The sequence below is a fragment of the Sphaerochaeta sp. PS genome (assembly GCF_032144095.1).
GTDB lineage: Bacteria > Spirochaetota > Spirochaetia > Sphaerochaetales > Sphaerochaetaceae > Sphaerochaeta.
Window position 1 is genome coordinate 1 of record NZ_JAVSNJ010000018.1, and the last position, 52,791, is coordinate 52,791.

Here is a 52,791-nt window from a genome sequence, read left to right on the forward strand (position 1 = left end):
GAAGTATTTAGAAAATGGTGAGGGTGTAAATATTGAATTTAAGGAATCCCACTCAGCTCTGAATCAATCAGTTTTTGACACTGTCTGTTCTTTTTCAAACCGCTTGGGAGGGTATATCTTTCTTGGCATCAAGGACACTGGAGAAGTAATGGGTGTTGCCATTGATAGTATCCAGAGGATAAAGAGAGAGTTTGCAAACCAATTGAACAATCCACAAAAAATCAATCCTCCTTTGTATATCCAGCTGAAAGAATTCACGTTTGAAGGAAAGGTAATCCTGTATGCCTATATTCCCGAAAGCAGCAGTATCCATAAACTGAACGGCTCCAAGATCTTTGATCGGAATGAAGATGGCGATTATGATATTTCAAGCAATCAGATTCTTATAGCCAAAATGTACGCTAGGAAATCGAACAGAAACTCAGAAGATCGAATTGTCGATCATGCAAAAGAGGATTGGTTTGATCTAGCGTCCATAAAGATGGCCAAGGAATTTGCCTATAATGTGGATGGCAAGAATCTATGGGCAATGAAGAATGAACTTGAGATACTCAAGTCTCCAATGTTTTACAAACGAGATCATGAAACAGGGGTTGAGGGGTTCACTCTAGCGGCTTTGTTGTTGTTTGGAAAAGAGGAGTATCTCGGTAGTGTCCTTCCTTACTACCATGTTGATTGCCTGGTACGAAGACAGAATCTGGATCGGTACGATGATCGCCTCATATTGGAGTGCAATCTTGTCAATGCATACAGGGTTATTATGGATTTTGTTGCCAAGCATTTGCCCAAGGGGTTTTTCATTGATGCAAATACCCAAACCGTTTCTCCCAGGGATATGTTGTTCAAAGAAGCCGTTGTGAACCTTCTGATTCATCGTGAGTATAGTGATGCCTTTATTTCAACCATGACAATTGGACCCGACAAGGTAGTTTTGAAGAATGCTGCCAATCCTTCGTTTATAGGCCGCATAAATATTGATGATTTCAACCCAGAGCCCAAGAACCCGACGATTGGAAAAGTTTTCCGGTTGATGGGTTTGGCTGATGAGCTTGGATCTGGATTCAGGAATATCAAGAAGTATTGCAAAATATACTCTGGGGGCTCTCCTGTGGTAATAGACGGAGATATTTTCACCCTTGAACTTCCCCTTATATCGGAAAAGGAAGTGATTGAACAGGCAACAACAATCAAAGAAAGGATTGTGGAATATGTAGCAGCCAATCAAAAAATAACCAACAAAGAAGTACGCGATAGTTTTGGAGTTGAGAAAACAAGGGCTGTTGAATTGCTGACGGAGCTTATGGACGAAGGCAAATTACGAAGAGAGGGTAGTGGAAGAAGCACCAAATATGTGCCTGATGAAGGCTAATCGACCGCTTTTGGGGTTAATCGACCGCTTTTGGGGTTAATCGACCGCTTTTAGGGTTAATCGACCGCTTTTAGGGTTAATCGACCGCTTTTAGGGCTAATCGACCGCTTTTGGGGCTAATCGACCGCTTTTGGGGTTAATCGACCGCTTTTAGGGCTAATCGACCGCTTTTGGGGCTAATCGACCGCTTTTAGGGTTTCCCTGCTTGTCTTTGTTGTCTCTTCTCATAGAGGTAGATACCGAATACCCCTAGGCTTCCAAGCAGGGCAGATACTCCTGTGCTGATCCAAAGCAGGTTCATGCTGTGGGATGCTATGATGGCACCCCCAATAAGAGGGGCTACTGCATGCCCTGTGCCCATGATGATGGGAAGGATTGCACTGAAACGTGCCCTGTGGCTGATGGGGGTATTGTTTGCGATATAGAAGTGTTCGTTGGTCGCTGAGATGATCTCCCCCATGGTAAAGACTGCGGTAAGCAGGAGAAAGCTCGCCGGCAGAGTGGCAAAGGCAAAGAGGGAGAAGGCAGTGGCATAGAGCAAGCCTGCCACTACGGTGTTTGCCAGAGGGTGGAACCTTCTGAGCTTGCTGACCAACAGTGGGGTAAAGAGCACCACCACCAAGCCATTGAGTGCCATCATCTTCCCATAGAGGGGAGCCCCTTTCATGCCAAAGAGGTCTGTGGTTAGCAGGGGTAGGGCGAAGAGGGTCTGGCTGTAGGCATAGCTGAAGAAGGTGAGGAAGAGTGCAAAGAGGAGAAGCTTTGGCCTGGTAAGCAGGGCCTTGAGAATTCCCCCCTGCTCGCCCTTCTCCGTAGTCTTCCACTCCAGGCTCTCTTTCAGTGTCTCCCTAGACGGCTTGGTCTCCTTGATCTTCCACATCACCAACAGGGTGGAAAGGATGCCTGCAAGGCCATTGCCCCAGAAAAGCCACCTTGGGTTTGCATAGAAGAGATAGCCTGCTATGACCGGCCCAAAGGCATATCCCAGGTTATGGCCCAGATAGAGCAGGGAAAAGGATACCTGTCGGTCCTCAATCGTGGTTACATCGATCTTCAGCGCTTCCCTGGCCGGGTCCACTGCACCATCGAAGAAGAGGGCAAGGAGGATCAGGAAGGGGACTATGGCGCTGCCTTCCCAAAATCCGCAAAGTATGAAGCAGCCGTCCATCAACAGCTGGGCAATGACCATGATAGGCTTCCTGCCAACGATGTCCGCAAGCTTGCTGCCGATGAACGAGCCTGGGACATAGAGGGTCGAGGCTATGGTCATGAAGGTCCCTGCCTCCAAGGCAGAGTAGCCGAGGCGCTTGGTCAGGTAGAGGGCCAGGAAGGGATAGACGAAAATGCCTATCCCGTTGATCATGGTTGCGACAAACAACACATAGATCGGCGGGTTGAGCTTCCTGTAGATGGCGAGAGGATTCTCCCACCGTACCGTCATAGGATCGCCTCAATTGCCTTTGCCAGCCCGTCCTCAAGATTCGATGCAGTTACCGTATGTGCATGGCGCTTGACCTCGTCAGGGGCATTGGCCATCGCTACCGAGTGGCCGGCCACCTTGAGCATCCCAAGGTCGTTGAAGTAGTCCCCAATGGCCATCGCCTGGCTTGTCTCATACCCATAGGCCCTGCAGATCTCCTCAAGGGCGTGGCCCTTGTCGACATCCTTTGCGGAAATCTCCAGGTATCTTGGGCCCGAGCGATAGATGTTGAGGGCCTGGGAGAACTTCCTGTGCAAGAGTTTTTCAGCTTCCAGCACCAGGGAGATATCCTCACTCATGCAGAGGATCTTATAGGGAATCTCATTGTTGTTTGTACAGTGTTCCGGCAGCTCGTCAAATGGCACGACCTTGCCCTCTGTGTGGGAGACCGAGGTCTCGAATGCCATCCAGGGGCTCTCCTTCTGGATATACCAACGCTTGTCGGTATAGATGAAGGATTCAAGGCCCATCCCTTCCACAAAGGAGAGCACCTCCTTGGTGTTTTTCCAGGTGATGGGGTGGGAGGCGAGGATTTTTCCCTCATCAACAACCAGGGCTCCGCTATAGCAGCCAAGGGGGCCGTGTATGCCCAACTCAGCTTGCAGCAGTTCCAGGCTGGAAGCTTTCCTGCCACTTATCAGGGCAATGGTAATGCCCTTCCGGTAGGCTTTTGCGATAACACGTCTGTTTTCCGGGGAAATCTTGTGGTTGCCATCAAGCAACGTACCATCTATATCGGTACAAATGAGTTTACAGTCAAACATGGGTCCATAGTAGTCTAAGAGTGTTTTCTTGTACAGGCGTCAAATTGACTGAACCCAAGGTTTTGGGAAGTGGTTCATGGCTGGGCTATCTCCTGTTTTCCGTACTCTTGTGGTAGGGCTTTACATAGCTGTCTAAAAAAGCAAGGCAGGCCCTATTGATCGTCATGAGGCAGGAAACACTACTGGTCGTCGATTTCCTCCCGTTGAGCATTCGGGTAAGAAGCGGGCTCTCCAGTGCCAGGTCTGTCAAACTCAGATGACCGACACCTGCTATGTGGACAGTGGAAACCGCTGGATTGGCAGAGACGAGCAGTTCCTGGTTTTCGGCATATTGGGGCGCGGTAGCCAGAATACCCCAGCCCTGGTCAGAGTAGACGCTAAGCAGTGGCACCGGATATGGGGCCTTGATGAACACAAATTCACCACCCTCAACACCGGTGATATCACACAGGAACGGGGCTTCCAGTGCGATGACTGCCCTGACATCTTCTCTCATCCTTCCGATGCCAAGAGCTGCAGAGCCTCCGAGGGAGTGCCCCATGACCCCTATCCTCTGTGTATCCACAAGCTTGTAGACACCGTCGGCTTGGTTGTCTTTCACCTCTGCAAGGATATGGTCCAGCACAAACGAAATGTCAGCGGTACGTATGTCCATCCACTCTTGGTAGAGCTTGTAGCTGTTCTCCCTGTCACCATAGGCATCCTCTAGCGAAACTTCCCTCATATACCCCATATCCATCAGGGTCGTATGTCCATCATCCGCCGTTGTGTAGAGACACTGGTAGGTATGGTCGATCGAACATACAACATAGCCATGGCTTGCAAGCTCCCTGAAAAGGGAGAGGTTGCTGGTCTTTACGCCAAACGCCCCATGGGAGAAGAGAATCAGCGGGAAGGGTCCTTCAGCATGTTGGGGAAACCACAGTTCGACGTTCAACTTCCTATATGCAGCCTTGTCACTATAGGTTTCAATACGGTTTGTATCGGTGTATGAGTAGCATGCTGAGGTTGTCTGGAACTCTCCTGTTGGCTCCAGAGCCCCATGCTGAGGAAACAGGATTGACGGAAGGCTGCAGATGAAGAACAGCACTATCATTCCTATGGCCCTGAGAACCATATACGTAGCCGTATAGGGCCTCTTGTGCACCTTTTTGCCTTTCAGGGTCGTTACACCCAATATCGCAAGTAGAAGAAGCAGGGCAGCTAGGGAATAGTACCGAAGAGTCCACTCGATGAGGGAGATGGTACAGAGCAACACAAAAAAAGCAAACCCTGCAAGCCTGAGGATGCTTCGTACCCTCTGTTGGTCAGATCTTGTGAGGATGCAGAAAGCGGTGAAAATAATCTCGGCAGCAACAAGCGTCAAAAAGATATATGTCCCCATTTTGCATGCACCCTCTTTGCTTTTGATATGGACCTGAATGAAGCCCATGGATGGAAAGGGGAGAGAGTGCATTTCTGGTATGCAGATCCGTTCTCCCTTGTATCAGTTTCTCTCAAAGAATTATCATAAATAATCGTATATGATGTATTAATGGTAAAATTCAGTATATATACTCATATGCGACTATTTAAAACAATCTGAACTGGGTGCCAATATAGGAAGCTAATGCCTCTTCAACCCCCACTTCAGTAGCGATCGCCTTCCATTTGCCCATAGTCTCGCATACCTCTTTTACGATCATTTCTGCACGGCCCCTCACCAGATGGACCTGCTTTCCACACTCCTTGAAGTCCTCAAGGGTAAACTGGTCCCTCTTTCCTTGCATGCTCATCTGGTGTCTGGAGACCCATTTGCTGTCCGGTCTGTAGCTGTAGGTAAGGTCGTATGCAGGGGCCAGGCTCCAGACTCCTTGCCGGTCCATGAGGAAGGATATGTTCTTCACATGGTCGTCCTGGTTCCTGGCGACGATGTTGAAGACCATCCTCCTGAAGAACTGCTCGGTACTCGCTTGGTCAAGGCCGAGGCGGGCCATTACCTGGAACGCCTGTTCGTAGCTGTAGGCATCAGGGAGGTTGTAGTCAAAATGGGCCATGGCGCCAAGGCTTTGCATGTGGATCTTCTGCCCATCATCCAGACGGTCGAACCGTTTCGTCATGAAGTGGTTCCGCCCATTCTCGGACAAAAGGCGGCAATCGGTCATGGTGATGTTGCACTCCTTGGCAAGGAGGGAGTAGGCGTATTCTATTGTCGTGAATCCCTTGGAGTCGGAAACGTCTCTGTCCCCATTTGCCGTGATGCCGTCAAACTTGAGGAGCCAATACTCAAACCCCTTTGGGGCGGGGACCTGGCCCGACCGGGTCTCCTGGGTCTTTGGGTTATAGGCGATGACAGCCTTGGCCCTGGCCCCTCCGGCGGAGGAGCCTACCTGCAGTATCTGTTTGAGCGCATGCTTGTCGAGGTCCAGGTCTTTTTGGTCCAGGAAGACGGAGAGGGAATTTCTCGCTTCCAGCACCTTTGAGGCAAGCTGGACCAGGTGGCTGACTTCCAACACCTGGGAAGGTTGGTTCGCCTCCATGAGCGGATAGTATTCCAGGGCACCCATCCCCCTGGTTCCTGTGTAGCAGAGCCTGTCAAGGGCATTGAACTCCGATTGGGCCTTGCCCTGCTGGGCCAGCCAGGCATGGATGACCGCATTGCCGAAGGCATCGGGCAGGCTGTCTGCCAACAGGCCGGGAAGCCCATGGAAGGTCTCCTTGCGCAGTTCCGGAAACGAGTAGGGGGTAGCGGTCAACGGCATCATGAGGGGGGCTAGCTCGATGTTGCTGGCAAGGAAATCCTTGTCATACTGGAATACCCCAAGGTCCCGTCCTGGGATCAGCTGGACAGCACCGATGCGGGTGCCCCAGAGCTTTACCTCTGCAATGGTATTCATCGTTCATCCCCCCATCTGAAGGGCTTGTTGGGCTTGGGTCCAGGGGCCTGCTTGGGTTTCCTGACCCGTTGCCTGGTCTTTCCTTGCAACAGGAGTGTCTCCATCGGGCGGATCGATTCTGCAATGATCACCCCATCGAGGGAGGAGAGGAGGTTGAGGGTCCTCAGGACCCGGATAAGTGTGGTTGTCTGGACGGGGATGCCTTTCTCCAGCCTAACTATCGTAGGTTTAGATACCCCACTCCTGGTTGCCAGCTCTTCCTGGGTGAGTTCACTCTCTATGCGTAGCCGTGCCAACCGGGATCCCAGTTCCTGGAGCACTGCTTCATCGGTGAGAAGTTCCTGAAGTTTCATCTGATCCTCCTTCCCTGTGAGGATAGTATAGTGTATGCGTAGTGAAAACACAATATAACATATCATATATGATTTTTTATACCATTAATCAAAGATAAAGTAATATATATGATATGTTATCGGTAAGAACAAGACGAGAGAAAAGATAGCATAAGCCGTAGCATACGATGAGGGATGCCCTTTTCAGGACATCCCTCTCGACATACCCGAGCTTAGTCAGGTGTTTGTCTCTAGTACTCAGTCTTCTTTCCAGGCCCTTCCATAGAAGCTATCCAGGTAGAGCTGCTTGATCTCGCTGATGAGCGGGTAACGGGGGTTGGTTCCGGTACACTGGTCATCGAAGGCCTTCACGGAGAGCTTGTCCACTGCATCGAGGAACTCGTTCTCGTCCACTCCCCACTCCTTGATGGAGGAGGGGATGTTCAGCTCGGCCTTCAGCTTCTCGATTCCGGAGAGCAGGGCCTCCACCTTCTCCATCTGCGTAGCGGAGGGGGAGATGGTGATGTACGGGGTGTTCTCCTGGTCGTTCAGGGCCATGGCGATGTAGTCGGCCGCCCTGGCGTACCTGCTGATGGCAGAGGGGTACTCATACTGGGGGAAGGCTGCCTGCTTGGTCGGGTTGTCCGTGGCGTTGTACCTGATGATGTTGCACAAGAGCAGGGCGTTGGCCATTCCATGGGGAACATGGAAGGCAGAGCCCAGCTTGTGGGCCATCGAGTGGCAGAGGCCAAGGAAGGCGTTGGAAAAGGCCATGCCGGCAATGGTCGAGGCATTGTGCACCTTTTCTCGGGCTTTCTTGTCGTTGCCATCCCTGTAGGCTACAGGAAGGTACTTGAAGATTACCCTGGCTGCCTCCAGGCTCAGGCCATTGGTGTAGTCGGTCGACATGCTGGAGGCCAGTGCTTCCAGGGCATGGGTCAACACGTCTATGCCACAGCTGGCGGTAAGGCCCTTGGGCTGTCCCATGGCAAGCTCGCTGTCGACGATTGCCATCGTCGGGGTCAGGGCATAGTCGGCAATTGCCCACTTCATGCCGGTCTTCTCGTCGGTGATGATGGCAAAGGGGGTAACTTCACTACCGGTACCGCTGGTGGTGGGAATGCAGACCAGGTCTGCCTTCTTGCCCATGTCGGGGAAAGAGTAGATGCGCTTCTGGATGTCCATGAAGCGAAGAGCGAGGCCCTCGAACTTCACCTCCGGATGCTCGTAGAGCAGCCACATGATCTTTGCCGCATCCATGGGAGAGCCTCCGCCCAGGCCGATGAGCACATCGGGCTTGAAGGCGTTGATGGCCTGCATCCCCTCGGTGATGGTCCCCAGGGTCGGGTCGGGCTTTACCTGGTGGAAACATTCGTTCTCGATGCCCAGGTCATCAAGGATGGAGGTAACCTTGTCGGCCATGCCACTGGTGAAGAGGTAGGAGTCGGTGACGATGAAGGCACGCTTCTTGCCCTTCAGCTCGCCAAGGGCGAGGGGGAGGCATCCGTATTTGAAATAGGTCTTTGGTGGCAGTTTGAACCAGAGCATGTTTTCCCTCCTGGCAGCTTCGGTCTTGATGTTGAGCAGGTGCTTGGGCCCTACGTTCTCGCTGATGGAATTGTTGCCCCACGAGCCGCAACCCAGGGTGAGGGAGGGCTCAAGGCGGAAGTTGTAGATGTCCCCGATGGCCCCCTGGCTGGCTGGCATGTTGATGAGCACGCGGCTTGTCTTCACTGTCCTGCTGAAGGCATTGGCCTTCTCCCTTTCCTCTTCATCGATGTAGAGGACGCTGGTATGTCCAAACCCCCCGAGGGCAACAAGCTTGGCAGCCATGTCGGTACCTTCACCGAAATTGTCACACCTGTACATGGCAAGGATGGGGCTGAGCTTCTCATGGGCAAAGGGCTCGGATGGGTCTACCGAAGTTACCTCTCCGATGAGGACCTTGGTGTGCTTGGGGACGGTGAAGCCCGCTATCTGGGCAACCTTCTCCGCACTCTGGCCGACGATGGCGGCATTTACGGTGTTCCTCTTGGGGTCGAGGATAACCTGGCGCAGCTTGTCCTCCTCCTCAGCGGTAAGGAAGTATGCACCGCGGGAGGCGAACTCCGCCTTGACCTGGTCGTAGATATCCTTGTGGCAGATGATCGACTGCTCGGAAGCACAGACGACGCCGTTGTCGAAGGTCTTGGACATCAGCACGGAGCTGACGGCCATCTTGATGTCTGCACTCTTGTCCAGGAGGGCAGGGGTGTTGCCAGGTCCTACCCCGATGGCCGGGATGCCTGAGGAGTATGCGCTCCTGACCATGGAGGGGCCGCCGGTGGCGAGGATGAGGTTTACCAGGGGGTTCTTCATGAGGTAGTCGGTCTTGGCAAGGGAAGGCTCAGCTATCCAGCCGATGATGTCCTCCGGGGCACCTGCCTTCACTGCTGCCTCAAGGATGATCCTGGCAGCTTCACAGGTACATTTCTTGGCCCTCGGGTGTGGGCTGAAGATGATGGCATTTCTTGTCTTGAGGCTGATGAGGCTCTTGAATATGGCTGTGCTGGTTGGGTTGGTGGTCGGGATGATGCCGCAGATGACACCCTTGGGCTCTGCAATCTTCTGGATGCCGAAGGCCTTGTCGCTCTCTATGATGCCGCAGGTCTTGTCGTCCTTGTACTTGTTGAAGATGTATTCGGCCGAGAAGTGGTTCTTGATGACCTTGTCCTCGACAATGCCCATGCCTGTCTCTTCCACCGCAGCCTGAGCCAAGGTGATTCGTTCGTCGTTGGCTGCGATCGCAGCTGCACGGAATATGGTGTCTACCTGCTCCTGGGAGTAGGTGGAGAATTTGACCTGGGCACGGCGGACCCGTTCGATGAGAGCCTGCAGTTCTTGTTGTCCTTCAAAGGGCTCTGTCATGATTTCTGTTTTAGCCATCTGGTTGCTCCTGACTGTTTGATGGCCTAAATGTATAAATAAATATCTATTAAGGTCAATAGGAATTAAAAAGAATGTGAAAATAAATAGGAATGCTTGTACTAATTAAAGAATTAGTACAAATTAATGAGAAGGATTTCATAATAATTGTAATATAATATGAAAAGATAGTAATGATATATGAATATCAAGATATTAAAATGGTATTTTACTGATAATAGCTATTGTTAGTACAGCCACAACAACAGCCACAAAAAGTGTGGTGGAAATTCGTTTGGAAACGTGCACGGTTGTTGAGGCCCCATCGAAGGTTCCCCCAGCTGTCCTCAGCAGGGCTTGGTCGGTCCGCTCGATAAGGGACCCTTTCGAACCCTTGAACGAGGTTGACAGCAGGGTGAAGTACCCCAGGGTAAGGGGGATGTAGGCAACATTCTTTCCACTGAGCCTGGGGTTGCTTGCGCTGATGCACTGGCTTGCAGCCAATAGGCTGATGAGCCTCAGGGCCTTTACCAGGGCTATCTGGACGGCTCCCTGGGTGAAGGCTATGGAGCCGAAGGACAAAAGCACCTTTCCAAAGGGTTCAAACAGGCTGAGGGCCAGCATGGAAAGAAGGAGCATCAGGGGGGGGACGATGCGGATCCTCCTCTTGGCGAGGGTCTGCAGGAGGTACATCAAGGCTGTGATCACGGCAAGGTAGGAGAGCTTGTCCACGATGAGGATGGCGGCAATGGCGAGCAGTGCGGCGAGGGCGACCTTGCCGTTGTGCTCGCGTTCTGAGAGCAGAGGCAGTTCCAATTCCAGGCTGTCATCCTTGAGCTGGCCTATGAGCTTGCCCTTGTTCTTGTAGGTTTCTGCCATGAAGCCAAGGACGATGCTGCTTGCCAGGCCCAGGGCCAGCATGAGGGGGGCTGCCACCCAGATGGAGGCTCCATACACCAGCAGGGCAGCCACCTCAAGCTGGGCTAGGTTGCTGGCCATGGCCCCCAGGATGCTGCACCCCACAAGGGAGACCCGTTTTCCGAAGAGGCGTTTTGCCCCATACATCAACAGGCCGCTGGAGAGAGTCCCTGCCAGCGATATGAAGAACAGGTAGGAGAAGAGGGTCCCGCTGACAAAGCCCTGCCCTATGGATTTGAGCAACAAAAGGACAAAGAAGGATTTGAAGGTGAATATGTCCAGCACCAGCAGGATGGGCAGGTTTGCCAGGCCCAGTCGTAGGAAGGGTAGTGGTTTGGGAATGAGGTATTCCAGCGTTGAGCAGAGCAGGGTGGCAGCAGCGATAAATGCGATCTTTCGTTCAGTTCGCGACATCATCGACCTCCATTGATCCGTTGCCTGAGGAGACTATGGTAAGGAGGATCTGGTTGGGCAGGCATGCTATCCAGCCGCTTGATGTCGATATGGCCCCTTGCTGCACGCAGGTCTTGGTGGGGCAGGGTGAGTCGGAAATCCTTGCCTCGCCGTGTTCGATGATGATGTGGGTATCGCCCAGGGGGCCATGGACATCCACCTCCCTGTCTATCGCCAGGGAGTAGCGGTAGGAGCCTTCTGGGCCTTCTACGTTTACATAGCCACCCCCTCCTCCGAGGGAGGCGGAGGCTATGAGAGCCAGGACAGCAATGCTGAAAAGCAGTATGAGCATATCTACTACTAAGGTAGGGTAGGTTCGTTTCACCCACTTAGTGTACCTACATCGTTTATGGTTTGCAATAAGGCTCTTCTTCACGGTATTTGAAGGTTGTGTATGAACTGTGTGTGGAAAAAGAGGGAATATACGATTTTACTCTATATGTTTGACATATTCTTCACCGTATGGGTATAATGGATGGTCTACTCTACTATTCCCTACTATTGGGGAGGAAAATCATTTTGAAACTCATCTATGTATCAGACAGCAATTCCGAAGACCGAGAAGGGATCAAGCAGTATTTTGAGCTTTCCGGCTATGAGGTGCAGGCCTTTGAGGATCTGCACACCTTGCAGGTTGCCATTGCACGGCAGATCCCAGACCTTCTGTTGCTGGATGTAGTCCTCACCGATGGTGATGGCTTCACCTTCATCAAGAAGCTGAAGCAGACCTACTCCTTTCCCGTGATATTCGTCACTGCCAGGGTTGCCGAGAGTGACAGGATACTGGGTTTCGAGCTGGGTGCCGATGATTATGTGTGCAAGCCTTTCTCGAGCAAGGAGCTTGTGCTTCGTGTGCATGCCATGTTCAGGCGCATCGACATGAGCGCCTCAGCCTTCCGTAGTGGTTCCTCCTGGACACTGGGCAACTCGTTCATGCAGTTGGATGAGGTTTCCCACCTGTTCTCTGTCGATGGGCAGCAGATAGCGCTGACTGCTGCTGAGTGGAGGATCATGAGCTACCTGGTTAGCAACAGCGGTATCCTCATTACCAGGTCACAGATCCTTGAGCACTGCTTTGACTACAGTTTTGAGAGCTATGACCGCATTGTCGACACCCATGTGAAGAACATGCGGGCAAAGATGGGACCTCTGGGCTCGCAGTGGATCGAGACGGTCCGTGGTTACGGTTACCGGTTTGCAGGGCATAGCACGGTGGTCAGGCCTAGTGTTGCTCCTGCAAAACAGAAATAACAAAAAAACAAGAACCGAAAGAAGAAAGAGAAAAAAGGAAAATCAAACAGAAAGGGTCATATGTGTGTTGCCTGAGAAGTCCCGTATGGTGAAGGTCCCCCCCTCATACAGACAATAGGTAGGGGGATATTCGCCTTTGGGGATGGATACCGAACCTGGGTTGACGAAAAACACCCCATCCTGTTCTTCCGCGACTGGTATGTGGGTATGTCCACTTACCAGAATGTCTCCCTTCTTCAATGGTGGTTTTTGCAAATGACCATGGGTCAGGTAGATCATCCTTCCCCCCAGTTCTTCAAGGAAGAGGGGAGCATAGTCGGCCAGGATGGGGAATTCAAGTACCATCTGGTCAACTTCTGAGTCGCAATTTCCTCTCACGCAAATAATTGATTCTTTTAAACTATTTAGTAGCGAATATGTTTCTTTGGGGTTATACTCTCTAGGAAGGTTGTTTCTTGGTCCGTGGTACAGAAGGTCTCCCAGGAGGATTAGCCTGGAGGCTCCGCTTAGATTAAAGGCTTCCATAAGTTTATGCATGTAATATGCGCTGCCGTGGATGTCCGATGCTAAAAGGTATATCATACTTATATGGTAATAGAATCGGTTATGTACTGCAATATTATTGACAATTTAAGTGATATTGTCTTTGTAACCTTCTCGCCAACCACACAAAGTAAATTTATGGCTATAAATAACACAAACACACAAAATTTCAACACCTTACTACCTAAAACCACACAATTCCCTCACACAATTCCACAATCCCTACACCTGCCTTCCATTCTACTCACAAAGTGCATCGACATACTGATGTTACAAATAAACTCTCACGCAAAAAAATGGAGATTTACGTCATGAAGAAAAAGTTTGTATTGACTCTGGCACTGGTTCTTATGGTTGCTGCAACTATCGTTGCTGCTCCTGTCACATTGACAGGTTCTTTCAAAGCTGGGTACACGATCACGACTAACCCAAACGCTATTGCAGCTCTTGATGCAACAGAGTTCGACATCGATGGCCTTGCACTCACTGGAGATTTCTGGAAACTTGCGGTTGCTGATGGTCCTCTCTCGTTTGACGACGATGCAACTAACACTGGAACATTGACAATCTATCTCGACAAGGCTCTTGCAGCTCAGGGGACCGACATGGGGGATCTAACTCTTGCTCTCTCTATTGGAAACAAGGGTACTGTAAGTGGTCTCCATGTATATACCGACCCCAACGGAACTGTTGGTGACAAGGGATACAGAGTTCGACAGAAGGGTTCTTATTCCACAGAAGCTGTAGTTGGTTATGGTTCCATGGTAACTGCAAGCCTTTCTTTTGATCCTACAGATTCAACCAATAATCCTTTCCAGATTAGTGCTAAGACTACTCCTGTTGATGGCGTAAGTGCTGCTGTTGCTTATACTAACTATGCAGAGAACAAGTGGGCTTCAACAATTGATGCTGATGGCGCCTTTGGTGGTTCCGTTGCTGTCGATGTAGCAGCTCTTGCTGGTCTTGATTTCGGTCTTTCCGCTTCTGCCATTGATACATACTTCCTTGGTCAGGAAAAGAATTACATGCTCGCTGGCCTCAAGGCTTCCTATGAAGACATTGCAGCCTATACTGAGTACCAGCTCTTTGATGGAACAAGCAACCTCATTGCCAAGGCTTCTTACAGTGGCATTGAAAACGTTGGTATGTATGCCAAGTTGACCCTTAATGACCTTTCAGACATCAAAACCGTTATTGGTGCTGGTGCAAGTTACAAAATGGGCGGCGTGACCTATGCTCTTGATGGTGATTATACTGTTGCAACCTCCGTCATGACCATTTCGCCTTCCGTAAAAGTTTCTTTCTAATCAATCCTAACTTCGGTTAGATTATGAGTGGCCCATCTTTGATGGGTCACTTTTACGTTTAGACCCCATCAACCTTTTTATTTGCCTCTTACCTCATTTCCCTCTACAATGACCCTATTACTATGTGTATGAGGAAACATGAAAAAGAGTATTGGAAGGGCAGACGTAGCCAAGGCAGCAGGAGTCTCTGAATCCACAGTCTCTCGCGCCTTGAACGATTCTCCCCTGATAAGCAATGATATCAAACGAAAGGTACGCCAGCAGGCAGAACTGCTGGGGTACTATCCCTCACGCACTGCTACACTCTTTGCAAGCAACAAAAGCCTTTCCATTGGGTTTGTAGTTCCCTACTACCAGAACATCATGCCCTTTACCCGATCCTATTTCCCCTCATTGCTTGATGGACTACTCCTGGGTGCAATGAAACGCGACTATACCATCAGCATCATGTTCCAGGACCACCTGGGAAAATATCGAACCTACAATGAATTGATCAACTCCCATAGCTTCGATGGCCTGGTGTTTGCCATAACCCAGGACAACTTTGCAGGCCTCCAGCCTATGATCGACCATGACATACCCTTTGTGCTGGTCAACAACTACCAGGAAGGGGCAGCAAGCGTCTACGCCAAGCCAGAACTGGGAATGGAGAAAGCCTTTGCGCATGCCACATCCCTTGGGCACAACACCATCACCTACATAACAGGCGATTTGACCTTCAAGAATGGGAAGGACCGACTTCAAGTCTTTGAGGAGCTTGCTGCACTACATCATATACAGTATGAGATAATTGAAGGCAACTTCTCAAAAACCTCTGGCTTTGAGGCCCTTGCCAAGATGAAGAACCTACCCTCAATGGTCATGACAGCCAGTGACCGACAGGCCTTTGGCTTCATGCAAGCCTGTATGGAACGAGGGCTACGGGTTCCCCAGGACATCTCAATCATCGGATATGATAACTTCCAGCCAGCAGGAACCAGCACACCTCCCCTGACCACAGTCCACCATCCCATCACAGAGATGGGCACCCTTGCAGCGGATATGGTGATCGACATCATCCAAAGAAAAGTTGCACCTGAACAAAAATGGGTTGATACTGATTTTGTAGTACGAAAATCAACCACTTCCGTATCTTTTGGAGGGTAAGATGAAACTTGTTGTCATTGGATGTGGAGGAATGGGAACATACCAAGCCAAGAAGTTTCTCCAACAAGGCTCTGACATTGTTGGGGCCATTGACCATAACCCCTCGACATTGAAGGAGTTCTGTTCGCTCTTCAATGTGCCCTGGAGCTCCTCTCGCATGGAAGACCTCATAGAGATGCAAGGAAAGGCCGATGCCGTCTCCTGTGCCCTTCCTGACAGGTTTCACCTTCCCTGTTGCTCATTAGTTCTTAGGTTGGGTTTTGCCCTCTTTGCTGAGAAGCCCTTGGGCCTTGACCTGCCACAGACCTTGGCTATTGTTGACGCCTCTGAAAGGTCATCCCTTCCAGCAATGATCAACTACTCCAAGCGGAACATGCCGGCCTTACATGCATTGAAAACATTGCTTGATCAAGATGGTTTGGGCCCAATTCAATCAGTATCCATCCGCTACGCCCAAGGATGGGTCCGTACCAACGCCTGGGGTGATTGGCGCACTACCAGCCGCTGGAAGTGGCGTCTCATGCCATCGATGAGCAATGGTGGCTGTATCGGGGACCTCTCCAGCCACCTGGTTGATGCACTCTTTTTCTTGTTTGGGAATGTTTTTTTCTCCCATACCCTTCATGGTACCACCTTGCAACAATTTGTCCCTGATCAGGGAATCTCCTTGGACCCATCGCTTGCATTGGAGTTCTTCTCCCAAGGGTCTGTCCTTGTGGAGTATTCAGGACTCCTGGAAGTGGGGGAAGATATCCCTTGTCTTTTGTCCTGTACCCAAATATCCCCTGATTGTGACGATCTGTTTTCCATAATTGTTACCGGATCTGAAGGGGAGGCTACCTTGGACTCCTCCCTCTCCCGTTCGGCTGTCCAGGTTTCCTATAGTGATGGCTCTGATATTGCTATTGAGGGCCCTTCTGTTGATTCAACCTATGGTTTGTTTGCCCGTTGGGTCGATAGCGGCATTGCCTCCAGCCCAACTCTTTACGATGGCTTGCGTGTTCAGAAGATACTGGAGGAGATGAAACAATGGCGATCGAACTAGGAGCAGTTTTGTATGCCCATGAAGTTACCCCAGAATCCTTGGCTTGTCTTGCAACTATGGGGTTCTCTACACTCAATATTTCATTTTGGCAGTCCTTGGGCCCTGTTGACCTTGTCCTTCTGGCCGATACGGTAGCCGCCACCTCCCTGAAAGTCTCCGCCCTCTCCGTATTCGGAAACACCCTCATGAAGGAAGAGACGCTCCTGGCCTGGAAAACCCTTATTCGCAATGCATCGTTGTTTGGTTCACCCTTTGTCACGGGTTTTGCTGGAAGGGTAACAGGCAAGAGTGTCGAAGCCTCCTTGCCTTTATGGAAAGAGACCTTCTCCGACTTGTTGGAGGTGGCCTACCAACACAGGTGTAAGGCCCTGTTGTTTGAGAACTGCAGGATGGGAGACCTCTGGAAGCGTGGCGATTGGAACATAGCCATCAATGGGGACGCATGGGCCCTTATGTTCGACACCCTGGACGATTCCAAGTTTGGGTTGCAGTGGGAACCCTCCCATCAGGTTGAGGCCTTTCTTGATCCCCTGGAACAACTGAAGAAGTGGCTACCCAAGATCAAGCACATCCATGGCAAGGATGCCTCGATAGACTGGGCTTTGCTTAGGTCCGTTGGGCTCTATGGTCCCAAAAAGGCTATTGGTGCAGTACTGCCTGGTCAGGGCGAGACCGATTGGGCTTCATTGGTAGGTATACTGAAAGATGGAGGGTATACAGGGAGCATTGACCTGGAGACAGAGGGAAAGGACTTCTGCTCTGATCTGCCAGAGAAAAAACTTGCCTTGGAATACCTGTCTGGCTGTCTCTGAGAGAGTGTTTTTCGTTTTTGCCCTTGTTAATTTGTATATCTGTGGTACCATGGATTTGATGTTGCTGGATGGTAAATCAATTTTTTTATAGATTTATGCACGCGCGTGCATTGGAGGGTATATGAAACAGCTACGGTATGGAATGGTAGGAGGAGGTCCTGGAGCCTTTATAGGTGATGTACACAGGAAAACCATCAGAATCGACAATCTTGCACTGCTTTCAGCAGGCTGTTTTTCTCGTGATGCAGAGAAGTCCAGGAGCTTTGGAAAGGAGTTGGGACTTCCTTCCGAGCGAGTCTATACGGACTTTGCCATGATGGCCAAAGAAGAGGCCAAACGAAAGGATGGAATCCAGTTTGTCGTATGTGTCACCCCCAATGTATCTCACTACGAAGTCTGCAAGGCCTTTCTTGCTGAAGGGATCTCCGTGGTTTGCGACAAGCCTCTGACTTGGACTATCGAGCAAAGCGAGGCCCTTGTTGCACTGGCCAAGAAAAAGGACCTCCTCTTTGGTGTTACCTACACCTATAGCGGCTATCCTGCGGTCAAGCAGATGCGCCATATGGTCGAAAGCGGTGCCTTGGGGGCTATCAAGTTTGTCAATGGGGAGTATCCCCAGGGTTGGCTAGCGGCCCCTATCGATGAAGAGAGTAAATTGGCACCCTGGAGAATGGACCCCAAGGTTGCTGGTATTTCCAATTGCCTGGGCGATATCGGTAGCCACATCGAGAACCTTGTTGCCACGGTTACCGGTTTGAAGATCGAGAGCGTCTGTGCTCGCTTGGACAGGATAGTGGAGGGTAGGACCCTCGATGACAACGCTTCTGTCATGGTCGAATACAAAGGTGGTGCCAAAGGGCTGTACTGGTCCAGCCAGATAGCCCAGGGCAACGACAATGCCCTCAGGATTAGGATCTACGGGGAGAAGGGTGGCCTTGAGTGGAGCCAAGAGGATCCTGACCATTTCACCTTTACCCCGAACGCCGGGCCACAGCAGAAATGGAGTCGTGGCCGTGATGAGTTCTGCGAAGAGGCACAGAAGTATTCCCGTATTCCTGCAGGCCATCCTGAAGGACTGTTCGAGGCATTTGCCAACATCTACAAGAGCTTTATCCTTGCTCTGGGCAAGAAGCTCTCAGGTGAGGCTTTGCAGAGTTCGGATATAGATTTTCCGACAGTGGAAATGGGGCTTGATGGAGTTGTCTTCATCAACAAGTGTGTGGAAAGCAATGACAAGGGTTCTGTTTGGGTAACCTTGTAATACGTACAGAGTGGAGGAGAAACAGCAATGGCCAGATTGGTGACGATTTTTACAGGACAGTGGGCAGACCTGCCTTTTGAACAGATGTGTAGGACCGTAAGCGAAATAGGGTATGAAGGGGTGGAGATTGCATGCTGGGGGGACCACATGGATGTGCAGAAGGCTGCGACAGATCCTGCCTATGTTGCCGAAAAGAAGGCGATCCTGAAGAAGTACAACCTGCAGTGCTATGCGCTTGGGAACCACCTTGGCGGGCAGTGTGTAGGTGATGCCTTTGGGGACCCAAGGCTTGCAGGGTTTGCCCCCAAGCAGCTGAAGGGCGATGACAAGGCTATCAGGGCATGGGGAATCGAACAGATGAAGTACACTGCCATTGCGGCCAAGAACATGGGCTGCTCGGTGGTTACAGGCTTCATGGGTTCCCCTATCTGGAAATACTTCTACTCATTCCCTTCCAACAGCGAGGAGTTGATCGAAGCCGGTTATCAGGAGATCTACGACCTCTGGACACCGATCCTTGATGTCTTTGACGAGCAGGGGGTGAAGTTTGCCCTGGAGGTGCACCCTTCTGAGATTGCATATGACTATTACTCGACAGAGAGGCTGTTGAAGAAGTTCAACAACCGGCCGGCCCTTGGCCTTAACTTCGATCCAAGTCACCTGCAGTGGCAGGGGGTCGATCCTGCCCTGTTTTTCCGTGATTTTGCTTCCAAGATCTACCACGTCCACATCAAGGATTGCTATGTGAAGCTTGATGGCCGTTCGGGAATCCTCGGCTCGCATATCGCGTTTGGCGATCTGCGTCGTGGCTGGAACTTTGTCTCCCCGGGCCATGGGGATGTGAACTTTGAGTTCATTATCCGTGAAGCGAATGCTGCAAACTACCGTGGTCCCCTCTCTGTTGAGTGGGAAGACAACGGTATGGAGAGGATTTTTGGGGCAACTGAGGCTTTGGCCTTGGTTCGCAGGATAGACTTCGATTCCTCGAACATCGACTTCGATGGGGCAATGGAGAATTGATGGACACCTCCCAGCTTTCCCAGGACATACTCAACCTTGTGGGTATTTCCAAGGAGTTCTCCTCGGTCCGGGTGCTGGATACCATTACCTTCGGTATCCGGCCTGGGGAGATCATGGGCCTGATCGGTGAAAATGGTGCGGGGAAATCGACCCTGATCAAGATTATCTGCGGGATCTACCAACAATCTTCCGGACAGGTCATTCTCGAAGGAAAGGCTGTTGATATTCCCGATTACATCACGGCAAAGCATTTGGGGATCGGTATCGTTCCCCAGGAGTTCAACCTCATCAACTCACTGACAGTCTATGAGAATATTTTCCTTGGCAGTGAAATCCACAAGGGCTTGTTTCTGGACAAGAGAAGGATGCGGGAGATAGCAAGCGAACAGCTTGCCCAGCTGAAGATGCCCCTTGATGTAAACCGTTTGGTAAGTGAGTTGAGCGTTGCCGAGAAGCAGATGGTCGAAATTTCCAAGGCGATGATCCTGGAAGCGAGGATTCTCATTTTTGACGAACCCACGACCACCCTTACCGGCCATGAAGTGGAGATCTTGTTCTCCTTGATGCGCAAGCTCAAGGCAAAGGGCGTCACGATGATTTTTGTCTCGCACAAGCTTCATGAGGTGACAACGATCTGCGATAGGGTGACCATCCTGCGGGATGGGAAGCTGATCGGCGTGGATGAGATAGCTGATGTTGATGAGGAGGCCCTGGCACGTAAGATGGTCGGCAGGGACTTTAGCCAGGTATTCCCACCTAAGATAACACGCTCGAGCGGGGAGGAGATGCTCTCAGTCCAGGACCTCTCCATCACTGGTCTTTTGCACCATATTACCTTCAACCTGAGGAAAGGGGAGATCTTGGGCTTTGCCGGCCTTGTGGGGGCAGGGCGTACCGAGACCATGGAGGCCCTGATGGGCTTGCGCAAGATTGATTCGGGCAAGGTTTTCATTGGGGGGAAGCAGGTACGGATCAAGCATCCCAAGGATGCGGTGAAAAATAATCTGGGCTACATCAGTGAGGATCGGCAAGGAAAGGGTGTTGTCCAGATTTTTGACATCCCCAAGAACATCTCGCTCATATCGTTGAGGAACAAGTACGTCAACAAGGGCTTCATCGACAAGAATCAGGAAGCCATTGCCGCAAGGAAATATGTCAAGGATTTCAATATTGTAGCCTCCTCTCTCAACATGGAGCTGAAGTACTTTAGCGGAGGGAACCAGCAGAAGGTCTATCTTGCCCGTTGGATGGATACAGGGCCGCAGATACTCATCCTTGATGAGCCTACCCGCGGCATTGATATCAATGCAAAGAGTGAGATCTATGAGTTTGTGCACACGCTGGCTGCTTCCGGGATAGGGTGCATCCTGGTTTCCTCGGAATTGGAGGAGATCATCGGGCTCTGCACGAGGGTGTATGTATTGCGGGAAGGCCAGATAGCAGATTGTTTGGAAGGCCAGGACATTACAGAAGAGAACATCATGTTCAATGCCACTGGCATCAAGGAAGGGATATAACAAGATGGGTGATAGTACAAGGGGCTTCTCTTTGAGAAAATTCAAGCTTAAGGACCATTCGCTGGGAATGGCTTTTGTGGTCCTGCTTATCATAGCCACCATCATGGGCTGGCCAAATTTCCTCAAGGTCAGGAATCTCACCAATATTTTGCGCCAGATTTCCTACACGGGAATCATTGGGCTAGGGATGACGCTGGTCATCATCAGCGGTGGAATCGACCTCAGTGTTGGTTCGATGACTGCCTTTGTGGGAGGCATCTCCATATTTTTCCTGAATCTGTTTGGAGTCCACTCTCCGTTGGGAATTGTTCTGACCATACTCTTTGCCTTGGTGTTGGGTATGGCTTGTGGATTTGTGAATGGAATCCTTGTGGCGAAATTCAAGATGGCCCCTTTCATTGTAACCTTGGGTACGATGTCCATATTCAGGTCGCTCATACAGTATTTCTCCAATGCTGGCACCATCCTTTCCGTAAACAACTCCTACGGGAAGTTGGGCAGTGGGGTCTTTTTTGGATTACCCATTCCTGTCTGGTGTTTTCTGGGGGTAGGGATTCTCCTGCACATTGTGTTGAACAACACAAGCTTCGGTCGCTACCTCTGTGCCACAGGCAGCAACGAGCAGGTTGCCCGTTACTCAGCCATCAATGTGGCGATCATCAAGCTGTTGCCATATGTGATAACGGGCTTTACCGTCGGTGTCACTGCCCTGATGTGGTCTAGCCGGTTAAACTGCATCAACCCCAGTGACTGTACCTCCTATGAGATGGATGCCATCGCCGCAGCTGTCATCGGAGGGACGCTGATGAGTGGAGGGAAGGGGAGCATCATCGGGACCATGATGGGCGCCATCATGATCGGGGTCATCAACAACATGCTTGTCATGGGAGGCATAAGCGCCTTCCTGCAACAGGCAGTAAAGGGTCTTGTGATTATTGTTGCTGTACTGATGCAGTACAACAATAACAAATAGAAACATTTCATTTGGAGGAAAAAGGATGAAAAGAGCATTGATGATCGTTCTCTGCCTACTGTTGGCTGTCGGTTTTGTTTTTGCACAAGGTGCTGCAGAAGCAAAAAAAAGTGTGCCCAAGATTGGTATTGCAGTTCCTTCTCCCGACCATGGATGGACAGGTGGAATTGGCTGGTGGGCTGACAAGGCCGTAAAGGAGCTCAGCGAGAAGTATCCTGGCAAGTATGAATTCAAGGTCTTGCATGCTGATGGATATGCAAAGCAGATCTCCGATGTCGAGGACCTGATGGTTTGGGGAATGAATTATCTGGTAATCCTTCCTCATGAGTCAGCCCCTCTTACCCCAGTGGTAAAAGAGGCCCAGGCTTCCGGTGTAAAGGTAATCGTTGTTGACCGTGGCCTTACCGATACTTCGTTCGGGTATGTCAACCTTGCAGGGAACAACAGTGAGATGGGCAAGGTATCTGGAAAGTTCATGCGCGAATACATGAAGGCAAACAATCTTACCAAGTATGTGGCGATGGGTGGAATGCCTGTTGTCATCGACGGTGAGAGAATGAATGCATTCTTTGACGAGATGACCCAAGACAAGAGCTTGGTAAATCTTGCTGGAGGAAAGTATTACGATTTCTCTGACTGGTCGACTCAGAAGGGCCTCGAGCTGATGGAGAACTATCTGCAGAAATACCCAGAGATTCATGCAGTGTTTTGCCAGGATGACGATGTCATGACTGGAGTCCTGCAGGCCATCAAGGAGAGCGGACGCAAGGACATCAAGCTGGTATTCGGTGGTGCAGGCTCAAAGGCCGCCTACGAGAAGATCATCAACGGTGATCCTCTGGTAAAGGCTACTGCTACCTACCATCCAAGCATGGTCTACGATGCCATCAACTACTGCCTCGACGTGGCAGAGGGTAAGAAGTCTTCTGATTTCAGTACCGCAAAAACACCGACCTCTGTGGTGCTTCCTTCCGTGTTGGTCACAAAGGACAACGTGATGCAGTTCTATGACAAGGATTCCGTATTCTAGAGGTTGCTCCCTGTATGATATGCACCCCCAAATTTGGGGGTGCAACTTATGATACAACCCGATTTCTGTTGTGGACACGGGTTTCTCAAGACCTTGGATAGCTACAAGGCCGATCGCAAGGAAGGGTGTGCCTTCACTGCTACATGCTGAATACCTTGCCCGATAAAGGGCCTTCCCCTACACACGTTGCTTTGGGTTTGTCCTTGTACATTGTTAGGGTGATGGTAATAGTTTTCTTGGGTTCATCAGGATCATCTCCATAGTATAGAATCATCCCACCTTCTCCATTATCTGCTGTTGTGCTATATGCATACTCTCCGGTAAACACATTTCCACTTTCAGTTCCATCAACCATTGCGAAGTATTCAATGGTTCCCTCTTCCCAACGAATATCCAAGTTTTTTTGACTTGGGTCATCTTCCATCTGCATGATGCTAAGCTGAGGTACATCAGGAAGGGTCCATTCTCCCAAAAAATCTGCGTAGGTGTAGACTTTCGCCTCCTCACATCCCATTAGCAACATGACCAGAGAGAAAATACCCACATACCCAATAGCTCGTTTACCCATTGAAGCCTCCATATTCTTTTTTGTGGCACACCCAGTTGTTACCAGGTGAGTTACAAACTCCCTGCATCATGCGTCCTTTCTAGCTCGTATGATGCAGGCAGCAATGCAACTTCAGAAAAGAACGGTTCAAGGTTTTTAGGAGGTTTTTGGAATGTTTTAGTTGGCGAATAGGGGGGTAGTGGTTCAGACTTCCTGAGTGATTGAGTGTGGCAAGATCAGCATGGTTTTGTTCTCCTGCGACAATATCTATACTGTAAGTGTAGTCTATTTTTTCACGTATGCAATAGCTTGGGATTCAGCTTCTCGCCAAATGTTTTTGGTAGATCGCTATTGGTACAAAATAGTGCATTTTTGAGAAACCCAACGTTTCTGAATATCTACCATAAAAGAAACCCTCAGAATGCTATTCCAAGGGTTTCCAACTGAGTCTGAGAGATATGTTGCTTTGCTTACTTGAACCTGTTGAGCCTCAGCGCATTCAGCACCACACAGACACTGGACATCGACATGGCAAACGCAGCGATCATGGGCGAGAGCTGTGGACCACCAAAGAGCGTCAGAAGCCCTGCAGCTACTGGGATGCCCAACGTGTTGTAGAAGAACGCCCAGAAGAGGTTCTGGTGTATGTTACGCATCGTTGCTTTGGAGAGCTGGTACGCCTTTGCCACGTCCTTGAGGTTGTTGCGTACAAGGACGATGTCAGCTGTCTCCCTGGCGACGTCTGTAGCGCTTCCTACAGCGATTCCCACATCAGCCTTGGCGAGGGCAGGGGCATCGTTGATGCCGTCCCCTACCATTGCCACATGACCCTTCTTTGCATATGCAGATACCGTCTGTTCCTTCTGGCCAGGGAGCTGACCTGCAAGGAACTCATCGATGCCTGCCTGCTTTGCTATGGCCTTTGCTGTCCGTTCGTTGTCCCCGGTAAGCATCACCGTCCTGATGCCTTCCTGTTTCAAAAGCTTGATGGCGTCAGCGGTCTCCTTCTTGATGGTATCAGCCACTCCGATAATTCCGAGGATCTTCCCATCCAAGGCAACAAGGAGGGGAGTCTTGCCCTGGTCGGCAAGCTTCTCAAGTTGTGTCTGCTCTTCCTTGCTTACTGCAATGTTGTTGTCAGCCATCATGGCGAGGTTCCCGATTTGTACAGGCCTTCCTTCAACCTTCCCCTCAATGCCCTTGCCGACTACTGCCTTGAAAGCCTCTACCTCTGTAATGGGCAGCTTCAGCTCCATGGCCTTGCTCACCACCGCTTTGGAAAGCGGATGTTCGCTGCTGTTCTCTAGGATGGCAGCTATCCTCAACAGTTCATTCCTGTCCTTGGCCAACAGGTCAGTGACAACAGGCTTGCCTTCGGTCAGCGTGCCGGTCTTGTCGAACAAAACTGTCTTGACATCCTTGAACTGCTCAATTGCCGCAGCATGCCTGAAGAGTATGCCCAACTTGGCACCCTTACCCGAAGAGACCATGATGGCGATCGGGGTAGCGAGCCCAAGAGAGCAGGGGCAGGCTATAACCAACACGCTCACAGCACGTATGATGGCTGTATCGAACGGTGTCCCTGTCAGGAACCAGGCAAGGAAGGTGAGGACCGAGATCCCCATCACTATGGGAACAAAAACTCCTGATATCTTGTCGGCAATCCTTGCAATGGGGGCCTTGGACCCCTGTGCCTGCTGTACCAGCTCTATGATGTTTGCCAAGGCCGTGTCCGATCCGACCTTGCTTGCACGGTAGTGCAGTGTGCCTGTGGTGTTGAGCGTGGCCGCATATACAGTGCTTCCCAACGTCTTTTCGACCGGGATACTCTCCCCGGTCAAGAGCGATTCATCAATGCTTGAGGAGCCGGAGATGACAACCCCGTCAACCGGCAGTTTCTCTCCGGGCTTGACCATGACCAGGTCATCGACCACCACGAGGGAGGCATCGACGACCACCTGCTTGCCGTCCTTCAGGATGGTAGCTGTGGCAGGGGCTAGCTCCATGAGCTTGTGGATGGCCTCTCCTGTCCTTCCTTTGGAGAGGTTCTCCAGATACTTGCCCAACATGACAAGGGTCAGGATGGTGCCGACTCCCTCGAAGTAGAGGTGGTGGGCAGCCTCTATGTTGCCGGTGAACAGCTGATAGATACCCCAGAGACTGTAGAGGAAGCTTGCCGTTGTTCCTAAGGCAACCAGGCTATCCATATTGGGTTCACGCTTGAAGAGGCTGGAGAAACCCTTGGTAAAGAACGCTGAGCCGCAGATCATGGTCCCTATCGCCAGGAGCAGTTGCAACAGGCTGTTGCTCACATGCCCGATCGGGAGCCTCAGGCCCAACATGGGTCCCATGGCAAGAACCAGCAAGAATATGGTGAGGATGGAGGAGACGGTAAGCCGTTTTTTGAGGCTTATCAGTTCCTCCTTCTTTCTCTGCATCTTCTTGTTCTCGTCTATCTCGTCCAATACTGAGTAGCCGATCTTCGAGACAGCTCTCTTTATGTCATCAAGAGAGATTTTGTCTTTCTCAAACTCTATGGTTGCGCTCTCGGTGGCAAGGTTCACCTGGGCAAGCTTGACACCGTCAAGCTTGTTCAGGGTCCTTTCCACGGCAGAGGAGCAGGAGGCGCAGGTCATGCCCCCGATTCCTACTTTTTTTTCTTCCATTATTCCAGTACCTCGAAGCCGATTTCGGTGATGAGTGCCTTGGCCTCAGCCACTGTTTCGGCCTGTTTGTGGTTTATGACAACCTTGCCAGACTTGGCATCGGCCTTTGCTTTCTGAATGTCCTCAAGGTTGTTGAGGGCGTTTACCATTCTGGTCTCACAGCCATTGCAATGCATGCCTTTCGTGATGATTGTTGTTTTCATATCCTAGTAAACTCCTTGGTAATAATATAGCGCTATTGTATGAAAATCTCCAGAGGAGGACTTTTTTCTCGTTACCTCTAGACAGATTCAAAATATTCAAGTAATATCCCTCATGTCGTATGGGCGGTTAACTCAGCGGGAGAGTGCCACGTTGACATCGTGGAAGTCGCCAGTTCAATCCTGGCATCGCCTAAACTAGCAAGCATCACTGGAAACAGGTGCTTGCTTTTTTTTGGCTATTGCCTCCGGAACTTTGCCATGACATCCATGAGCTCCGCGATTTTCTGCTGGCTCTCCCTCTCATCCTCACTCTTCAATGCATCGGTAACGCAGGTATTGAGATGGTTCTCCATAACCAGGTCTTCCACCCTTTTCAAGGCTGAGATGACAGCAGAGAGCTGCAGGAGGATATCCACACAGTACCGATCCTCCTGGACCATGCCCCTGATGCCCCGTATCTGCCCCTCTATCCTTGCAAGACGTGGGTCTATCTTATCTTTCACTTCTTGTTTCATACCTTCAATATATACCCCCCTAGGGTATTGGTCAAGAGGAAGAGAGGGGTGGTATTTCTGTTTTGTCCTTTTGTGGAGGAAGGTACAAAAGGCTTGGATAGGAGAAGTGGAGGAGGCAAAGCATGCCTGCCATTGCGGATAGGATACAAAGAGCTTTTCAGAGATGGTAATGGAAAGTACACATTTGAAATTGGTATTTCAAAACCTTCATGCTACCACTATCCAAAGGAAGAAACGTACAGCAGTGTGTATACGGCATATATGTTTTCGATGATGCTTGGTTTGGTAGCATGTACATTCCTCACCTTTGTGGCTGTCAGGCTTAATTCTCTTCTGAAACAGCGTTGTTTCTCCACAACATGGTAATTCGAGGGAAGAAACCTCCCAAAGCCTCTTTCTTCCCACCGTTAGTTAATTTTTTTACCATTCCTTGCAATCCCTCCCAGATGGTTTATGATATTGGTAAGAGTTAAGGAGTATGGTTGTCTATGGGTGAGAAGAAGCGATGCATAGGGGTGTTCACTGCGTCATTGGATGATGCCTACCAATCGACAGTCTGGCATGCCATAGCACAGAGGGCCCAGGAAAAGGGCTTTGGCTCCATATCCTTCCTGGGGTCCCGCCTTGGCTCTCCCATCGCAACCGAAGCCTCTTCCAACCTTGCATACCACCTGGCAAACAAACGTAACATCGATGGGCTGATCATCATTGCCTCCTCGCTGGAGACATTCCTGACCACGGTGGACCTTAAGGTCTTCTTTGCCCCCTTGGCTGACCTTCCCCGTGTCTCGATCGGCATGAGGATCCCTGGGATGTCCGATGTCATCGTTGACGAGACCAAGGCCCTGACCCGGGTCATGGAACACCTCATTGATGAGCATCACCATACCCGCTTTGCCCTGATCAGTGGGCCTCCGAGCCATGACGAAGCCATCAGCAGGCTGAAAATCTGCCGCTCCCTTCTGGAACAACGAAATATCCCCGTCGATGAACGTCTCATTGTCCCTGGAACCTTTACCCAGGAGTCGGGGATCCAGGCAGTTGCCACTCTTTGCGACAGTGGTCTGGAATTTGATGTCCTGGTATGTTTGAACGACCGGATGGCCCAGGGCGCCTTGGAAGAGCTTAGGCGAAGGGACATTCGTGTCCCAGAGGATGTGGCGCTTATCGGCTTCGATGGTATTGAGGCATCGCTCTATACCCTGCCTCCCCTTACGACCGTCATGCAGCCCATGAATGAGCTGGGTTCTGTTTCCGTGGACATCCTGGAACGCCTGATGCAGGGAGGGGAGGAGGAGCACCTAAGCCTGGAGTGCAATCCCATCATCAGGGAGTCCTGTGGTTGCAAGCCCCATTTTTGCTATTCCACCGAAGTCCAGGACATTCCCCCCTATGCCAGTGCATCCGAACAAGAGGCCATCAAGGACCTGGCTGAACTGTTTTCAGCCAATGACTATGGCAATCTGATAGCCCGCCTCAGCCGGGCCTTGGATACCACACGCCTTGAGGTCGGCTCGATCTCCCGATGGTACGAGTTTCTTTCCTACATCGAGCACCTCTGCCACTGTTCCGGCTCTCCCGATACGAAGGTCCTGGCCACCCTCATGGATGCGGCAAGGGCCTACATAGCTGAAAAGGTCGGAAGCTTCCAGGCAACCAAACGATTCTCTGCCGAATCCTCCTTTGAGACGCTGCGGAGGGTCAGTGCCATCCTTTCGGGGGTGTTCGAACTGTCGGACATGTTCGAAAACCTCAAGAAAGGGTTGCAGATGTTTGGCATAGACCGTGGCTACCTGGTGATATTCGACAGGGACAAGAAGAAGATACGCTATTTCATGGACATCTCAAAGGAGAACCAGAGCACTAATTCAGCGCCCCAGGAGTTCAAACGGGTCAACCTGCTTCCCTCCTCCATCGAACATACCTGGAGGCAGGGGCAATGGATCCTCATGCCCCTGGTCTACATCAGTGAGCAACTTGGCTATCTGGTCGTACCCATCGGCATTGAGATCCCTGCCCTGTACGACACCTTGCAGGAACAGGTTTCCAGCAACCTCAAGGGAACCCTGCTTTTGGAGCAGATCAGGTCCCATGGAGAGATCCTTTCCGAACAGGTGGAGCTGAGGACCACAGACCTCATCAGGGCGAACAAGGAACTCTCCATGGAGATCAAGCGAAGAGGGGAGCTTGAGAAGGAGGTCTTGGAGATTTCCACCCAGACAATGGAGCGCATCGGCCAGGACCTGCATGACGACCTCTGCCAGCATCTGTTGGGGGTTTCCTTGTTGGTCTCTTCGCTGACCAAGACGACACTGAATCCCCAGCACATGCCTATTGAGACACTGGAGAGGATCCGCCAGCTACTCAATGAATCGATAACCAAGATCAAGACCATCTCACGTGGATTGCTCCCCTTCGAGATGGAGCCCCACACCTTCCTGCAGCGGGTTGACGCTCTGGTAGGGGATACCCTGAGACGGGCCGATGTCGAGGTTACCGTGCACTCTGAGCCTGACTTTGTCATAGAGGATGTCAATGCAGCCCTGCATGTGTTCCATATCATCCAGGAGGCATTGAACAATGCCATCAAGCACTCCCGGGCACAGCACATCACCATCTCCCTCATATCCGAGGTAGGCAAGGATGGCTGCCTCTACCACCTTGCCTCAGTCATTGACGATGGTATCGGCCTACCCAAGAAGATTCGGGAAGGGGGCTTGGGCCTGAGGATCATGCATAGCCGTGCAAGCATGGCACAGGCAGAGCTGAGTATCGATTCATCCAAGAAAGGAACAGCAGTACACGTTAGCATCAGGAGTAAAGCAGATGAGCCGAAGAGTTGAGCTTATAGTCGTGGACGACCATCCCATCTTTCGTCAAGGCCTGGTCAATGTCATTGAGACCTATGAACGGTATAAGGTCATAGGGGAGGCCAATACCATTGCCGAGGCCCTGCAGCTGGTGGAGGCCAGGCCACCCCACATCCTGCTTGTCGACATCTCCCTCCACCATGAGAATGGCTTGGAGCTGGTCAAGACAGTCCATAGCTCCCATCCCCAGATCTTCCAGCTTGTCATCTCCATGTACGACGAGATAATCTACGCCTCCAAGGCCCTTCAGGCTGGAGCTCGTGGATATGTCATGAAGCAAGAGGCGACAGAGACCCTCATGAGCGCAATAGAGACTGTCCTTCAGGGGAAGATCTACCTGTCGGAGGCTATGCAGGAGCGTTTGATCGACTCCTTTGCATCCTGGGACACCAAGAAGCCTGAAGTCGATCTCATCACCCAGCTCAGTGTGAGGGAGATGGAGGTGTTCCGCATGATCGGCCAGGGCTTTGGGGTTTCAGAGATTGCAGAGGTCCTGAACATATCAGGCAAGACGGTCAACGCCTACCGGGACAACATCCGCCATAAGCTTCTCATATCCGATGCCGGGACACTACGGAAATATGCCATAAAATGGGTGCAGTCCGAGTTTTTGAAGAAGCGTTAGAAAAACCCAGGAAAAGGACCAGTCCTGCCCTCACCAACTTTGCAAGCCTCTTGTTGCCTAGGACTAATGTCCTAGGACAAGTCTAGGCATATGGCCGCTGACGGACTGACATTGGCGCGGGTATGATGAGCTCAAGAGGTTTTAGAATTGGGACGCTCTTTAGGACAAGAGGGTCAAACAGAATGCATTCGTATGCCTGAGGGCATATGCAATAAGGAGGATTCTATATGAAACGGAGTTTGAAGATTTTGGTAACCACCATGCTGATCGTCTGTATCAGTCTGTCTCTGTTCGCTGCGGGTACCAAAGAGGCGGCTAGTGAGGGCCCGAAGGTCCTTAACCTTTGGAGCTTCACCGATGAAGTGCCAAAAATGCTTGAGCAGTATAAAGCCCTTCATCCTGAGTTCGACTATGAGATCAAGAGCACCATCATTGCCACAACCGACGGGGCTTACCAGCCTGCTTTGGACCAGGCCTTGATGAGCAGTGCAGCCAATGCACCTGACATCTTCTGTGCAGAGAGTGCATTTGTCCTCAAGTATACCCAAGGTGATGCTGCCCAGTATGCAGCCCCTTACAAGGACTTGGGCATAGATGTTGACAAGCTCTTGAAGAGCGCCGATATCGCCCCCTATACGGTGGAGATCGGAACCAACAAGAAGGGCCAGCTGGTCGGCTTGGGCTATCAGGCAACCGGTGGTGCATTCATCTATCGCCGTTCCATTGCAAAGGCCGTCTGGGGAACCGACGATCCTGCAGTCATCAAGACCAAGGTTGGACCGGGTTGGGACAAGTTCTACAAAGCCGCTGCCGATCTTAAGGCAAAGGGTTTTGGCATTGTATCCGGTGACGGAGATGTGTGGCATGCTATCGAAGGCAGTTCTGAAAAGGGCTGGATCGTCGATGGAAAACTCTATATCGACCCCGCACGTGAGGCCTTCCTTGACCAGGCTTTGCTGCTCAAGCAGAAAGGCTACCACAATGATACCAGAGACTGGACCGATGCTTGGTTTGGCGACATGAAAGATGCCAACCCAATGAAGGTCTTCGGCTTCTTTGGCCCCGCTTGGCTCATCAACTACGTAATGGCTGGAAACTCCGGTGGAAACGCTCCTGGCGAAGGCACCTATGGTGACTGGGCAGTATGTGAGCCTCCTGTAGGGTTCTTCTGGGGTGGCACGTGGGTACTTGCCAATACAAACAGCAAGCATAAGGACGTTGTCGGGGACATCATCGAATGGATCACCCTGGACAGCTCCAAGACCGGTCTGCAGTACTATTGGGCCAATGGCACCCTCAACGGTCCTGGCGGCACCAAAGACACCGTTGCTTCCGGTACGGTCATGAAGATGTCCGATGGAAAGCTTCCGTTCCTTGGTGGACAGAACATGTTTGATGTATTCGTTCCTGCCGGTGCATTCGCTACCGGAAGAAACAAGAACCAATACGATGAAGCCATCAACATGATCTGGCGCGACCAGGTTCGTGAGTATGCTCAAGGCAACAAGACAAGGGCAAAGACCATTGCTGACTTCAAGCAGCAGGTCCTCGATAACCTTGACATTGCATCTCTCTGATTATTCCAGGGAACCGGGGTGCAAACCTCGGTTCCTGTTCCTTTGGAGTGAAGGCCGGCTACTCGCCCTATTTCCTGTATCTCCAAGCAAAGACCCTATCCCCATGACTGTACAGAAATGCTATTCTGACCAAGCAGGGTAGGACGTAGTATACCATTAACTAGCTATGTGGAGGTTGTGGCACATGAGGCAAAAAGGCATTAGTTACGCAAAATACGGATATATATTTTCCCTACCTTTTGTGCTTACGTTTCTTGTTTTTTCCTTGTATCCCCTGCTCTATACCGTTCTGATTGGGTTTACCGACATGAGAGGGCTGCTGAAGACCTCCATCCACATCCTTGACAACCCACTGCAGAATTTTATCCTTATACTGAATAATCCTACCTTCAGGAAATCGCTTTCCAACACGTTTCTGATATGGGGTATGAATTTCATCCCTCAGATTAGCCTGGCCTTGCTGCTAACCGCCTGGTTTACCAACAGCAGCATCCACGTCAAGGGGCAGGGCATGTTCAAGATCTTGATCTACATGCCGAACATCATCACTGCAGCTTCCATTGCAATCCTGTTCTACAGCTTGTTCGGGTATCCCAAGGGGCCGATAAACGACCTGCTGATGAGGTTCGGTTTTACCTCAGCTCCCCAGAACTTCCATCTGCAGAAATGGACAGCCCGTGGTGTTGTTGCCTTCATCCAGTTCTGGATGTGGTATGGCAATACCATGATAGTCCTCATTGCAGGGGTGCTTGGCATCAACCCGACCCTCTTTGAGGCTGCAGAAATTGATGGAGCCAATGCAACGCAGATCTTTTTCCGCATCACCCTTCCCAGGCTGAAGACCATCATTCTCTATACCTTGGTGACCAGCATGATCGGGGGCCTGCAGATGTTCGACATCCCAAGGCTCTTCCTCCTGGGAGGACCCGACAACTCCACCCTAACGGCCAGTGTGTTCATCTATAACCAGGCCTTTAGCGGCAGCTATCTCTACAACCGTGCTGCAGCGGCCAGCCTCATCATGTTCCTTATCATCGTAGTTCTTTCATCCATTCTCTTTTTCCTCTTGAGGGACATGGATGCCGTCCAGCTGAAGAGAGAGACCCGTGCCCTTAAAAAAGCAAGCAAGGCCACACACAAGGGGGCGATCCTATGAGCAAGAGCCTGAAGGCTTCACGTACCCTGTCCAAGACAGTCATCTATGCTGTCTGTATCTTCCTTTCCCTGCTCAGCGTGTTTCCCTTCTGGGTCATGTTCATGAATGCGACCAGGGGAACCTTTGAGATTCAGCAGAACTCGGTCGGTCTTTTCCCTTCCAAGTATCTGCTCAGCAATTTGAAGATTCTCTCCAACAAAAGCTTCAATGCCACCACAGGCTTCTTCAATTCAATGATAATCTCTTCCGGGGCTACGCTGTGTGCTGTCTATTTCTCCTCCCTGACAGCCTATGCCCTGGTCGCCTACAGCTGGAAGATGCGCCAGCCTTTCTTTACCTTCATCATGGCGGTCCTGATGATACCGGCCCAGGTTTCCAGCATCGGCTTCTACAAGTTCATGTACCAGATTAACCTGACCAATAATTTCCTCCCCCTCATCTTGCCGGCCATAGCTTCCCCGGCGATGGTATTTTTCATGAGGCAATACCTTATGGGCAACCTTTCGCTTGATATCATCAACTCTGCAAGGATAGATGGGGCAGGGGAACTGTACACCTTCAATACCATCATCCTTCCCATCATGAAGCCGGCGGTTGCGACCCAGGCCATATTCACCTTTGTCCTGAGCTGGAACAACCTGTTCCTCCCCTTGATCTTGCTGACCGACAGTGACAAGTACACGATGCCCATCATGGTGAGTTTGCTCAGGGGCGATATCTACAAGACCGAATATGGGTCGGTCTACCTTGGGCTTACCCTCACGGTGCTGCCTTTGTTCGTCATATATTTCATGCTTTCTAAATATATAATTGCCGGGGTCTCCCTTGGGGCCATCAAAGAATAGGACGTGTAGCTACAGATGTACCTTCAGAGAGCTAGCCGAAGGTAGGGATGCTGAGATCTTGTATTTGGTCCTGAAGTTTGGGGAAAAATACAGTTACATAGGGAAAGGAGTTGTTTCTATGCAGGAACAGGCTTTGAAACTTGTCAGGAAGATGACTTTGGAAGAGAAGGCGGCCCAGCTTTGCTCTGCCTGGCTGGAAATAGAGGAGGATGGTAGCTTCACCGTCAAAGAGACAGCCTTCACTGACGAGCGACCCAAACTTGATCGGCAGACGGTCCTTGGCTTGGGACTTGGGCAGATAACCCGTCCTTTCGGGACAAGGGCGATGGATCCCCGCTCAGTGGCAAAGGGTGTCAACCAGATCCAAAGCTATCTGGTCAACAACACCCGCCTTGGCATACCCGCCATGCTGCACGAGGAGTGCCTGACCGGGGCGATGGTGGCAGGTGCCACCATATTCCCCTCCAGCCTCAACAGCGCCTCCACCTGGGACCCTAAGCTCATGGAGAGGGTTGCCCATGCAATCGGGAAGGAACTTACCTCCTTGGGGGTTCACCAGGGCCTGGCGCCTGTACTAGATGTTGCCAGGGATGCCCGCTGGGGCAGGACTGAGGAGACCTTTGGCGAGGACCCCTATCTGGTGGGGTGCATGGGCATTGCCTATGTGAAGGGCCTCCAGGGCAGGTGCCGCATGCCGATAGCGACCCTCAAGCACTTTATCGGGCACTCCTTCAGCGAAGGGGGGCGAAACCATGCCCCAGTCCATATGGGGCCTAGGGAGATGCACAATATCTTTGCCCTGCCCTTTGAGATGGTGGTGAAGGCGGCCAATCCTGGATCGGCCATGCCTGCCTATCATGATATCGATGGGCAACCCTGTTCCAGTTCCCGCCCCCTCATCACCGACTTACTGAGAAAGCAATGGGGTTTTGATGGCCTGGTGGTGGCTGACTATGAGGCACCTGCCCAGCTGTTCAACGACCATAAGGTCGCCCCTGACCTTGCCCATGCAGCAGCTATGGCCTTGTATGCAGGGATTGACATCGAGCTACCCAGCGGGACTGCCTACAAGAAGGGCCTGATGCAGGCTGTGCAAAAGGGATTGCTCTCGATGGCCGACCTTAATGAGGCTGTCCTGAGGGTGCTTGAGGAGAAGTTCCGCCAAGGCTTGTTCGACAACCCCTATATTGATACAGGCTCCATCATTCTCAATAGCCAGCAGAGCCATGACCTGGCCCTTGAATCCGCGACAAAATCCTTGGTCCTCCTCAAGAACGACAAGATCCTTCCGCTTTCCCCAAGTGGGACGGTGGCAGTCATTGGACCGTTGGCCGACCATCCCCATGCAATGTACAACGGCTACTCCGCACCGATCCATCTGCAGGGGGCAAAGGGTGATGCTTCAACCATTCCGGCGAAGGCCAAGACAATTAGGGTCGCGATCGAGGAAGCCTCTTCAACAGTGAAGGTCCTCTATGAACCTGGGTGCATGCTCTATGAATCCAAGGTTGAGCAGGCTGTCTTCTTCCCCGGCGATGTTCCCCAATCTGACGGAGCTTCAAGCCATAGGCTCAGCGAGAATACCAGTCGGATTGCGAATGCTGTCGCGGTAGCCCAGAAGGCCGATGCCGTTGTATTGGTGGTAGGAGACCTTGTAGGTCTTTTCCAGCAGGGAACGGTAGGAGAGGGCTCTGATGTCTCCTCGCTGACACTACCGGGAGTACAGCAGCAGCTGGTCGACGCCATCCTCGATACCGGTAAGCCGGTCATCCTGGTATTGGTCAGTGGGCGCCCGTACGATATCTATAGTGCAAGCAAGAAGGCCTCTGCCATCGTTGCCGCATGGTTGCCTGGTGAGGGGGGAGGAGAGGCCATTGCCGACATACTGTTTGGCAAGGCAAATCCCAGTGGGAAGACCCCACTCTCATTCCCTCACTGTGCAGGGGCCCTCCCCTATGCGTACAACCATACCCCGAAGGCGAAAGGCCTCCCACGGCAGAAGGAGTTTGGGGCCCTGTATCCCTTTGGCCATGGCTTGAGCTACACCCAGTTCTCCTATGCTGATTGCTCGTTGGACAAGGAAACTCTCACCACAAGGGGGAGTGTCAAAGTCTCCGTCACCGTGACCAATATAGGCAGTGTTGCAGGTGATGAAATCGTGCAGTTGTATGTGCACGACAAGGTTGCCTCCATCGTGAGGCCAGTCAAGGAGCTGAAAGGGTTCGCAAGGGTCTCCTTGCAGGGCAAGGCGGCCACCAGGGTGACCTTTCTGTTGAGTGCGGAGATGCTCTCCTTTGTTGCCGATGGGCAGCACAGGATTGTGGAACCGGGAGTGTTTGAGATCATGGTCGGAAAGTCGTCGGAAGATATTGTCTGGACCGGCGAGATTACGGTGACAGGGAAAACCCGTATCCTGGGTCAGGAGTGGAAGTTCGAAACTCCAGTTGTCATGCAAAGGCTGTAGGCCTTCGTTCAGGTTTGCCTCCCATACTCCAATGTTACCTCCATTGGTTTCTGGGAGGCATTTTATTGGTCAGCCAAACCTTATGGACTCTCGGTATAGCCAAGTCCTCTTGAGAAGAGTGATGGTTGCAATCCTCTCTTATTTGCTCTGGTAGATCTCACTGTAATACCCGTTTTTCTCCAGCAAGGCTGCATGGGTCCCGCTTTCTACAATCTCACCCGCCTTCAGGACAAAGATGTTGTCTGCACTTTTTATGGTATTGAGCCGATGGGCGATGATGATGCTAGTCTTTCCTCTCAGGACCTCATCGGTGGTCTTCTGTATCTTCTGCTCGGTCTGTGGGTCTATGGAGGCAGTGGCCTCATCGAGGATGAAGATGTCGGGGTTGGACAGGAAGGCCCGTGCGATGTTGATGAGTTCCACCTGTCCATCGGAGAGTCCGCCAGAATCACTCATCAGGACGGTGTCATAGTGGTCTGCCAGGGTTCCGATGAACTCATCCACCTGTATCTGGCTACAGAGCCGCATCACCTCTTCCCTGTCAATCTTTTCCTCCAGCGATGCATAGCTGAGGTTGGACATGATCGAGCCCTGGAAAATCCAGCTGTTCTGGGTTATCAGGCCGAAATGCCGGCGAAGTTCCCTCAGGGGATAGGAGTTGATGTCCTTGTCATCGATGAGGATCTGTCCTTCCTGTTCCTTGTAGAATCGCAGTAGGAGGCTGATGATGGTGGTCTTTCCCGATCCTGTGGCCCCTACCAGGGCGATTTTCTGATGGGGTTGTACGGTAAAGGAGATGTTTTTCAGTACTACATCTGCCTCGTTGTAGGAGAAGCTGACGTTCCTGAACTCTATCTTCCCCTGGAACCTATCCATCTTGGCAGGAATACTTGCTATGGGTTCCTCGATCTCCTGGGAGAGGATGGTGAATATCCGGTCACACGATGCAAAGGTCGACTGGAATGAGGCGATGATGTCCGAGCTGTCTACGATGGGGCCTGAAAATTTCTTGGAGAGCAGTATGAACGAGGAGATGGCCCCCAAGGAGAGCCGTCCGGCAATGACAAGCAGGGTCCCCACAATGCAGATGAGGGAGAAGTTCAGGTTGTTTATCAGGCTGGATGCGGGCATCATCAGCGATGAGATTGCGCCTGCCTTGATCCCGTGTTCACAAAGCTCGCCCGAATACTTGTCAAAGTCCCTGATGTTGTCACTCTCTGTATTGTAGATGATGGAGCTTTTTTGGGCTGTCAGAATCTCTTCCACAAAGCCTGACACAAAACCGAACATCGCCTTTCGTTTCCTATGGTACCGCCTCGCCCTGGAGGCTATGGTCTTCGTCACAAAAATCATCAGAGGGATGGTGACGGCAAAGATGAGTGTCAGCTCAGGGCTGAGTGCGAGCATCATGGCCAACGAGCCAAAGACTGAAATGACACCTGCCAAGAGGGTGACCAGGTCGGTGGATATCGTATCGCTGACATTGTTGATATCAGAGATGACTATGCTCAGGACGTTTCCTGTGGTATGGGTATCAGTAAAGGAGATGGGCAGGTGCATCAGATGTTCATACACATCGATGCGCAAGGAGTAGGTAAGCTTTTGCCCTATCACGACAATGATCGCATTCTGTACTGCGGTAAGCAGCCAGACGATGAGGGAGATCGAGAGCATCGAATAGCCGATCTTGGCAAAGTGGGAATCAATGGGAATGGATGTTGCATTCCTGAGTATCTCGATCATATCCCCTGTCAGCAAGGGAATATAGAGGGCTAGGCCATTGGCTGCTATCACAATGGTAAGCAGCAGGGCTATGACCCCTTTCTGTTTGGCGAAATAGGAGAGAAGGAATGAGAGGGACTTCCAGCTGGATATTTTTTTGGGTGTTTTCATGAGTAATGCTCTTCTATGTTCTGCAATTGCCACATCGTCTGGTAGAGAGGGGAGTCCTGCAGCAGCCCTTCATGGCTGCCTTTTGCTACAAACTCTCCTTTCTGCAAAAGGAAGATGGTGTCACACTCCTTGACCGACTGTATCTTCTGGGAGATGAAGATAAGGCTATGCTCCGGGTAGGCCTGGTGCATAGCATCCTGGAGGTTACGTTCTGTCTTGTAGTCGAGCCCTGAGGATATGTCATCAAAGATCATGATGGTTGCCTCGGTATACAGGGTCCTGGCGATGTTGATCCTCTGCCTCTGCCCTCCAGAGAGGTTCTTGCCGTTCTGTTCCAGGATGAAGTCTACCCCTTGTTCCTTTTCGGATACAAAGCCGTGCAACTGTGCAGTGTTGATCACCTTTTTCAGTTTTTCGTCATCATTGGCGGAATGGAGGATTATGTTTGAGCGTATCGAGGTGTTGTAGATGTTCGCCTTCTGGGGTGCTGCCGTAATGATTTTCCGTAGCGTTTCCCTTTCATAGGAGAACAGACCCTTCCCATAGAGGGATATTTCACCCCGATAGTTGGGATAGAGGCCGAGTAGCAGTGAGGTCAGCGTGCTTTTCCCCGATCCAGTATCGCCGAGAATGCCGATCTTTTCTCCCTTTTTCAAGGAAAAGGAGATTCCCGAGAGTATGTCCCTGTTACCGGGATAGGCAAAGGAAAGGTTCTTTACGGTCAGTAGGTCTTGGGTCGTGTCCTTTGTCGTCAGGTTTCCATACTGGTAGGTATCGTTGTTTTCCAGGATGGCAAACACCCGTTCCGATGAGACATTTGCCCTGCCAAGCATGAGAAATAGCCTGGGGATCATCTTCATGGCCAAAAGTATCATGTTGACGTACTGGATGATGGCGGTTATCTCTCCGATGGTTATTTCCCCGTTGACGATGAGCTTCCTGCTTGCAAGGATGGTGAATACCAGGGTGATGTTGGCTATGAGGGTAACCATGGGGTTGAGCACCCCATGGAATACTCCTGCCTTGATCTCGTTTTTCTGTATCTCTTTGCCTGTTTCCGAAATGCGGGAGACCTCATACCCCTCCTTGTTCAGGGTCTTGATCAACCGGATCCCGGTAAGGCCTTCACGGATGATCCGTGTCAGGGTATCGACCAGTCGCTGGATCTTCCTGAACAGGGGATTTGCCACGATGTAGATGGAGTAGCTTACCAGGGAGACCAGCACCATCCCTGCAAGGATGACAAGGGTGAGCTTCAGGCTTGTCATGCACGATAGGACCAGCCCCCCGATTATCATCAGAGGGCCTCGTACCATCGGCCTTACCATCATTTCCAGCATCCTCTGGATGATGTCAGTATCGCCGGTAACCCTGGTCATGAGCGACTGGATGGTAAATGTATCGGCTGCCTCGAGTTTCATGAACTGTATCTTTTCGAAGCACTTCTCACGGATGAGGGCGCTGGCCCGGTTGGAGTATCGGGCTGACAGGACGTTTGCGACCATGTTGGCAAGGCCTGCCGATAGGGTCAGGGCAATCATGACGATGAGCATTGTCCTGATGTAGCCATAGTCCTTGTCCTGCAGCCCTATGTCGATCAAGGAGCCCATCGCTCGGGGGATAAGCAACTCCAGGCAAGCACCTGATGCTTTGATGAGTACGGTAAGTACCATCAGGGAGGTAAATCTTTTGGTAAATGCAAGTACTTTATTCATGCTTTTCGGGTATCAGAAGGGAATCTTTAGCTATGCATGATTTCCTGTCGACATCTCTCCTTTGGTTGCAACCAAATCTTTTCCAAGAAAATGGACAGAAACAAAAAAAATGGACTAGGGGAGGACTGGCTTTCACAAGACAGTACATATGAGCCCTGTTGACCGCTATTCCATCCCTTAAGGATGGCAAGGCTGAGTATAGCACAAAAGAATGGTTGCTAGAATATATCCTATAGAAGTGGTAGATGGTGATTCTTGGGTATACAGCCAGGGCTGGTTGCTAAGGAGGAGGGTACTCTTTTGGTCCGGATTAACCATGAATTCATCCCAAGCAAAAAAATGGTTGGAATTAATGGAATGCAAGGTTGAAGAGTTACAATTTCTGTTTTACACTAAACAAACGCTTACTAACCGTGGAGAAACGCTCTATCTGGGAGTGGTTTTCTTGCGGATTTTGGATGGTATGTTCATATGTTAGGCGGCCGATTGGACGGCTTAAGGGAGGAATCATCCTGTGATTTGCTGGATTTCTCTTCCTGGAAATTGATTTAGGACTTCTTTAAACCTTACTTGGACATACGTATTGCGTAACAAAGGTAGTGCAGGTGTTGTATGTTGTATAGACGAAAAGTTTTTCTCCATCTGGTGGCTAATTACGATGGACCCATTTCTTTAGTCACATTGCATAAGGTAATGTTTCTTTTTCAAAAGGCTTCCGACAAGAGGCATTATTCTTTTATTCCAAATAAATTTGGCTGTTATTCCCTGACTCTACATGACGATCAGGTGGCACTCATCAAAAAGAAATTCTTGATTGAAGAAAAAGGGAACTCACCGTTCGAATCCAACATTTCAATTAATAGGTCTCTGCTTGATACTGTTTCTATACCTCTCAAAAAAGAGGATTCCAGAATATTGGACAAGGTCATACTGGCTTATCAGATGAAAACAGAACAAGAACTGATTGATCTTACCTATAGGATGGAACCTATTTATGGAATCAGAAGTATGATACTTGATAGGTTCCCTCCTGATGACCCATTCCTAGTAACTGTGGCAAGCATCAAAGAAGAAATAGCTCAAACCCCAAGGGCTCTCTATACTATCGGATACGAGGGACTATCCATAGATGGGTTCATTCAGGAACTGTTGGTAAGAAATATCACTTGCCTTGTGGATGTGAGGAAGAATGCATTCTCAATGCGACGAGAGTTTTGTAAAAAGAACTTGGAAGAAGCTTTAGGCGAAGCAGGGATCCGGTATATTTCAATGCCTGACGTAGGGATCCCATCCAACAACAGAAAAGAATTACTGCATGCAGGAAAAAAAATAGAATTGTTTGCGTGGTATCAGAAAAAAATCCTTCCAAAATGTACAACCCACTCTGATGAAATCGCAGATTTGCTTAGGGCTGAAAATGTTGTCCTCATGTGCTACGAGAAAAATCCTGCCGACTGTCATAGATCGTTATTTGCTGCATTTTGCAAAGAACAGCAACCATCAATACCTTCAATACTACATATCAGAGGAGATAGTGGTGAAGAAAAAAATCTTGATAACCGTTCTTACCTATCCAACGCCTTCTCACAAATACATTGAAACAGTTTGTACAGCTGGAATAACAGAAGAAGGGGAGTGGATTAGAATCTACCCAATTAAGTTGCGTCTGCTTAACGAGAAAATTCAAAAATATCATTGGTATGTTTTTGATATCGAACCTAGGCCACGGAACAAGGATAACCGAAAGGAGTCCTATTTCTGTATTTCTCCTCCTCCAGGGAGCATTGGCAACATTGGTACTGAAAATTCATGGGCTGAGCGAAGGAGACTTTGCTTAAAGAACGTATTCTACAATTATCAAAAGCTGATGGAGGCATCTGACCCGAAAGGTAAAGATTTCATCTCTCTGGCAACTTTTAAGCCCAAAGAGCTCATTGATTTCATCGCTGAACCCAAAGATGTAAAAAAAGATGAATTACTCAAAGAAGAAATTCTTCAAAACCTAAGAAACCAAGGAGAATTGATGGAAAGGCAAGACATCCCCCAATACTGGAAAATGTCCCAATCCATTCCTTATACCTTTTATTATGAATTTACAGATGATTCTGACACAGTAATCAGATTGATGATTGAAGATTGGGAATTGATGATGCTTTACCGTAATTGCAGACGAGATGGAGAGGCAATTGCAATAGAGAAAGTAAAAAATACATATTTGAGGGAATTCAAAAAAAAGGAATTGTATTTCTTTTTAGGGACACGTCGTGAAGCTCATGTTAGGTGTTGGAAAAAACCCTATTCAATCATTGGGGTTTTTTATCCTCCCAAAGAACTCCAAATTTCTTTTGATCTGTAGCGGGTATGGGATACCAATGGATGGCTACAGGGTTTTCCCCTAACTGCTGATTTTTTTTGCAAGTCTCTTTTGTAGCCTTCCCAATCGCCTTTCCCCCCTGTTGAGTTGACAGAAAGCATAGCAAAGCAGTACCTTGGAGTTAGGTTAAGCTAACTAAAAGGTTCTAGTCTTGTTTTTCATAACAGGAAGAGCTTGTCCTCGGTTGGCTTGCAAGGGAAGGACTGCATGAAACTCGTATTGTTACGGCACGGTGAAAGTATCTGGAATCTGGAGAACCTCTTTACAGGATGGACCGATGTGGACCTCTCGGAAACAGGGGTTTCTGAGGCCTCCAAGGCAGGCGACCTCCTTCTTTCGGAAGGGTATGATTTCGACATCTGCTATACCTCCTTCCTGAAGAGGTCCATACACACCCTCAACCTGGTGTTGGAGAAGATGGACAGGCAGTGGTTGCCAGTCATCAAGAGCTGGAAGCTCAATGAACGCCATTACGGTGCCCTGCAGGGCCTGAACAAGAGTGAGACAGCTGACAAGTATGGGGAAGAGCAGGTCAAGATCTGGAGACGGTCCTTTGACGTCTCTCCTCCCTCCCTGGAGCTCTCCGACCCCAGGAACCCTGCCTTGCAGGAAACCTACAGGAAGGTCGATTCCAGCAAGCTTCCCCTTACCGAAAGCCTCAAGGATACGATCGCAAGGACCGTCCCTTATTTTGAAGAGGAGATCAAGGCCAAGATGCTCGATGGGGAGAGGATTCTCATCGCCGCCCATGGAAATTCCCTTCGTGCCTTGGTGATGTATTTCGATCACCTGAGCCCTGAAGAGATCATGCAGGTGAACATCCCTACCGGTGTTCCCCTTGTGTATGAATTCGATCAGGATTTCACCGTACGCAAGAAATACTATCTTGGTGATGCAAAAGCCATCGCAGAAAAGATGAACAAGGTAAGCAACCAAGGAAAAAGCAAACAGTGACGGGCTTTGGTCACGATAGTCTGCATCCATGCTACGAGGGCTAGGTCTTTCGTAGCATTGGCATGAGCCAGTTCCCTTCAGTAAGAACACTACTTCAGTAGACAGGGCCTGGCCGTCTGGAACTGGGAGTCAGGATACTCATATGAAATGAGGAACATGCAATGGCAAGCGATCTGCTGCACATAGATAATCTTACGGTAACGGTAGGGGGAACCATCCCACTGCTGAATTCAATTACGCTCTCTGTAAAAAAAGGGGAGGTCCATGTCCTTATGGGCCCCAATGGGGCAGGCAAGTCCACCCTGGGTAATGTGCTCATGGGCCATCCTGGCTATGAGATACAGCAAGGGTCCATCCATTTTGATGGGCAGGACATTACCCATCTGGAAACCGAGAAACGGGCCAGGCTTGGGCTGTTTTTCTCCTTCCAGAACCCTGAGGAGATCCCAGGCATTACCCTGGAGAACTTCTTGCGGACCTCCAAGAGCTCCATCACTGGGGTTGAGGAGAATGTCTTCATATTCAACCTAGCACTGAAAAAGATCATGAAGGACCTTGATATGGATCCCCTCTATGCCAATAGGCACTTGAACGTAGGATTTTCTGGTGGGGAAAAGAAAAAATCGGAAATCCTGCAACTCCTTGCCCTCAACCCACGTCTTGCCATCCTGGATGAGACAGATTCCGGCCTGGATGTCGATGCGGTGAGGGTTGTCTCCCAAGGCATCAAGCAGTTCCATAATCCGGAGAACTCCCTGCTCATCATTACCCACAACACAAAGATCCTCCAGTCCATACAGGCCGACCATGTCCATGTGCTGGTAAAGGGCTCCTTGGTTGCCAGTGGAGATACCTCCCTCATCAGGCGCATAGAAGAAGAGGGGTATGCACCATTCCTTGGACAAGGAGGGAGCTGACATGCAGGCAGAAAAGACCCGTCTGGAAGAGGTTGACCTCTCCCGATACGACTTCATAGAGCACGCTGAGCCTGCTCTCCGTCTGGCACCCGGGCTGAATGAGGCTGTGGTGAGGGCAATATCATCCGAAAAGGGAGAGCCCTCCTGGATGCTCGCCCACCGGCTGAAAAGCCTTGAGACCTACCATGAGATGGCCATGCCGGCATGGGGTCCTAACCTGGATGAACTGGACATCGGCAAGATTACCCTCTATAGCAGGCCGAAAACCGGGATGAACGACAGCTGGGACGATGTCCCCGAGGGCATCAAGGATACCTTTGAGAGGCTGGGAATCCCCGAGGCCGAGCGGGTTTCCTTAGGTGGGGTGGGCGCCCAGTTTGACTCTGAGGTCGTCTACCACAAGGTAAAGGATGAAGTGGCCGCCCAAGGGGTGGTCTATTGTGACATGGAAACAGCACTTAGGGAGCATGAGGATCTGGTCAGGCGATATTTCATGAAGCTGGTCCCTCCCTCCGACCACAAGTATGCGGCCTTGCACGGCGCCATCTGGTCCGGTGGGTCGTTTGTCCATGTCCCCAGGGATGTGAAGGTGAGCATCCCCCTGCAGTCCTATTTCAGGCTGAATGCAGAGGGAGCCGGACAATTTGAACATACCCTCATCATCCTGGAGCCTGGGGCTGACCTCCATTTCATCGAAGGATGTTCCGCCCCAAAGTATTCTGTCATCAACCTGCATGCAGGGTGTGTTGAACTCTTTGTCGGTAAAGGGGCGAGACTGAGATATTCGACGGTCGAGAACTGGTCGAAGAACATGATGAACCTCAATACCAAGCGGGCCAGGGTGGAGGAGAAGGGTACCATAGAGTGGGTATCCGGTTCGTTCGGTTCCCACATTTCCATGCTCTATCCCTCAAGCCTTCTGGTCGGGGAGGGCTCCCATTCGGAGTTTACCGGCATCACCTTTGCAGGCAAGGGCCAGGTCCTGGACACAGGGTCCAAGGTGATCCATTCGGCTGCCAATACCACCTCTTCCATCAACACCAAGTCGATATCGAAGAATGGCGGGCATTCCATCACCCGCAGCGAGGTCATCATCACCAAGGCAGCCTCCCATGCAAAGTCAACGGTCTCCTGCGAGTCGCTGATGTTGGACAGCATCTCCCGTAGCGATACCATCCCTGCGATGGACATCCGTTGCGAGGACGCCGACATTGGCCATGAGGCGAGGATCGGGAGGATCAGCGAACAGGCAATCTTCTACCTGATGAGCCGAGGCCTATCGGAATCCGAGGCCAAGGGGCTGATCGTACGTGGCTTTGCAGAACCCATAGCAAAGGAACTGCCTATGGAATATGCCGTTGAGATGAACAATCTCATCAGCCTGGAGATGGAGGGAAGCATAGGATGAACAAGCAAAATACGGCAGAACTACGGATAAACACCCTTCCTGTTCCCACCTGGAGACACCTTAAGATGAATGGGTGTGACCTTACTGTCTCCTATGAGGAGAGTCCACAGCCCCTCACCCTAGCCTCTCTCCAGCATGAAGGACTGCTGGTTTCCCAATTGGATACGAATACTACAAGCCAAGACGGAAGCCTGTCCTCCTTTGTGCAGCAAAAGAGCAACAGTAGCTTTAGGGTGGTTGTGGAGGAAGGGAGAAACGCCAACTCTCCCTTGAAACTGAACTACTTTCTTGATGCAACAAACCCCACGGTTATCGACGACCTCGTCGTGGATATGGAACCCTTCAGCTGTGCCACCATCCTGCAAGGCTACCGCACCCCTATAGAAGGGAAGGCGACCTTCCATGGGGGGAACCTCAAGGCACATGTCGGTAGTGGCGCCAGCCTGACGGTCATCCAGCTTCGCTTTCTCAATGAGGGTACTACCGACCTTGGCTACCTCGACATCACAGTTGCCGATGGTGGCAAGCTCGAGGTGGTGCAGATAGCCATCGGGTCTGCCCAATCCTATATCGGAACCCATGTTGAGCTCCAGGGCGATGGAGCAGAGTGCACAGTATCATGCATGAATATCGTTGACAGGCAAGGGGTAACTGACCTCAATGTGCACATTGAGCATAGGGGGAAACGAACCCTCTCCACACTGGTGGCCCGGGGGGCCCTGCTTGATGAAGCCTCCAAACTGTTCAGGGGGACCCTGGACTTCCACCAGGGGTGTTCCCAGAGCAAGGGCAGCGAGGATGAATCCTCCCTGCTGCTATCACCAAAGGTAAAGAACCGTTCCATCCCGCTCATCCTCTGTGGTGAGGCGGATGTCGAAGGCAGCCATGCGGTAAGTTCAGGGAAACCCGACCAGGATTCCCTCTTCTATCTTATGTGCCGGGGCATCGAGGAGAGGAAAGCCAGGAGGATGTTGGTGGAGGCCCAGCTTGAGCCCATCCTTGGAAGGGTTCCAGACAAGAAGATCCAATCGGAGATCCGAAGGCAACTAGCAAGGAGGTTGGAAAGAGATGAGCAGTAACCCCTATATCCGCGATTTCCCCATTTTTGGGGAGAGTAGCCTTGTCTATCTCGATAGCGCTGCCACCAGCCAGAAGCCCTCTCTGGTCATCGAAGCCATGCAGGGATACTACAGGAGCTCCAATGCAAACCCCCATCGGGGGCTGTATGCTCTCAGCTCCGAAGCCACCCGGTTGTACGAGAAGGGACGAGGTGATTTTGCCAGGTTCATCAATGCCCCCGACCCAAGCCAGGTTGTATTCCTTCGCAATGCCACCGAGGCCTTGAACCTCCTGGCCTATTCCTATGCACTCAACACCCTGAAGCCAGGCGATGAGGTGGTCATCCCCATCTCTGAGCACCATTGCAATCTTGTGCCTTGGCAACAGGTCTGCAAAAAGACTGGGGCGTCCCTTGTCTATCTCTACCTGGATGCGAATGGAAACATCGAAGGTGAGGAGATAGGGAAGAAGATAACTGGGAAGACAAAGATCGTCTCCTTTGCCCAGGTGGGCAACGTGATGGGCATCGAGCTTCCCACTGCAAGGCTCATTGCAAAGGCCCATGAGGTAGGGGCGGTGGCCATCGTCGACTGTACCCAAAGCATCTGCCATATGCAGGTGGATGTGCAAGCCTTGGATTGTGATTTTGCGGTATTTTCTGCCCACAAGATGTTTGGGCCTACCGGGGTCGGGATGTTGTATGGAAAGAAGGAGTTCCTTGAGGCCCTTCCCCCGTTCCTTACTGGTGGGGATATGATCGAGTATGTGAGCGAACAAGAGGCAACCTTTGCAGATGTTCCCCAACGCCTTGAGGCAGGGACCCAGGATGTTGCCGGGGTGGTAGGACTTTCGGCTGCGATAGCCTACATGCAGGGCATTGGCTACCCTGCCATCCAGGAGCTTGAGGATAGGCTTACCGCCTACTGCCTGCAGAGGTTTTCTGCTCTCCCTTGGATAACCGTCTATGGAAAGGCAGCTGAAGGGGCGGGAAGGTTCCCCCTGATAACCTTTGCTGTCGATGGCATACATCCCCACGATGTGGCGACCCTGCTCGATGCAGAGGGCATAGCCATACGGGCAGGGCACCACTGTGCCCAGCCTCTGATGCACTACCTGGGAGTCGGTTCAACCTGTAGGGTGAGCTTTTCAGTATATAATACTATCAAGGATATTGATAGGCTGATCGTAGCTTTGGTACATGCCAGGAGGGTTTTTGGATATGGAGATTGATAGTTTATATACGCAGGTAGTGCTTGCCCACAACTCCTCGAAGAGGAATCGCAGGCATCTGGAACACCAAAGTGCCGTAGTGCAGGGGGTCAACCCCTCCTGTGGGGACGAGATCAGCCTGGAGCTGGACATATCCGAGGACCAGGTGATCCGGGACGTCTCGTTTGTAGGCACCGGCTGTGCAATTTCCCAGGCTTCGGCATCCATCATGGCCGACCTGGTCAGGGGAAAGACAGTCAGTGAGGCAAAAAACCTTTCCGACCTGTTTTTCCAGATGATACGTGGTGGTGCGATCGACCCCAGCTTGCTTGAGGCGACGGTGTTCTCCTCCATGGCCTCACTGCCTGCACGGGTAAAATGTGCAGCCCTGGGTTGGAGGACGCTGGAGAAAGCCCTTGCAGAAGGGGAGAGCAAGAGTCAATGAACAATAGGGTAGGATGGAAGCTTGCATAACCTTATGCCCTTTCTTGCAATTTACCCCTTAAAACTTCATAATGCACCCTTGAATATGCACACAAAACAAAACACCCACCGAATAGCCATACTCCTTGGCCTCCTCTCCCTAGTGGTCCTTCTTTCCTCCTGTGCCAAGAAGCAGGTTGAACCAGAGTCCCAGTCCTTTCTGATGCTTGGTACCGTCTGTAAGATAACCATCTATGACCAGCCCTCCCCAGAGGCCTTTACTGCGGGCTTTGCACGCCTGAAAGAGATTGAGGACAGGATGAGTCTCCACGTACAGGACAGTGATGTGGAAAAGATAAATGCTTCGGCAGGAAAGAGAGCTGTCGTTGTCACGACCGATACCTTTGACGTCGTCCGCAAGGCACTGGAAATCGCAACCTTGAGCAGAGGGGCCTTCGATCCTACCGTGGGACCTCTGGTGCAAGCCTGGGACATTGGTGGGGACAATCCCCGAAAGCCACCCCAGGAAGAGATTGATTCTTTGCTGCCACTCATCGGATATGACCGGGTCGCCCTCAACGAACAGGATCATTCCGTATTCCTGAAGGACGAGCATATGGTCCTCGACCTGGGAGGCATTGCCAAGGGGTATGCCGCTGATGAGGTTGCCAAGGTTCTCCAGGGCTACGGTGTGGAACATGCCATCATAAATTTGGGGGGGAATGTTCTGACCATGGGCAACAAGCCCGATGGGAGTGCATGGAAGATAGGCATCCAGGATCCTGACTCTCTTCGGGGAAACTATGTCATGATACTCTCCCTTGTTGACCAGACACTGGTCACCTCTGGCCCCTACGAACGGTTCCTTGAACTCGATGGGCAGGTTTACCACCATATCCTCGATACCAAAACAGGCTATCCTGTCAAATCGGAATTTACCAGTGTAAGCATCATCACCAGGAACTCCTTTCTTGCCGACGCCCTTTCCACCTCCCTCTATGCCCTTGGGTATGAGGATGGAATGGCCCTCATCAACACCCTTGACGATGTTGAGGCGATCTTCATGACCAAGGACAAGCACATTTTCCTGTCGGATGGCATCAAGAAAGGGAAGCTGGTCTATCAGGTCACCGATCCAACCTATTCTGTTGTATTGTAAGTAACCACTCTTGTGCTGGAAAAACAGCTGGAATATACTAAGGTAAGGGAAAGCCGCTGAGCGACTCTCTCTTGCCTTTTTTGTTTTTGTCGGTTGATCTTCTTGGCTCTTGGAAGCCCGTATTTCCACTACCTCTGTTGAGGTACCTGTGCTGAATTGTTGCACCATAGATTTTTTGGCAGGCTGACCAGCCACCATTTTCCGTAAGGGAAAGTTGGCTATTTCGTTTTGATTCAAAGATTTTTGAAATACTATTCCAATAAATTGATAATAATTCAAAATATTAATCATATGAGCAATTACCTCTTGAAAAATTTATGATTAAAGTAGAATATAGAGTAAAAAGTAAAGATTCGATCAATTAACTAATATGGAGGATACAATGACAGATACCCCACAGGAAATCTCGTGGATTTTAAGGAACCATACGGTCAAGGATATTGGCCTCTCAACAGAACTTTTTTCCATGAAGCAGGCTATGACTGCCCGCCGTTTCCACAAGCAGATCCCTGGCTACAGGATGAGTCCCCTGCAGGGACTTCCCAACCTTGCAACCATGTTCGGTGTCGGTGGTATCTGGGTCAAGGATGAGTCAAGCCGCCTGCAACTCAACAGTTTCAAGGTTCTCGGAGGCTCATTCGCCCTCTACCGCTATCTGCAGAAACAGCTCGGGCTTCTTGGGGAAGACACCCCCTTTGCATATCTTGCCTCTGACGAGGTAAAGGAAAAGGTTGGTAACCTGGTGTTTGCAAGCGCCACTGACGGAAACCATGGACGTGGTATTGCATGGGCTGCAAAGAAGCTTGGTTTCAAGTGTGTCATCTATGTACATGCAGAAACTAGTTCCAGAAGAATTGACGCCATCAAGAGCAACGGGGCAAAGGTTGTCATCGTAGACGGCAACTATGACGATGCAGTTCGCCAGGTGGCCATCGATGCAAAGATCAACGGTTGGACCATCATCAGCGATACAAGCTGGGATAACTACACCGAGATCCCTACCTGGATCATGCAGGGCTATCTTACCATGCTCACTGAGGCCCAGGAGCAGTTCGGTGGTGTCGGTCTTGTCAAACCCACCCATGTCTTCATCCAGGCTGGGGTAGGGGCCCTTGCTGCCTCTGTTATCGGTTTCTACCATGCCCTCTTTGGGCAGGATGCCCCCAAGTGTATCGTGGTCGAGCCCGACCAGGCCCCCTGTCTCTTTGCCAGTGCCCTGGCTGATGACGGCAAGCCCCACTCGGTTACCGGAGCCCTGGACACCATCATGGCAGGCCTTGCCTGTGGAGATCCCTCTCCCATCGCCTGGGATATTCTCAAGAATACCGCAGATGCCTTCATGAAGGTTCCAGACTATGTCGCAGCCAAGGGCATGCGGGTCTATGCCACACCCCTAAACGGGGACCCGTTCATCATCAGTGGTGAAAGTGGCGCCGTGACCCTTGGGGCATTTGCCTCCATCATGCAATATCCTGAGCTAGTTGAGCTGAAGAAGGCCCTGGGCCTTGATGAGACCAGCCAGGTTCTCTTTGTCAACAGCGAAGGGAACACCGACCCTGTGCACTTCCGTCAGATCATCTGGGAAGGGGCCAACCCTGTTCCCAAGCAGTACTGGATCAACCGCTAGGCTCTGATCGTACGTATCAGGTCTCTCTACCTACACAGGGCCGTCGCATTGCGACGGCCCTGTCCATTACCAGATACAGTGTTCAAATCCAGGGGAATCAAGTGGGCAACAGTGACAATCAGGAGCCTTTCCGGATGTGTTGCCCACTTGGGTGTGTTGCGTTATTCTTCGAATATCAGGTCGAAGCTCTCCTTTTTGGGAGGGAAGAGAAGGGAGAACACATAGAATGCAACCATGCTGATAAGCAGGGCTGGGATGATGTTGTTCAACTTGGGGATGGAAGGGATGATCTTTCTGTCCATGAGGAAGAATACCAGACTGCCGATGAGGATGGAGGCGATGGATCCGGCACTGGAGCTTTTCTTCCAGAAATGGCCCATCACATAGGGGATGAAGGTACCGGCGGCACGAAGGGTAAACGAGAAGGCAAGCAGGGTCAGGATGTTGTTGGCATAGAGGGCGGTAACCAACGAGAAGAGGGAGACCACAACCATGGCAATCTTGGTGGTGAGCATGACCTGCTTGTCGGTCGCCCCTTTGTGGATGAAAATCTTGAAGATATCATTGCTGAAGATGGAACCGGCACCCAGGAGGTCGGAGTCGGCTGAGGACATCGTGGCGCTGATGATACCAGCAAAGAGGATTCCTGTTACCACTGCAGGCATCGTCGCAACTGCAAGGGCAGGCAGGGCATACCTGCTGTTGTTCTTCAGTGCATCTACGACACTGCTGTCCAGCAGGTTCTGGTTAAAGAGGCTAAGCATGGTGATACCCAGTATTACCGGGATGAAGGCAAATACGAAGTTGACGATAGCGGCAATGATGGAGCCCTGGATGGCGGCCTTTCCGTCTTTTGCTGCGTAGTAGCGGGAGACAGCCTCCTGGCCTACCGAGAAGGTAGCCACATACATGATGACAAAGCCGGCGATCTGGCCCCAGCCTCCAATACCTTGGGTGAAGCTGAAGTGTTCGGCAGGGACCGTTGCCCTGATGGTTGCCCAGCCCCCAGCCAACTTGAGGGCGAAGGGGATGGCAATGAGCATTCCGATGACGATCAGGAATACCTGTATGAAGTCTGTGAGCGTTACCGACCAGAGGCCTCCCATGACAGCATAGACGGTGATGACCACTGTGACGATGATCAGGCTGGTGGTGTAGTCAAGGCCGAGCATTACTTCCAGAACTGAGGCAGATGCCTTGAACTGACCTGCTGTGAGTCCGACGAGGGCCATGAGCATGATGATGCCGCTGAATCCGCCTGAGAACTTGTCATAGCGCCTTCTGAAATACTCAGGGACTGTCTTAACCTCTGTCGCTCTGAACTTCGGGGCAAGGGGGATGAGGATAAGGAATGCAATTCCCATCGCAATGATGTACCAGGATGCACTTACACCCCAGGATCCATAGGCGTTGGCTACAACCCCAAGGGAACTGCCGCCTCCGATTTCGGTAGCAGCGAGGGTTCCGGCCATCAAAAGGGGCCCGAGTCGTCTTCCTGCGACCATGAAGTCAGTGTTCGTCTTGATCTTGGTTGAGGAAAAATATCCTATTGCCAACATAACCAACATGTACGCGATCACAATG

General features: G+C 51.0%; 44 protein-coding genes and 1 tRNA gene. 29 read left to right on the plus strand and 16 right to left on the minus strand.

Annotated features, from left to right (window positions below; all coding sequences use genetic code 11):
• The coding region (locus tag ROJ03_RS11780; protein WP_313727260.1) for an RNA-binding domain-containing protein at positions 1–1,369 on the plus strand (1,369 nt) is incomplete at its 5' end.
• A 190-nt stretch (positions 1,370–1,559) separates the two neighbouring features.
• Here the strand turns inward: ROJ03_RS11780 and ROJ03_RS11785 are convergent.
• The 8 genes from ROJ03_RS11785 to ROJ03_RS11820 all read right to left on the minus strand — a co-directional run bounded on the left by ROJ03_RS11785 (position 1,560) and on the right by ROJ03_RS11820 (position 11,421).
• A complete protein-coding gene (locus ROJ03_RS11785; protein ID WP_313727261.1) occupies positions 1,560–2,810 on the minus strand; it encodes an MFS transporter in 1,251 nt (416 codons plus the stop codon).
• On the minus strand, positions 2,807–3,613 hold the full coding sequence (locus ROJ03_RS11790; protein ID WP_313727262.1) for a Cof-type HAD-IIB family hydrolase: 807 nt from the start codon (positions 3,611–3,613) through the stop codon (positions 2,807–2,809). The genes ROJ03_RS11785 and ROJ03_RS11790 overlap by 4 nt, the downstream gene beginning before the upstream one ends.
• An 85-nt stretch (positions 3,614–3,698) precedes the next feature.
• Positions 3,699–4,997: an acetylxylan esterase gene (locus tag ROJ03_RS11795; RefSeq protein ID WP_313727263.1), complete on the minus strand. Its 1,299-nt coding sequence runs from the start codon at positions 4,995–4,997 to the stop codon at positions 3,699–3,701.
• Between the two features lie 187 nt (positions 4,998–5,184).
• Entirely contained in the window at positions 5,185–6,489 is a 1,305-nt protein-coding gene (locus tag ROJ03_RS11800; protein WP_313727264.1) for a type II toxin-antitoxin system HipA family toxin, read from the minus strand.
• A complete protein-coding gene (locus tag ROJ03_RS11805) occupies positions 6,486–6,842 on the minus strand; it encodes a helix-turn-helix transcriptional regulator (protein ID WP_313727265.1) in 357 nt (118 codons plus the stop codon). Before ROJ03_RS11805 ends, ROJ03_RS11800 begins: the two co-directional genes overlap by 4 nt.
• Positions 6,843–7,079: 237 nt before the next feature.
• A complete protein-coding gene (gene adhE / locus ROJ03_RS11810; protein WP_313727266.1) occupies positions 7,080–9,746 on the minus strand; it encodes a bifunctional acetaldehyde-CoA/alcohol dehydrogenase in 2,667 nt (888 codons plus the stop codon).
• Positions 9,747–9,941: 195 nt separating this feature from the next.
• Entirely contained in the window at positions 9,942–11,057 is a 1,116-nt protein-coding gene (locus ROJ03_RS11815) for a Gx transporter family protein (protein ID WP_313727267.1), read from the minus strand.
• Positions 11,044–11,421 carry a NusG domain II-containing protein gene (locus ROJ03_RS11820; RefSeq protein ID WP_313727268.1) on the minus strand — a complete coding sequence of 126 codons (378 nt, stop codon included), beginning with the start codon at positions 11,419–11,421 and terminating at the stop codon, positions 11,044–11,046. The genes ROJ03_RS11815 and ROJ03_RS11820 overlap by 14 nt, the downstream gene beginning before the upstream one ends.
• A 194-nt stretch (positions 11,422–11,615) precedes the next feature.
• On the opposite strand from ROJ03_RS11820, the gene ROJ03_RS11825 reads away from it, so the two are divergent.
• On the plus strand, positions 11,616–12,347 hold the full coding sequence (locus ROJ03_RS11825; protein WP_313727269.1) for a response regulator transcription factor: 732 nt from the start codon (positions 11,616–11,618) through the stop codon (positions 12,345–12,347).
• A gap of 42 nt (positions 12,348–12,389) precedes the next feature.
• On the opposite strand, the gene yfcE is transcribed toward ROJ03_RS11825, so the two are convergent.
• A complete protein-coding gene (gene yfcE / locus ROJ03_RS11830) occupies positions 12,390–12,929 on the minus strand; it encodes a phosphodiesterase (RefSeq protein WP_313727270.1) in 540 nt (179 codons plus the stop codon).
• Between the two features lie 272 nt (positions 12,930–13,201).
• Here yfcE and ROJ03_RS11835 point away from each other — a divergent pair, with 272 nt between their 5' ends.
• The 9 genes from ROJ03_RS11835 (at position 13,202) to ROJ03_RS11875 (ending at position 23,001) form a co-directional block, all read left to right on the plus strand.
• Complete coding sequence (locus ROJ03_RS11835; protein WP_313727271.1) at positions 13,202–14,197, plus strand: hypothetical protein; 996 nt, start codon at positions 13,202–13,204, stop codon at positions 14,195–14,197.
• Between the two features lie 138 nt (positions 14,198–14,335).
• Positions 14,336–15,343: a LacI family DNA-binding transcriptional regulator gene (locus ROJ03_RS11840; RefSeq protein WP_313727272.1), complete on the plus strand. Its 1,008-nt coding sequence runs from the start codon at positions 14,336–14,338 to the stop codon at positions 15,341–15,343.
• A gap of 1 nt (position 15,344) precedes the next feature.
• Positions 15,345–16,388 (plus strand): Gfo/Idh/MocA family oxidoreductase, encoded by a 1,044-nt coding sequence (locus tag ROJ03_RS11845; RefSeq protein ID WP_313727273.1) that lies wholly within the window; start codon positions 15,345–15,347, stop codon positions 16,386–16,388.
• On the plus strand, positions 16,373–17,200 hold the full coding sequence (locus ROJ03_RS11850) for a sugar phosphate isomerase/epimerase (protein ID WP_313727274.1): 828 nt from the start codon (positions 16,373–16,375) through the stop codon (positions 17,198–17,200). The genes ROJ03_RS11845 and ROJ03_RS11850 overlap by 16 nt, the downstream gene beginning before the upstream one ends.
• 121 nt (positions 17,201–17,321) lie before the next feature.
• Positions 17,322–18,461 (plus strand): Gfo/Idh/MocA family oxidoreductase, encoded by a 1,140-nt coding sequence (locus ROJ03_RS11855; protein ID WP_313727275.1) that lies wholly within the window; start codon positions 17,322–17,324, stop codon positions 18,459–18,461.
• 27 nt (positions 18,462–18,488) lie between these two features.
• The gene (locus ROJ03_RS11860) at positions 18,489–19,481 is read left to right on the plus strand and encodes a sugar phosphate isomerase/epimerase family protein (protein ID WP_313727276.1); all 993 of its coding nucleotides are present in this window, start codon (positions 18,489–18,491) and stop codon (positions 19,479–19,481) included.
• A complete protein-coding gene (locus tag ROJ03_RS11865; RefSeq protein WP_313727277.1) occupies positions 19,481–20,998 on the plus strand; it encodes a sugar ABC transporter ATP-binding protein in 1,518 nt (505 codons plus the stop codon). The genes ROJ03_RS11860 and ROJ03_RS11865 overlap by 1 nt, the downstream gene beginning before the upstream one ends.
• Positions 20,999–21,002: 4 nt before the next feature.
• The gene (locus ROJ03_RS11870; protein WP_313727278.1) at positions 21,003–21,971 is read left to right on the plus strand and encodes an ABC transporter permease; all 969 of its coding nucleotides are present in this window, start codon (positions 21,003–21,005) and stop codon (positions 21,969–21,971) included.
• Positions 21,972–21,996: 25 nt separating this feature from the next.
• Positions 21,997–23,001: a substrate-binding domain-containing protein gene (locus ROJ03_RS11875; protein ID WP_313727279.1), complete on the plus strand. Its 1,005-nt coding sequence runs from the start codon at positions 21,997–21,999 to the stop codon at positions 22,999–23,001.
• 139 nt (positions 23,002–23,140) lie between these two features.
• On the opposite strand, the gene ROJ03_RS11880 is transcribed toward ROJ03_RS11875, so the two are convergent.
• The 3 genes from ROJ03_RS11880 to ROJ03_RS11890 all read right to left on the minus strand — a co-directional run bounded on the left by ROJ03_RS11880 (position 23,141) and on the right by ROJ03_RS11890 (position 26,417).
• Positions 23,141–23,569 carry a hypothetical protein gene (locus ROJ03_RS11880; RefSeq protein WP_313727280.1) on the minus strand — a complete coding sequence of 143 codons (429 nt, stop codon included), beginning with the start codon at positions 23,567–23,569 and terminating at the stop codon, positions 23,141–23,143.
• Positions 23,570–24,018: 449 nt separating this feature from the next.
• Positions 24,019–26,214, minus strand: a complete 2,196-nt coding sequence (locus tag ROJ03_RS11885; RefSeq protein ID WP_313727281.1) for a heavy metal translocating P-type ATPase — start codon at positions 26,212–26,214, stop codon at positions 24,019–24,021.
• Complete coding sequence (locus ROJ03_RS11890; RefSeq protein WP_313727282.1) at positions 26,214–26,417, minus strand: heavy metal-associated domain-containing protein; 204 nt, start codon at positions 26,415–26,417, stop codon at positions 26,214–26,216. Before ROJ03_RS11890 ends, ROJ03_RS11885 begins: the two co-directional genes overlap by 1 nt.
• A 121-nt stretch (positions 26,418–26,538) precedes the next feature.
• Between ROJ03_RS11890 and ROJ03_RS11895 the strand changes: the two genes are divergently transcribed.
• Positions 26,539–26,610, plus strand: a tRNA-Val gene (locus tag ROJ03_RS11895).
• 43 nt (positions 26,611–26,653) lie between these two features.
• On the opposite strand, the gene ROJ03_RS11900 is transcribed toward ROJ03_RS11895, so the two are convergent.
• On the minus strand, positions 26,654–26,932 hold the full coding sequence (locus ROJ03_RS11900; protein WP_313727283.1) for a metal-sensitive transcriptional regulator: 279 nt from the start codon (positions 26,930–26,932) through the stop codon (positions 26,654–26,656).
• Positions 26,933–26,980: 48 nt separating this feature from the next.
• On the opposite strand from ROJ03_RS11900, the gene ROJ03_RS11905 reads away from it, so the two are divergent.
• The 7 genes from ROJ03_RS11905 (at position 26,981) to ROJ03_RS11935 (ending at position 36,469) form a co-directional block, all read left to right on the plus strand.
• On the plus strand, positions 26,981–27,298 hold the full coding sequence (locus tag ROJ03_RS11905) for a hypothetical protein (protein ID WP_313727284.1): 318 nt from the start codon (positions 26,981–26,983) through the stop codon (positions 27,296–27,298).
• Positions 27,299–27,420: 122 nt separating this feature from the next.
• Complete coding sequence (locus tag ROJ03_RS11910) at positions 27,421–29,775, plus strand: substrate-binding domain-containing protein (RefSeq protein WP_313727285.1); 2,355 nt, start codon at positions 27,421–27,423, stop codon at positions 29,773–29,775.
• Complete coding sequence (locus tag ROJ03_RS11915; RefSeq protein WP_313727286.1) at positions 29,759–30,427, plus strand: response regulator transcription factor; 669 nt, start codon at positions 29,759–29,761, stop codon at positions 30,425–30,427. The genes ROJ03_RS11910 and ROJ03_RS11915 overlap by 17 nt, the downstream gene beginning before the upstream one ends.
• Positions 30,428–30,654: 227 nt before the next feature.
• On the plus strand, positions 30,655–32,004 hold the full coding sequence (locus ROJ03_RS11920; protein WP_313727287.1) for an ABC transporter substrate-binding protein: 1,350 nt from the start codon (positions 30,655–30,657) through the stop codon (positions 32,002–32,004).
• Positions 32,005–32,245: 241 nt separating this feature from the next.
• Positions 32,246–33,160 (plus strand): sugar ABC transporter permease, encoded by a 915-nt coding sequence (locus ROJ03_RS11925; RefSeq protein WP_313727288.1) that lies wholly within the window; start codon positions 32,246–32,248, stop codon positions 33,158–33,160.
• On the plus strand, positions 33,157–34,005 hold the full coding sequence (locus ROJ03_RS11930; protein ID WP_313727289.1) for a carbohydrate ABC transporter permease: 849 nt from the start codon (positions 33,157–33,159) through the stop codon (positions 34,003–34,005). Before ROJ03_RS11925 ends, ROJ03_RS11930 begins: the two co-directional genes overlap by 4 nt.
• Positions 34,006–34,123: 118 nt before the next feature.
• Positions 34,124–36,469 carry a glycoside hydrolase family 3 N-terminal domain-containing protein gene (locus ROJ03_RS11935; protein WP_313727290.1) on the plus strand — a complete coding sequence of 782 codons (2,346 nt, stop codon included), beginning with the start codon at positions 34,124–34,126 and terminating at the stop codon, positions 36,467–36,469.
• 138 nt (positions 36,470–36,607) lie between these two features.
• Here ROJ03_RS11935 and ROJ03_RS11940 read toward each other — a convergent pair whose 3' ends face one another.
• Both ROJ03_RS11940 and ROJ03_RS11945 read right to left on the minus strand, forming a co-directional pair.
• The gene (locus ROJ03_RS11940) at positions 36,608–38,362 is read right to left on the minus strand and encodes an ABC transporter ATP-binding protein (protein ID WP_313727291.1); all 1,755 of its coding nucleotides are present in this window, start codon (positions 38,360–38,362) and stop codon (positions 36,608–36,610) included.
• Positions 38,359–40,077, minus strand: a complete 1,719-nt coding sequence (locus ROJ03_RS11945) for an ABC transporter ATP-binding protein (protein ID WP_313727292.1) — start codon at positions 40,075–40,077, stop codon at positions 38,359–38,361. Before ROJ03_RS11945 ends, ROJ03_RS11940 begins: the two co-directional genes overlap by 4 nt.
• Positions 40,078–40,722: 645 nt before the next feature.
• On the opposite strand from ROJ03_RS11945, the gene ROJ03_RS11950 reads away from it, so the two are divergent.
• The 10 genes from ROJ03_RS11950 to ROJ03_RS11995 all read left to right on the plus strand — a co-directional run bounded on the left by ROJ03_RS11950 (position 40,723) and on the right by ROJ03_RS11995 (position 51,207).
• Positions 40,723–41,676 carry a DUF488 domain-containing protein gene (locus tag ROJ03_RS11950; RefSeq protein ID WP_313727293.1) on the plus strand — a complete coding sequence of 318 codons (954 nt, stop codon included), beginning with the start codon at positions 40,723–40,725 and terminating at the stop codon, positions 41,674–41,676.
• Positions 41,615–42,433 (plus strand): hypothetical protein, encoded by an 819-nt coding sequence (locus tag ROJ03_RS11955; RefSeq protein WP_313727294.1) that lies wholly within the window; start codon positions 41,615–41,617, stop codon positions 42,431–42,433. Before ROJ03_RS11950 ends, ROJ03_RS11955 begins: the two co-directional genes overlap by 62 nt.
• Before the next feature lie 225 nt (positions 42,434–42,658).
• Positions 42,659–43,405 carry a 2,3-diphosphoglycerate-dependent phosphoglycerate mutase gene (gene gpmA, locus ROJ03_RS11960; protein WP_313727295.1) on the plus strand — a complete coding sequence of 249 codons (747 nt, stop codon included), beginning with the start codon at positions 42,659–42,661 and terminating at the stop codon, positions 43,403–43,405.
• Between the two features lie 161 nt (positions 43,406–43,566).
• Positions 43,567–44,322 carry a Fe-S cluster assembly ATPase SufC gene (gene sufC / locus ROJ03_RS11965; protein ID WP_313727296.1) on the plus strand — a complete coding sequence of 252 codons (756 nt, stop codon included), beginning with the start codon at positions 43,567–43,569 and terminating at the stop codon, positions 44,320–44,322.
• Positions 44,291–45,730 carry a Fe-S cluster assembly protein SufB gene (gene sufB / locus ROJ03_RS11970; RefSeq protein WP_313727297.1) on the plus strand — a complete coding sequence of 480 codons (1,440 nt, stop codon included), beginning with the start codon at positions 44,291–44,293 and terminating at the stop codon, positions 45,728–45,730. The genes sufC and sufB overlap by 32 nt, the downstream gene beginning before the upstream one ends.
• The gene (locus ROJ03_RS11975) at positions 45,727–46,809 is read left to right on the plus strand and encodes a SufD family Fe-S cluster assembly protein (RefSeq protein ID WP_313727298.1); all 1,083 of its coding nucleotides are present in this window, start codon (positions 45,727–45,729) and stop codon (positions 46,807–46,809) included. Before sufB ends, ROJ03_RS11975 begins: the two co-directional genes overlap by 4 nt.
• Entirely contained in the window at positions 46,799–48,019 is a 1,221-nt protein-coding gene (locus ROJ03_RS11980; protein WP_313727299.1) for a SufS family cysteine desulfurase, read from the plus strand. The genes ROJ03_RS11975 and ROJ03_RS11980 overlap by 11 nt, the downstream gene beginning before the upstream one ends.
• Positions 48,009–48,443 (plus strand): Fe-S cluster assembly sulfur transfer protein SufU, encoded by a 435-nt coding sequence (gene sufU, locus ROJ03_RS11985; RefSeq protein WP_313727300.1) that lies wholly within the window; start codon positions 48,009–48,011, stop codon positions 48,441–48,443. The genes ROJ03_RS11980 and sufU overlap by 11 nt, the downstream gene beginning before the upstream one ends.
• An 84-nt stretch (positions 48,444–48,527) precedes the next feature.
• Positions 48,528–49,580 (plus strand): FAD:protein FMN transferase, encoded by a 1,053-nt coding sequence (locus tag ROJ03_RS11990; protein WP_313727301.1) that lies wholly within the window; start codon positions 48,528–48,530, stop codon positions 49,578–49,580.
• 382 nt (positions 49,581–49,962) lie between these two features.
• Positions 49,963–51,207 carry a diaminopropionate ammonia-lyase gene (locus ROJ03_RS11995; protein WP_313727302.1) on the plus strand — a complete coding sequence of 415 codons (1,245 nt, stop codon included), beginning with the start codon at positions 49,963–49,965 and terminating at the stop codon, positions 51,205–51,207.
• Positions 51,208–51,368: 161 nt separating this feature from the next.
• Here ROJ03_RS11995 and ROJ03_RS12000 read toward each other — a convergent pair whose 3' ends face one another.
• Positions 51,369–52,790: a sodium:solute symporter family protein gene (locus tag ROJ03_RS12000; RefSeq protein WP_313727303.1), complete on the minus strand. Its 1,422-nt coding sequence runs from the start codon at positions 52,788–52,790 to the stop codon at positions 51,369–51,371.
• Between the last annotated feature and the right edge of the window lies 1 nt (position 52,791).

Coding starts and splice junctions, on each gene's coding strand:
- ROJ03_RS11785 (WP_313727261.1), bottom strand. CDS start 2,810: ATGACGGTACGGTGGGAGAATCCTCTCGCCATCTACAGGAAGCTCAAC.
- ROJ03_RS11790 (WP_313727262.1), bottom strand. CDS start 3,613: ATGTTTGACTGTAAACTCATTTGTACCGATATAGATGGTACGTTGCTT.
- ROJ03_RS11795 (WP_313727263.1), bottom strand. CDS start 4,997: ATGGGGACATATATCTTTTTGACGCTTGTTGCTGCCGAGATTATTTTC.
- ROJ03_RS11800 (WP_313727264.1), bottom strand. CDS start 6,489: ATGAATACCATTGCAGAGGTAAAGCTCTGGGGCACCCGCATCGGTGCT.
- ROJ03_RS11805 (WP_313727265.1), bottom strand. CDS start 6,842: ATGAAACTTCAGGAACTTCTCACCGATGAAGCAGTGCTCCAGGAACTG.
- adhE (WP_313727266.1), bottom strand. CDS start 9,746: ATGGCTAAAACAGAAATCATGACAGAGCCCTTTGAAGGACAACAAGAA.
- ROJ03_RS11815 (WP_313727267.1), bottom strand. CDS start 11,057: ATGTCGCGAACTGAACGAAAGATCGCATTTATCGCTGCTGCCACCCTG.
- yfcE (WP_313727270.1), bottom strand. CDS start 12,929: ATGATATACCTTTTAGCATCGGACATCCACGGCAGCGCATATTACATG.
- ROJ03_RS11835 (WP_313727271.1), top strand. CDS start 13,202: ATGAAGAAAAAGTTTGTATTGACTCTGGCACTGGTTCTTATGGTTGCT.
- ROJ03_RS11840 (WP_313727272.1), top strand. CDS start 14,336: ATGAAAAAGAGTATTGGAAGGGCAGACGTAGCCAAGGCAGCAGGAGTC.
- ROJ03_RS11845 (WP_313727273.1), top strand. CDS start 15,345: ATGAAACTTGTTGTCATTGGATGTGGAGGAATGGGAACATACCAAGCC.
- ROJ03_RS11850 (WP_313727274.1), top strand. CDS start 16,373: ATGGCGATCGAACTAGGAGCAGTTTTGTATGCCCATGAAGTTACCCCA.
- ROJ03_RS11855 (WP_313727275.1), top strand. CDS start 17,322: ATGAAACAGCTACGGTATGGAATGGTAGGAGGAGGTCCTGGAGCCTTT.
- ROJ03_RS11860 (WP_313727276.1), top strand. CDS start 18,489: ATGGCCAGATTGGTGACGATTTTTACAGGACAGTGGGCAGACCTGCCT.
- ROJ03_RS11865 (WP_313727277.1), top strand. CDS start 19,481: ATGGACACCTCCCAGCTTTCCCAGGACATACTCAACCTTGTGGGTATT.
- ROJ03_RS11870 (WP_313727278.1), top strand. CDS start 21,003: ATGGGTGATAGTACAAGGGGCTTCTCTTTGAGAAAATTCAAGCTTAAG.
- ROJ03_RS11875 (WP_313727279.1), top strand. CDS start 21,997: ATGAAAAGAGCATTGATGATCGTTCTCTGCCTACTGTTGGCTGTCGGT.
- ROJ03_RS11880 (WP_313727280.1), bottom strand. CDS start 23,569: ATGGGTAAACGAGCTATTGGGTATGTGGGTATTTTCTCTCTGGTCATG.
- ROJ03_RS11885 (WP_313727281.1), bottom strand. CDS start 26,214: ATGGAAGAAAAAAAAGTAGGAATCGGGGGCATGACCTGCGCCTCCTGC.
- ROJ03_RS11890 (WP_313727282.1), bottom strand. CDS start 26,417: ATGAAAACAACAATCATCACGAAAGGCATGCATTGCAATGGCTGTGAG.
- ROJ03_RS11900 (WP_313727283.1), bottom strand. CDS start 26,932: ATGAAACAAGAAGTGAAAGATAAGATAGACCCACGTCTTGCAAGGATA.
- ROJ03_RS11910 (WP_313727285.1), top strand. CDS start 27,421: ATGGGTGAGAAGAAGCGATGCATAGGGGTGTTCACTGCGTCATTGGAT.
- ROJ03_RS11915 (WP_313727286.1), top strand. CDS start 29,759: ATGAGCCGAAGAGTTGAGCTTATAGTCGTGGACGACCATCCCATCTTT.
- ROJ03_RS11920 (WP_313727287.1), top strand. CDS start 30,655: ATGAAACGGAGTTTGAAGATTTTGGTAACCACCATGCTGATCGTCTGT.
- ROJ03_RS11930 (WP_313727289.1), top strand. CDS start 33,157: ATGAGCAAGAGCCTGAAGGCTTCACGTACCCTGTCCAAGACAGTCATC.
- ROJ03_RS11935 (WP_313727290.1), top strand. CDS start 34,124: ATGCAGGAACAGGCTTTGAAACTTGTCAGGAAGATGACTTTGGAAGAG.
- ROJ03_RS11940 (WP_313727291.1), bottom strand. CDS start 38,362: ATGAAAACACCCAAAAAAATATCCAGCTGGAAGTCCCTCTCATTCCTT.
- ROJ03_RS11945 (WP_313727292.1), bottom strand. CDS start 40,077: ATGAATAAAGTACTTGCATTTACCAAAAGATTTACCTCCCTGATGGTA.
- gpmA (WP_313727295.1), top strand. CDS start 42,659: ATGAAACTCGTATTGTTACGGCACGGTGAAAGTATCTGGAATCTGGAG.
- sufC (WP_313727296.1), top strand. CDS start 43,567: ATGGCAAGCGATCTGCTGCACATAGATAATCTTACGGTAACGGTAGGG.
- sufB (WP_313727297.1), top strand. CDS start 44,291: ATGCACCATTCCTTGGACAAGGAGGGAGCTGACATGCAGGCAGAAAAG.
- ROJ03_RS11975 (WP_313727298.1), top strand. CDS start 45,727: ATGAACAAGCAAAATACGGCAGAACTACGGATAAACACCCTTCCTGTT.
- ROJ03_RS11980 (WP_313727299.1), top strand. CDS start 46,799: ATGAGCAGTAACCCCTATATCCGCGATTTCCCCATTTTTGGGGAGAGT.
- sufU (WP_313727300.1), top strand. CDS start 48,009: ATGGAGATTGATAGTTTATATACGCAGGTAGTGCTTGCCCACAACTCC.
- ROJ03_RS11990 (WP_313727301.1), top strand. CDS start 48,528: ATGCACACAAAACAAAACACCCACCGAATAGCCATACTCCTTGGCCTC.
- ROJ03_RS11995 (WP_313727302.1), top strand. CDS start 49,963: ATGACAGATACCCCACAGGAAATCTCGTGGATTTTAAGGAACCATACG.